Genomic DNA, 55,730 nt, shown 5'->3' on the forward strand with positions numbered 1-55,730 from the left:
ACGAAGTCGGACGACAAGGTTTACCGGTTGGAGGCCATGCCGCAGTCGGCGTGTGCGCCTTAGTCACTTTAGCAGCCATTTGGAAATGAATATGATGCGTCGCAGCTTTCTTGGTTTTCTGACTTCCTTGGCTTTCATCGGTTCCGCCAACGCTGAAGGCGAGGCTGAGGCTCGCAAGGCGGCCTCAACAGCACAGTTGAAGAAGGAGGGCGTGCCGTTCATCGACCATTTGCCGACGATCGAAACCGCAGCCGAAAGTCGGCGACGAACGAAGGACGAGGTGGTTAAACGCGCCATCGCACTGGTGATCGTGGCCGTCACAGCGGAGACCAATGATCGAAATCTTTTAAGCAACTTGATCAGCCAGTTTGGAGCCGAAGGGTTTTTTACGCCCAAAGAGCAAGCGTTTGTCGGTAACCCCGTTGCAACCGAGCAAGATCGCGCAAATTTTAGCTGGCGCTATGAAGGGGCTTTCGTAATGTTGTGGGCGTTGCAAGTCTTCAAAAACCTTGGGCGTCCAGACAAGCCTTGCGATGTGTCACAATTGGTTTCGATTTTGCGTGACCTCGACACGGAAGGGCTGCTCAAGCGGGCCAATTTGCGCCCGCAAAGCGACCTTCTCGATGCTGCCGATCTGATCTATCAGTACGATTGGGCTGTGGTGGATGCGCGGGTGAATGGGAAAGCCGCGCCGGCGGGATTGGAACCAGGCGTGGTTGTCGAACGTCATTACGCGCTCAATTGGCTGATTGGGTATATGGGGCAGGAATGGGATGACATCTCGACCGACACATGATGAGCCGGTCGCAAGCGAGGTGCTACCTTGGATCGGACTTCGCTTGCCGAGTATGGATTTTCGCCTGATTACGGTTTTGCCGAGGCCGAGCTGGCGCGCGTTTGAGCAGCAGGCGCTGCCCGATTTGGAGGCAATCAACGCCTGGATGTAGCCATTGGCGGGCTACCCCACATGGCGGTAATGGCGCGATCGATCCGGCGAGGTCGGCAGATCCTCGCCCGAGGATGATGCCCTGAGTTTTTCCTCACGCGAACGGCACCGCCGTCGTGCCTTTCGGCAGCTTCGCCTCGTCGTCCGGTTCGACATGGATGGTGACGCGCACCGAGGGGATTTCGGCCTTCAGCGCGTCCTCGATGCGGTCGCAAATGACGTGGCTGGCGCCGACCGTCATGTCGGCGTCGACGACCAGGTGGAACTCGATGAAGGTGGCGCGGCCGGCTATGCGGGTCTTGAGGTCATGAACCTCCAGCGCGCCCTTGCAATTGGCCGAGATGATGTCGCGAATGTGCATGTGTTCGGTCGTGTCCACTGCGCGGTCCATCAGCCCGTTCATCGACGAGCCGATGACGTGCCAGCCCTGCCACAGGATGTTGAGCGCGACGATGACGGCAAGCGCCGGATCGAGGATCTGCCAACCGGTCAGGATAGCGCCGACGAGGCCGCCGAAGACGCCGACCGAGGTCACGACGTCGGTCATGATGTGCCGGCCGTCGGCGACCAGCGCCGGTGATTTTGCGCTGCGCCCGGCGCGGATCAGCGTCCAGGCCCAAAAGGCGTTGATGACGGTGGCGACGCCGTTGATCGCCAAGCCCTCCCAGGGTTGTTCGAGCGGGGTCGGCGTCTGCCAGGAGCGCCAGACCTCGTTGAGGATCAAAAGCGCGGCGAGCACGATCAGCACGCCTTCCAGCACCGCCGAAAAATACTCGGCCTTGTGGTGGCCGAACGGATGGTCCTGGTCGGCCGGCTTGTAGCTGACCAGGACCGCCCAATAGGCGGCGGCCGAGGCTATGACGTTGACGATCGACTCCAGCGCATCCGAATAGAGCGCAACGGAGCCGGTGACGTACCATGCGGCAAGCTTGAGCGCGAGCACGACGCAGGCGATGACAATCGACCAGAAGGCAAGGCGGGCAATCCTTTGCCTTGCCTCCGCCTTCGCTGCGATCGCCGCCATGTCGTCCGTTGCCGCCATCGTTTCTAAGCGGCCTTTTCCTTGGCCTTGCGCGGCAGATGCGCAACGATGTTTTCGATGATGCGCATGCCGGCATTGTGGCCGAGCGTCATAATCGATTCCGGATGGAACTGGACGGCGGCGATCGGCTCCTTGCGGTGTTCGAAGGCCATGATGATGCCATCCTCGGTCTCGGCGGTGACGATGAAATCGTCGGGCAGCCGCACCGGATCGGCAAAGATCGAGTGGTAGCGGCCGACGGTCACTTCCTTGGGCAGGCCGGAGAAGATGATTCCGGGCTTGGAGACGCGGATGCGCGACGGCTTGCCGTGCATCGGCACGTGCAACTGCCTGAGTTCGCCGCCATAGGCCTCGGCCAGCGCCTGCAGGCCAAGGCAGACACCGAAGATCGGCAGGTCGCGGGCGCGGGCGTTCTTGATGGTCGCGGCGCAGTCGAAATCCTTCGGCGTGCCCGGTCCGGGCGACAGCACGACGAGATCGGGCTTCAGCCGTTCGAAGACTTCTTCCGGCACCGGCGAACGCACGGTCGAGACATTGGCACCGGTCTGGCGGAAATAGTTGGCCAGTGTGTGGACAAAGGAGTCTTCGTGGTCGACGAGCAGGATGTTGACGCCGTCGCCGACGCGCGCGGTGGTGCGTTCGGCGCCTGCGGCATTGCCCAATTTGGCGTCGCGAATGGCGGAGAGCATGGCGGATGCCTTCAGTTCGGTTTCGGCTTCTTCTTCCTCGGGGATGCTGTCGAAGAGCAACGTGGCGCCTGCGCGCACCTCGGCAATGCCGTCCTTGATGCGGATGGTGCGGAGCGTCAGGCCGGTGTTCATGTCGCCGTTGAAATTGACCATGCCGATGGCGCCGCCATACCAGGCTCGCGGGCTCTTTTCGTTCTGCTCGATGAAGCGCATGGCCCACAGTTTCGGCGCGCCGGTGACGGTGACTGCCCAGGCATGCGACAGGAAGGCGTCGAAGGCATCCATGCCTTCGCGCAGGCGCCCTTCGATGTGATCGACGGTGTGGATCAGGCGTGAATACATCTCGATCTGGCGGCGGCCGATGACGCGCACCGAGCCCGGATCGCAGACCCTTGACTTGTCGTTGCGGTCGACGTCCGAGCACATGGTCAGCTCGGATTCATCCTTCTTGGAATTGAGCAGCTTCAGGATCTGCTCGCTGTCGGAAATGGCGTCGTCGCCGCGTTTGATGGTGCCGGAGATCGGGCAGGTCTCTACGCGGCGGCCGTTGACGCGCACGAACATTTCGGGCGAGGCGCCGATCAGATACTCGTTTTCGCCGAGATTGATGAAGAAGGAATAGGGCGACGGGTTGATCGACTTCAGCTTGCGCGAGATTTCGGAAGGCTGCGTCTCGCAGCGTTCGTAGAACATCTGCCCGGGCACGACCTCGAACAGGTCGCCGCGCTTGAAACTGTCCATCGCCTTGCGCACCAGATTGGCATATTCGCCCGGCTCATGGTCGCCGCGCGGCGGGATGCGGTCGGCGGTCTTGAACGGTTCGGCAATTTCGTCGCGCGGCAGCCCCTCGGTTGAAAAACCGTCGCCGGAATAATCGTAGCGGTCGGTCCAGGCCTTGGTCGAATAATGGTCGACGACCAGGATCTCGTCAGGCAGGAACAGCACGAGATCGCGCTGGCTCTGTTTGCGCTCAAGCTTGTAGTCGACTGGATCGAACTGGAAGGCGAGGTCGTAACCGAAGGCGCCGTAAAGGCCGAGATTGGCGTCTTCGTCGGTCTTGAACAGAGCGGTGATGGCGCGCAGCACAGTAAACACAGAGGGGACGCGGCTGCGCTCTTCCTCGGTGAAGACGCGGCCGGGCTTGGCGACATCGAGGCGGATCAGCTTTTTCGAGGTTTCAGCAATCGTCACCTCGGCAACGCCGGCCAGCGTCTTGCCGATCACCGGCAGCAGCACTTCGCCACGGCCATTCAGCGCCTCGATGCGCATGGCGCGGCCACGCGCGGAAATCACCAGCGGCGGATCGATGATGGCCGTATCCCAGCGTGTGTAGCGGCCCGGATATTCGTAATTCGAGGAAAACACCGCACCACGGCGCGAGTTCAAGCCATCGACATAGGCATCGATCGCACCGGCGTAAGGCTTGTCGTGGCGTTCGCGGGTGATGGTGACACCACCTGCGGTCACGAAGCTTTCCGCGCCGTCTTCCAGAGCCTTCATCGTCATTGCCGTCTCCATATGGCTTGTTGGGGCAACGGACCCGGGAATGGCTTTGAAAAAACAAATGGCCGCCCGGACATTCCGTTGCGGCCACCCTCTATTTTCACGCGCACGCGTTCGAACAGGCCGCTGTCAGCGAGCCCACCACCAAATGGTCTTGATCGAGCGCATGTTCATGGGCGAAATCCATAGCGGCGAAAAGCCGGATGCGCAACAGGTTTGAAAGGCCTGTTTGTGGCCGCCGCTTCCGCAACCCATGGCACATCGCCAAGGCTTGGGGTCCTGCCTAGACTGTTCGTCCAACATCGGAAAGACGGGAAGACAGCAATGACCGAGCAGATCGAGCGCGCACGCACGTTCCATGCCCTTCATGTCAAGGGCAACCCGATCGTTCTCTACAATGCCTGGGATCCGGGCTCGGCCAAGATCGTCGAGAGGGCGGGCGCCAAGGCGATCGCCACCGGAAGCTGGCCGGTCGCGGCTGCTTTTGGTTATGCCGATGGCGAGAAAATTCCGCTGGAGCTAGCGCTGGACAACATCAAGCGCATCGTGGCGGCAGTCGACCTGCCGGTGACCATGGACCTCGAAGGCGGCTACGGCGTCGAGCCGGAGACTGTCGCCCAGACGGTCACACGTGCCCTGCAGGCCGGCGCCATCGGTTTCAATTTCGAGGACCAGATCGTCGGCGGCGCCGGCCTGCACGACATCGCCATACAGGTGAAGCGGATCGAGGCGGCAGCGGCGGCGGTGAAGGCTTCCGGCATTCCCGCCTACATCAACGCCCGTACCGACATTTTCCTCAAGGCCAAGACGGATGCGCATGACAGCGTGCTGCTCGACCAGGCCATCGAGCGGGCGCACGCTTATGAAAAGGCAGGAGCGAGCGGCTTCTTTGCGCCGGGACTCGGCTACGAGGGTCTGATCGAGGCGCTGTGCAAGGCGACGGCATTGCCGGTCAACATCATCGCGCTGGCGCATGTGCCGCCGCGCCAGCGCCTGGCCGAGCTTGGTGTTGCCCGTGTCAGCCACGGCCCGGTGCCGTACCGGCAAATGGCCGAATGGCTGGAGGCCAAGGCGCGGCTGGCGATTTCGGGTTAGCTCAGTCCTCCAGCGTGCCTGACCTCGCGTCGGCGCTCTTCTTGTCGCCGACCAGCTTCAAGAGATCCTCGCCGGCGCGGATGATGCGGCGTGAGCGGCGGGTCAGGATGACGCCGTCCTGCGGCGCCAGCACTTCGGTGCGGCCGCCGGCCTCGCCCGGTGTGTGGACGATGGTGGCGAGGCGCGCGCCCTTGGCGACGCGGTCGCCGGGCCTGACGTCGTAGAGGATGGCACCGGCCCGGGGCGCCGGCATCATGTCGATGTTTTCGAGCGGCGCGACGAGGCCCTTGAACGGGCCGGGTTCGGGAAGGGCGGTGTCGGCGATGACGCCGCGCGCCACCAGCAGCCGGTAGAGGCCTGCGGCATCGGAATTTGCCAGCGTGCCGTCGACATCCAGCATGCCACGGTATTCTACCGTGGTGGCAACGCGGCGGTCGAGCTTCGCCACGTTGGCGGGGACGTTCTGGTAGGGCATGATCGTGGCGCCCTCGAAGGTGCCGTCGGTGTCCTCGCTCCACAACACCACGGCGTCGATACCCATGGCGGCGGCGCAATCGGCCATCGCCGGCCACAGGCTGGCGTGGACGTAGAGATAGGCAAGGCCCTCGTCGTCGCAATGCAGGTCGAGCACGATGTCGTGGCCGAGCGACAGCTGCACCAGACGGGTCTTCAATCGCTGGTCGGGGGTGCCAAGCGTGGTGTCGGGCAAAAGCTTGGCGTCCGGTGCTGCGAGCAACGGAAAGCCGCGGTTGAAATTGTTGCGGGTGCCGAGATGAAAGCGGCCCTGGTGCTCGCCGAAATGATATTGCGCGCGGCCGATCGGATTGGCCCAGGGCACGACCGTGATGCTGCCCTTGATGCGGCCTTCCGCTTCGGCCTTGTTCAGCGCCGGGATCAGCGCGTCGATGGCGACGACACCAGGCAATTCACCGGCGTGGAGTGCTGCCTGCAGGTAGGCCGAAGGTGCTGCCTTGTCGGCGCTGGCGAAGCGGAACACCGGGAATTCGTAGGAAACGCCTTCGGTATCGCCGGCGATGCGTTCGATCGATTTCTGCATGGGATGCCTCCAGGATAAGAGGCAGAACACATGCACTTTTGCCGAAGGGCTGTCGATTGGTCCAGTTCGCGCCGCCATGGGCGCAATGGAATTATTCGGCGGCGGCCGGAACCGTCGCTATCGGCGCCGATCCTTCGAGCGCCTGCGAGACAACGGCTACGCTGACCGCCAGCAGGGCCAGCACCGCGCCGACCAGCGGCAAATGAGCATAGGAAACGCCGGCCGACAGAGCCACGCCGCCGATCCAGGCGCCGCTGGCATTGCCGATATTGAATGCGCCCTGGTTGAGCGTGGCGGCGAGGTTCGGCCCTTCCGAAGCCGCTTCGACGACGCGGATCTGCAGCGGCGGCACGACGACGAAGATCAGCAGTCCCCACAAGAAGACGACGCCGATGGCGACGCTGGCGATAGCGCCGAACTGCATGAAGCCGACAAACAGAACCGCCATCAAAAGCAGCGTGCCGATCACCGTCGGCATCAATTTCCAGTCGGCCAGCCGGCCGCCGATGATGTTGCCGATGGTCATGCCGGCGCCGAACAGCAGCAGCACCCAGGTGACCGCGGAGGTCGACAGGCCGGAGACATCGGCAAGGTAGGGCTTGATGTAGGTGAAGACGGCAAACAGGCTGGCCGAGGCCAGCGAGGCGATCAGCATGGCGAGCCAGACTTGCAGCTTGCCCAGCACGCGCAGTTCGCTGCGCAGGCCGCCGCCGCTCGGTTCGGCGACATTGGATGGCACCAGCCAGGCGATGGCCGCAACAGAGATCAGGCCGATGCCAACGACGGCAAAGAAGGTGGAGCGCCAGCCGAAGGCTTCGCCAAGCGCGGTGCCGGCAGGAACGCCGAGAATGTTGGAGAGCGTCAATCCCGCGAACATCATCGCCATGGCGCTGGCGCGCTTGTTGCGCGGCACCAGGCTGGCGGCAACGACGGAACCAATGCCGAAAAAGGCGCCATGACCGAACGCGGTGAAGACGCGCGCGGCCATCAGAAGCCAGTAATTGGGCGCAATGGCGCAGAGCAGATTGCCGACGACGAACATCGCCGTCAGCGCGACCAGCACTGGCTTGCGCGGCAGATGCGCGGTGGCCATGGCGACGATGGGTGCGCCGAAGACGACGCCCAGCGCATAGCCGGTGACCAGCAGGCCGGCCGAGGGGATCGACACGCCGAGATCGGCCGCAACCTCCGGCAACAGGCCCATGATGACGAATTCGGTGGTGCCGATGCAGAAGGACGCAATGGCAAGCGCAAGGATCGGCAAAGGCATGGAAAATCCAGACTGAATCGGTTCAATTCAGACTGAACGAGAAGCCTTGCCGCGCGCAATGCACATTGCTGCAACGCACCAATGCAGAAAGCGCTGAGCTTGACGCGGAGTCATATCAGGCGAGCGGCTTCAGCTCCTGGGCGATGGTTGGCAACAGCTCCGAGACGTTGGGGTGGATATGCACGGCGCGCGCCAGCGTATCGACCGGCGCCTTGGCGTACATCAGGTCGAGCACGCAGTGCACCGCCTCGTCGCCGCCGGGGCCGAGCACGGAGCAGCCGAGGATTTGCCTGGTGTCGGCATCGACCAGGATCTTCATGAAACCTTGCGTCTCGCCCTTTTCGATGGCGCGGCCGACGCGGGTCATTGGCCGCTGGCCGACCAGCGCCTTGCGGCCGGATTTCTTCACCGCAGCCTCGGTCATGCCGCAGCGGCCGAGCGGCGGATCGATGTAGAGCGCATAGGCCTCGATGCGGTCGCTGACCTTGCGCGGATCGTCGTCGAGCAGATTGGCGGCGACGATCTCGTAATCGTTGTAGGAGGTGTGGGTGAAGGCGCCCTTGCCGTTGCAGTCGCCCATCGCCCAGATGCCGGGCACGCTGGTGCGCAACTGGTCGTCGACGGTGACGAAGCCGCGCAGGTCGACCGCGACACCGGCCTTGTCGAGACCGAGATCGTCGGTGTTGGGGGTGCGGCCGAGCGCCAGGAGCACGTGCGAGCCGACAGCCGGCGGCTTGCCGTACGAGAAGGTCACGGCGATGTCCTCGCCCTGTTGGGCAAAGCCGATGTTGTCGGCGCCGACATGGGCCGCTACGCCTTCATTCTCGAGGACCGACAGGATGGCCGCTGAGACGTCCTCGTCCTCGCGGCCGGTCAGGCGCGGGCTCTTCTCGATGACGGTGACTTCCGAACCGAAGCGGCGGAACATCTGCGCGAATTCGAGCGAGATATAGCTGCCGCCGACGATGACGAGGTGGCGCGGCAGAATTTCGAGGTCCATCATTGAGGAGTTGGTGAGGTAGTCGACGTCGTTGACGCCGGGCAGGTCGGGCACCGAGGCGCGGCCGCCGGTGTTGAGGAAGATCTTTTCGGCAGTCAGAAGCTCGTCGCCGACGCGCACCGTGTTGGCGGATTCGAAGCGGGCATGGCCGCGATAGAGCGTGCAGCCCTTCATGCCGGCGATCCAGGTCTCCAGATTGGTGCGGGAGTCATTGGTGACCTTGTCCTTGCGCGCCTTGATCCTCTTGTAGTCCACGCCGACAGGGCCTGAGAACGTCACGCCATAGTCCGCGGCACGCCGCGCCAGATGCGCGGCATAGGCGCTGGCGACCATGGTCTTCGTCGGCATGCAGCCGGTGTTGACGCAGGTGCCGCCGACCAGCTTGCGCTCGATCAGCGCCACGCTCATGCCGGCTGACGTCAGCCGGCATGAGCAGGGCCGGCCGGTCCGGCGCCGATGATGATGGCGTCGTATGTCTTGGCGTCTGAGGCTTGGGCAGTCATACCACCGCCGCCACGATCAGCAGGCCGCCGATGATCGCCACCGCGTCCTCGATGAGGGCGGCAGGCAAATCCTTGCCGAAGGCGGCGGCCAACCGGCCGCGCGCTTCGGCGCCGCCATAGGTGCCGATGACGGCACCGATGGCGCCGGCAATCAGGCCGCCAATGGTGGAACCGGCAGTGGCGCCGATCACCGCGCCGCTGAAGGCGCCAAGCAGGATGCGGGCGCCGAATTGCTGCGGCACCTTGCGGCTCGGCGTCGAGGGCAGCTGGTCGGTGACCAGTTCGACGATGGCGAGGATGGTGAAGATACCGACGGCGGCCCAATGGCCCATGAAACTTGCCCAGGTGCCGGCCACCGGCAGCCATCCGAGATACGCGCCCCAGGCGATCGCGCCCGGCGCGGTCATGGCGCGAAGACCGGCAATGACGCCGATCAGAAGTGCAAGCAAATAGAGCATTTAGATCCCCTCGAAAGCAGGCCCGGGACTGGCCCACGAGGCAAGCTAGCATAGGTCCTACGTTTGACGAGAGTAGGCGATGGTGCTTCTTCCATCAGTGAGCATTGTACTTTGGTAACCAGTCGAACACGACGAAGGGACGGAGTCGCTGTGATGGCCGGAAGCGAACGCACAAGGATGATTGCAGGCGAATGGTACACCTGCATCGACGACGAACTGGAGGCGCTCCGCGTGATCGCGCGAGATGCGGTGTTCGAGCACAATGCGCTGCCGCCCCAGCAACGCGGCAATATCGGCCCGACGCTATTGGCGCTGCTCGGCAGCGCGGGCGCAGGCTCCCGGATCGAGGCGCCGTTCCACTGCGCCTACGGTTTCAACATCCATCTCGGCGACGGCGCCTTCCTCAATGCCGGCTGCACCATCCTCGACCCCGCGCCGGTGCGTATCGGCAGGCGGACGCTTCTCGGCCCCAATGTGCAGATCTACTGCGCCGAGCACCACAAGGAGGCCGCGGGCCGTCAGGCGGGACTGGAGATTGCCCGGCCGGTCACCATCGGCAATGACGCCTGGATCGGCGGCAGCGCCATCATCCTCGGCGGCATCAGCATCGGCGATGGCGCCATAGTCGGCGCCGGCGCGGTGGTGACGCGCGACGTCCCTGACAACACCACGGTGGTCGGCAATCCGGCGCGGGCGGTCAAGCGGGGCTGAACTCGTCGTGGGCGGTCAGTATGAAGCCGTGCGTGCCATGCGCTCGTCCGGACCGGCTCGCCGCGAGAATTCACGCCGGTATTGGGCCGGTGACGTCTTGAGCCGTGCGGCGAAATGCTGGCGCAGCGAGGTGGCGCTGCCGAAGCCGGCTTCGAAGGCCACCATGTCCATCGATTTTTCCGTCGCCTCCAGCAGCCGTTGCGCCAGTTCGATGCGTTGGCCGGCCAACCATTCGCCAAAGCTGGTGCCGTTCGATTTCTGGAAACGGCGGGTGAAAGTGCGCCGGGTCAGGCCCGCGGCCTCCGCGACGCGGTCGAGGTTGTGCGTTTGTCCGAGCGTTGCCCGCACCGTGTCGAGTGCCAGGGTGAAGCGGTCGGTGGCCGGGGTTTTCGCCAGCGGGCGCTCGATGAACTGCGCTTGCCCACCCTGCCGGTGCGGCGACAGCACGATGTGCCTTGCCAGCCGCAGCGCTACCTCTGCGCCATAGCGCGCGCGCACAATGTGCAGGCAGCAGTCGAGCCCGGCGGCGACGCCGGCCGAGGTGACGATGTCGCCGTCGTCGACATAGAGCACGTCGGCGTCGACTTCGATGTCCGGGTACAATGCCTGCAACCGGTCGGTGGAGGCCCAGTGTGTCGTCGCCCGCCGGCCCGCAAGCAGCCCGGCGGCGGCAATGGCGAAGGTGCCGAGACAGAGGCCGACGATCACCGCACCGCGCCCGTGCGCGTGGGTGAGCGCTGCCAGGAGCGGCGGCGGAAGTGGGGCCTCGAGATCCTTCCAGCTCGGAATGATGACAATGTCGGCATCGTCGAATGCGGAAAGGCCATACGGCACCGCGATGGTCAGCCCGGCATCGGTGTGGATCGCTCCATCGTCGAGCGCGCAGACGCGAAAGTCGAAACGCGGCAGGCCAAGCTTGGTGCGGTCGGTGCCGAACACCACGCACGGCACGGAGAGGTGGAACGGGCTGATGCCGTCAAAGGCGAGAACGGCAATGATCGGGTCGGCCATGCGTGTTTCCAGCAAGCGAAAAGCGGATTGTCCCAATTCTTTCGAATGATGTCAATCGGGCCACTTTTGGCAGTCGGACGATCCGTCTATTTTCGACCTGGCCCATTCAAGCCTGAGAGGAAAACACCATGTCCGCCAACACCCCGCGCCGCGCGCTCATCGTCATCGATGTCCAGAACGACTATGACGGCGGCAACCTCGCCATCCAGTATCCGCCGTTCCGCGACAGCGTCGTCAATGTCGCGCGCGCCATGGATGCCGCCGCTGTGGCCGGCGTGAAGGTGGTGGTCGTCAAGCAGATGGCGCCCGAGACCTCGCCAGTCTTCGCCAAGGGCAGCCATGGCGGCGACCTGCATCCCGAGATCGCCCGGCGAAGCCGCGACCACTATGTCGAGAAGTCACTGCCTAGCGCCTTTGCCGGCACCGACCTCGAGGCGTGGCTGCGCGCCAATACCATCGATACGATAACGGTGATCGGCTACATGACGCATAATTGCGACCTGTCGACCATCATCCACGCCGCGCATGTCGGCTTTGCGGTCGAGTTCCTGTCCGACGCCACCGGTTCGCTGCCTTACGCCAACGGCGCCGGCTACGCCTCGGCCGAGGAGATCCACCGCGTGGTGTCCATCATCCTGCAGTCGCGCTTTGCGGCCGTGCTCAAGACCGCCGAATGGATCGATTGCCTGAAGACCGGTGCTTTGCCCGAACGCGACACGCCCTATGCGTCCAACCAGCGCGCGCTGGCGCGCAACGCTGCATAGGCAAATCTGTCCCCGAAAAGCAAAAGGACGGCCAGTGGCCGCCCTTCTTGGATCTCGCAACGATCTCGAAATTTTCAAAACAGGCCTTCGATCTGGCCGATCTCGTTGAGGAAGATTTTTTCCGAGGACGGCGCCTTGGGCAGGCCGGGCATGGTCATGACCTCACCGCAGATGACGACGACGAAGCCGGCGCCCGCCGAAAGCCTGACCTCGCGCACCGGCACGGTGTGGCCGGTCGGCGCGCCGCGCAGGTTCGGGTCGGTCGAGAAGGAATATTGGGTCTTGGCCATGCAGACCGGCAGGTGCCCGTAGCCGGCCTGCTCCCAGGCATGCAGCTGGTCGCGCACCGACTTGTCGGCGATCGCCTCGTCGCCGCGATAGATGCGCTGGACGATGGTGTTGATCTTCTCGAACAGCGGCATTGCGTCGGGATAGAGCGGCGCGAACTGCGAGGCGCCGGATTCGGCGATCTCGACGACCTTGCGCGCCAACTCCTCAATGCCGGCAGAGCCATTGGCCCAATGCTTGCACAGGATCGCCTCGGCGCCGAGCGAGGCGACGAAATCCTTCATCGCCTGGATTTCCACCTCGGTATCGGTGGTGAAATGATTGATCGCCACGATCGCAGGCACGCCGAACTGTTTCACATTCTCGATGTGGCGGCCCAGATTGAGGCAGCCCTTCTTGACTGCCTCGATGTTTTCCTTGCCGAGGTCTTCCTTCTTGACGCCGCCATTCATCTTCATGGCGCGCACGGTGGCGACGATGACGGCAGCCGCCGGCTTCAAACCCGCCTTGCGGCACTTGATGTCGAAGAATTTTTCGGCTCCGAGGTCGGCGCCGAAGCCGGCTTCGGTGACGACGTAGTCGGCGAGCTTCAGCGCCGTGGTGGTGGCGACCACCGAGTTGCAGCCATGCGCGATGTTGGCGAACGGGCCGCCATGCACGAAGGCAGGGTTGTTCTCCAGCGTCTGCACCAGGTTTGGCTGCATGGCGTCCTTCAGCAGCACCGCCATGGCGCCGTCGGCCTTGAGGTCGCGGGCATAGACCGGGCTCTTGTCGCGGCGGTAGGCGACGATGATGTCGCCGAGGCGCTTTTCCAGATCCTTGAGGTCGGTGGAAAGGCACAGGATCGCCATCACTTCAGAGGCGACGGTGATGTCGAAGCCTGCCTCGCGCGGATAACCGTTGGCGACGCCGCCGAGCGAGCAGATGATTTCGCGCAGCGCCCGGTCGTTCATGTCCATGACGCGGCGCCAGGCGACGCGGCGGGTGTCGATGCCGAGCTCATTGCCCCAGTAGATGTGGTTGTCGATCAGCGCCGACAGAAGATTGTGCGCCGTGGTGATGGCGTGGAAGTCGCCGGTGAAGTGGAGGTTCATGTCCTCCATCGGCACGACCTGCGCGTAGCCGCCGCCGGCGGCACCGCCCTTGACGCCGAAATTCGGGCCGAGCGAAGCCTCGCGGATGCAGACGATCGCCTTCTTGCCGATGCGGTTCAGACCGTCACCAAGGCCGACGGTGGTGGTCGTCTTGCCTTCGCCGGCCGGCGTCGGGTTGATGGCGGTGACGAGGATCAGCTTGCCGTCCTTGTTGCCCTTCACCGATTTGATGAATTCGGCCGAAATCTTCGCCTTGTCGTGGCCGTAGGGCAAAAGGTGCTCGGTCGGGATGCCGATCTTGGCGCCGATCTCCTGGATTTGCTTTTTCTTGGCGCCGCGCGCGATCTCGATGTCGGACTTCACTTCGGCCATGACGGCTTTCCTTCGGATTGGACGGTGGAGGGGACGGGTTTGATCTCACTCGCAGGCATGTTGAACCCGGGCGCGGGCATGTTCTAACCCTGTCGCTCCCGCGGCGTCAACTTGCATGCAACTATGTTTCCTATGAAGAAAGTGTCTCCGCGGCCGGCCGACCTGTCGCCGGTTCTTCCTGGCTCCGTTGCCGCGCCGTATAGAAGCCAGAGGACGCGACGTTCCGCCGTCTCAAAACAGCCGCCCAATGCACGGAATGCGACAGAGGCGACGGCGCAAATTCGCCATCGCTCGCCGGGAAAGCTGTGGACGCTACTGAGTCAGGACGTTGCTGATCTCGACCATGTTGGAGCGCACGCGAAGCACGTAGAAACCCATCGTCGTCAGGTGCGTCGGCATGATCCAGCCATCCTCGCGGCCATTGGCGATGATGAAGGGCTGGATGCGCAGCGCCGAGACGAATTGCGCATCCATCGTGTCCCACAGATTGCCGAGATGCTTTTCCTTGATGACGTCCTCGAAGTCGGCCTGGGCGCCCTTCATCAGGCCGTAATAGGCATAGAGCTGGCCATAGGCGAACCAGAAGCGGTCGTCGGCGCGGAAGTCGAACCAGCCATTGTTATGGTTTTCGGCGCGCTCCTTGAGGATCGCCGAGGTCGAACCGATGTCGGAGGAGATGCGGTCGATATACTGCTTCAGATTGTCGGCGCGGGCATCGAACGTCGCCTGGCAGCTGCCGAGGCGGGCGTTGAAGGAGCGCAGCTTGGTGACGGCATCGCGATAATAACTCGGCGTCGGCGTCTTGGGGCCGAACGGGTTGAGGCCGAAATACCAGGTCTCCTCGTCGAACTGCAGATTGCCGCGCGCATCCTGCAGGTCGCCGTCGATCTGCGATGTGGTGCGAACACGGCCGAGATTGTCGGCAAGCTCGGTGGCGGTACGCCGCACCGCCTGGTTGATGCCGCGCTGGAACGAGGCCTTGTTGTCCATGAACGGCGTGTTGTCCCAGTCGATGCCGAACAGGCCGAGTTTGTAGAGGATCATCGACGAGATCCAGGCATTCTGGTTGACGTTGAAGTCCGTCAGGTCGGCCGCCACCTGGGCGATGCCCGAATTGCCGCAGGTCTTGGCGGTGTCGGTGCCGGCGCCGGCGGCGACCTGTTCGCCGGCGGAAATGTTGCGGTTCTCGAAGGTGTATTTGTCGACGTAGTTGGGATCGAACTTGTTCCACCACTGGGTGGCGTAGAAGAAATTGGCGTAGAGGCCGATCAATACCAGAAGCGCGAGGCCGACCACAGCCTTCAGGATCCAGCCGCGCTGCGTATACCAGCGCCCAGCCCAGAGGAACGGCCACAGGATCGCGCCGATGACGAGGCCGATGCCGCGGCCGATCCATTGGAAGATGCGGGTGAAGAAATTCACGATCGGATCAAGCATGGCTCTCGTTCACCCCTCAGTCAGTCAGGCCGTAAAGGCGCGTGCGAAACGCCACTTTGTCTTTCAAATATGTGGTTTTCAGAACGTCCACAACATGCGACCGCCAGGCGTCGCTGTAGCCGTCATAGTCCTTGTAGAAGCCCGGCTTGTTGAAGACGTAACGCGAGACAAAGTCCTGCGGCACGAAATCCGAGATCAGCTGGTTGGTCAGCCAGGCGTCGGGATGGTCGGGCTTGCCACGCACGACCAGGAAGCGCTGTTGCGGAAACACATCCTCGATCTTGAGATGGCCGAGCTGGGCGATCTCACGCTTGGCGGCGTTGAGAAAGGGGAAATTGCCGTCCTTGGTGATCAGATCGGCATGGCCATGGATCCAGGTCTGCAGCCAGACCTTGTCGACCTCGGTCAAATTGCGGTTCGGCTCTGTGTCGCGGATGAGAGAGCGCACCACCATCTCGGCGCGATGCTCGAGATAGCCCGAGCTTTCGACCCATGACGCGCGCGGCAATTCGATGCGGCCGGTGCTGGCCAGGAACTTGAACACCTTGTCGGCATCGTTGATCGAGAGATAGCTGACCTGCCAGGGCCGCGAACGGCGAAAGCCGGGGGCGGCCGGGTCGCCGATGACGGTGGTCATATCAGGATCGACGAAGACGTAGACGCCGCCGAAATGGCTGGTCCAGTAGGCGTTGTGGCGGAAGATCACCTGGTCGGGCACCAGCGCATTCTCACGGATATCGCCGCAGACCTTCGCCAGCTCCACCATACGGCTCAGCATGGTGTTGTCGCGCCAGGCATCGGGCTCCTGCTTCAGCCGGTCGACCAGCTTGCCGAGTTCGGCGGCCTTGCCCAGCACGTCCTCGGCCGAAAGCACCCGGAACTCGACCTGGCTGATCGACAGCAGATCCTCGATGTCGTTGACCAGGGGAACGGAATCCTCGATCTCGCCGTAGATGACATCCTTGATGGTCAGCGCATCGATGGCGCGCTGGTTCTTGGACATGAACTCGAACATCAGCTGCGAGGTGTTGGAAAAGGCGGTGTGCACCACCGGCAGATCGATCTGCGAAGGCGTCAGGATGATGAAGCGGCGGTTGACCTCATTGGGGTCGAGATAATCGTAATCGCCGCATTCCTCGGCCACTTCGGGCGAGAAGCCGGTGCGGTCGATCTGGAAGCTCTTCAGCTTGGTGGGCTTGAGGCCGAAGGCAACAAGCGCCTTGTTGTAGCGCTGGATGAGGTGCGACTCGTCGACGGTGAGCAAGCGGCCGTAGATCAGCTCATTGTCGCGGAGAAGGTCGGGTTTTTTGGCGTGGCTCATGCAGAACGTTCCGAGCGGCGTTGCCTGTTGTGGCGAAGCGCCAACGCTGACGCCTCCCTCTCCCCGTTCTTCACGGGGAGAGGGTAAGGGTGAGGGGCAGCGCTAGCATTCAAGGACATGTCTCCCCATGGCCTTTGGCGTCAATAAATCGAAGATCATTGGTCCGGATGTCCCGATCGAGGCGCTGTTCGATAGCTGCCAGTATGGTCGTAGCGATCTCTGGTCCACGCATGCGCCGCCCCTCACCCTTGCCCTCGCCGCGTGAAGGACGGGGAGAGGGGGGCGTCAGCGTTAGCGCCAAGCCTTTCAGCACCCGCGGGCAGCGAAGGAAGTTCACGCATTCCAGAGCCCCTTCTTCTTCATCTCCTCCATCTCGCGCCCCGCCCGTTCGCGCAGGCGTGCGTCGCGCAGCAGCTTCTCCACCGCGGCGTCGTCGGATTTGTCGGAATAGCGGAACTCCGAGTCGGCGTAGCGGTTGATCTCCTGCATGACCGTGTCCATCGAGAACGGCCCCCGCAGTTCCTCGATCATGGCCTTCTTTTCGTCGTAGCCCTTGTGCATGAAGACTTCCGGCTTCTCGAACCAGTCGTCGGGCAGCTCGATGTCCATGGCGCGCATCTTGATGGCGTCGGTGACGTTCTTGATGGCTCGGCCGGTGAAGCGCGGCTCGGCATCCTTGATCAGGTGCAGATAAGTGCCGATGTCGGCCATCGATTTCGGCGCGCCATTCTCCTTCATGTAGCGCTCATAGACCTTCATCAGCCCGTCTTCCTGAGGCTTCTCGTGCTCCTCATAGGCTTCGGTCACCGCGCGCTGGATCTCCTGCGCGGCGTAGAGCTTGTGGTCGCCGAGTGGGATCTTGTGGTTCTTGCCGGCAAGCAGGACGAAGATGTCGATATAGTCGTCGCGGCTCTGTGGGCCGTCGACCAGCCAGCGGGCCCCGGCGCGCTGGCGCAGCGCATCGTCGACATTTTCGGGATAGTTGGAAAACATGCCGAACGAGCAGTTGCCGCGCACCACCGTGCCGGCGCCGGCAAAGGCATCCATCAAGACGCCGGTGATCTCCTGCTGGCCGGCCGAGGCGCGGTCGTCGGAGCGGCGGGCCGCCACCTGGTCGATGTCGTCGACGGTGCCGAAACCGATGACGCGTGGGTTCAAGACATTGTTGATGAACTGGCGGCAATTCTGGCCGGATTTGCCCTGGTAGGACGAGATCTGGTCGACGCCGAAATTCTCATAGGCGAAGGGATAGCCGGCGACCTGGCAATAGCCGTTTACGAGGCCGGCGATCATCTGGATCAGCGTCGTCTTGCCGGTGCCCGGCGCGCCGTCGCCGATGAAGGTGAAGAGGAAGCCCCCGAGTTCGACGAACGGGTTCAACTCGCGCTCGAAATCGTAGGCCATCAGCATCTTGGCGAGCTTGACCGACTGGTATTTGGCAATGTGGTTGCCGACGACCTCTTCCGGCTTCTTGAAGGTCATCACCAGCGGCTTGGAGCGCTTGCCGGGCGCGACGTCGAAGCCATCGAGGGTGAAATCGTCGGCGTCGATGCGGATATGGGCGTTCTCGAACGGACCGATGCCGTCGAAGCGGCCTTTGCGGGCCAGCAGCCCATCAATGGCGACCCGTGCAAAAGCTCGCGCGCGCGTCGTCAGGTCGCCGTCGTCCTTGGAGCCTGCAATCGCCTTGTCCAACCCGGCGACGATCGACTTCACCGCGTCCTGCGGCGTGTCGAACAGGAAGTCCGGTTCGGGGATATCGTTGGGAGCCTCGCCGTCGCTGTCGATCAGCTGGAACAGGTAAGAGGCGAGGCTGAAGGCTGAAACGTAAGCCGAGGCTGACAGAAGCTTCTTGAAGGTCGCCGCCTCATCGCCCTCAAGAGGCGCGCGGGTGTTCTTGGCCTGGAGGCTTTCGAGGTCGGAGCCCTCGGCGAAGACGTCGGAGATGGCGAGCGCAATCGCCAGGCCGCGGCGGGCGCGGAACAACAGCGTGTGCTGCGGGATGCTCATCAGCTGGTCGTAGGGATGGATTGCGGCCACGGTCTTGGTCAGCTCGACCTCGCGTGTGCGGCGCACCGAGCCGACCGAGACTGTCGAGACAAAGCGGCGATTGGTGCCGGCAAGTGCTGTGCCGGATTCGCGCGCAGGGTCTTCCAGAACCACGACGCGGGTGATGAAGCTCTGCGCCGTGGCGCGGTGCTTTTCGATTGCGGCTTCCGGGACGGTGGTCAGGCCGGTGTCCATCGTATCAATCCTCCTCGCGACTCACTCTTGTGCCTGCCCTCGCGTGAGCAAAATTGAAAACATCCCGTCAAAGGGTTCGTGATCGGGAAAGCGTTCGGCTTGAAAGATGGCCTCTCCCGGCCAACGCAATGGTCGGGCGGTCAGTTTGTGTTTCTTGTAAGCACCGATATGCATATCGACATCCCACCAAGCGAGAACCCGGTAGGGCGATTCATTACTGCGGGAAGCAAGGTTATCCGTTTCGATCACAATCGCCTTCTGCCCCTGACCGCGCCCCGGAGATTGTCAGGCCCACCAAAAATGCCACCTCACACATCGCTGATCACCTGCCCATTTGACAGGATGTGAACCTTGTAGCCGGAAAAGATCTTTTGAGCTTCGCCGGCGGCGTAGAGTGCTTGATAGGCTTCGTGCGGGATCAGGGCGTGGTTCTCGTAGCTCGACACACCCTGGCGCGCGGCTTCGAGATCGTCGGTGTTGATAAAGAATTCCTGCGTGGTCTTCTCGCTCGAAAACAGGCCCTTGCGGCCGGGTTTCTCGCCCTTGGAGTAGACCTCCTGGATGGTCCAGGTGAGCAGCCAGGCATTTTCCGGTTTGCGCACCTTGGCCAGCACCTCGGTCACGGTCGAATTGTTGTCGGTAATGCCTGCGGAATAAAAGGGGCCGAGCACGACGCGGCGCAGCTGCTTAGGGTGCAGCGGCTCGAAATCTTTGTCGAGATTGACGGCAATCGTTGCCGGCGACAGCGTATAGGCGGAATTCTTCTCGGTGAAATCGTCGAAGCGATGGGCGAGTTCGGGGTTGAGCAGACCGTCCACCGGCAGCGGGATGTCGACCCGTTCATTGAGCTTGCCGTTGCTGTCAACGAGCTGCCGGATCATGCTTTCGGAAGAATCCTCCACCGTCACCATGTAGACCAGCGGCAGGTTGGCGCTGCCGTCGAAGCTCGCCCAGTGCACGAGGTAATAGGGGCGCCCGGTCTTTGGATTGACCGAGACCTTTGCCGTCTGCGCCAGCGAGAACGGGCCAAAAGTCTGTTCGCTCTTGACGTCCTCGAGATAGAGCCGCTCGGCCATCGACTTCTGCAGCGCTTCGGGGAATTCCTTGTGGCGCAGGATGAAGTCGGCCATTTCCTCGCGCAATTCGCCGGCCAGCGGAATGTTGGCCAGCCGCGCCTCGGCCTGGCGGCGGTCGTTTTCCAGCTCGAGCAGGTTCTGGAAGACGGGATAGCCGCTGTCGGCGCGCGAAATGCGGAACGTGTCCATGAAGCCGAGCCGGTTGCGCCAGCAGGAAAACGATTTGTCCAGCCGGGCAATGTATTCGGCGACGATCTTGGCGACGATGCCGTGCCGGTAAAGCGGCGAGCGGTCGTCGCGCATGAACACTTCAAGGCCGCTGAGTGCCGCCGTGATGGCGGAAAAATAGCGCGCCGCCGCTTCGTTTTCGGGAGTCATGCCGGTGTGCCCGCGTGCAGCCGCTCCTTACGACTGCACGTAGTTGGCCGAATTGTGCTTCTTCATCACGTCGTCGAAACGGCGGGCGAAGGCGTCGTCGGCGAGCTTCTTGCGGCGCTGGATGTCGGAGCTGGCGACCATGTTCTTCTCGTGCATTTCGAGGAGATCGCCGATGTGCTTTTGCGAGGCGGCGCCAATGCCGGCCATGGTCTCTTCGGCGGTGTTGTCGACCTGGCTGCCCAGCGTGTTGATCTTGTGGGCGACATCCTGCTGGGCGGCGGTCTTCAAGGAATCTTCCAGTGCCTTGTAGAGCACGATGCGCTGCTCCGTATCGATGGTCAGCTTGTTGATAAGCGTCGACTGGGCTGCGATCTGATTGTTGAGCGAATCGACGAAGGTCTGGAACATCGAGGTGTAGCGTTCCAGCGTCTGGCTCTCGGCCAGAAGCTCCTGCTCCTTGGCTTGCTTTTCATTGTATTCGGTCGCCAGTTTCGAGCGCTCGCCCTCAAGCTGCGTGCGCTCCTTCTGACTGGTAGAAGCGGCGATCTTGTTTTCGATGTCGAGCAGCAGCGGATTGACTTCCTCGATGCGCTTCTGCACCGCCTCGAGGTTGGTCATGGTGACCTTGCGGCGCTCGATCACCTGCGACAGGCTGTTTTCCGAGGTCTTGTAGCGCTGGTCGAGGACCTCTTTCTGCGCTTTCAGGATGCCGACGATGGTGTCGGACTTGACCAGAAGCTCCTGCAGATTGCCGGCCAGCGACATGTTGCGGACGCGGTCGGTGCGCATGCGCTGCTTGCGTTGCGCCGAGAAGACGCCGACGAAGCTTTCCCAGCCGGTGTAGTTCTTCATGCTCTCGAATTCGGTGCCGAAGACGTTGGTGGCGTCTTCCAGCCCGATGATCAGGTCGGCAATGTTGCCTTCCATCACCTTCTGCTGCTTCAGCACGTCCTCGATGCGGGCATTCTCGATGTCGAAATTGGCGTCGCCGATCTTCTTGTCGGCGGTGGCCAGCGTATCAAGCACCGTGCCCGACTGCTCGATCTTGGAGCGCATGTCCTGCACGACCTGCCTGGTCTTGGCAATTTCGGCATCGAAATTCTGCAATGTCGCCATAGGGGCCTCCCGCTTCGGCTTCCGGTCGCTGGCTGCGAACAGCGGCGAATATATGTGGGGTATCAGGGGATTGAAAGACGCAAGACAAGACCCGCCCCGAAAACAAAAAAATGCCTGGTCGTCTTGAAAGGCAATGAAGGCGGGGTCATGGCGTGATTAACCAGCCGGCCAAGTATTGTTCAATTGTCATTGAACTTTGACGGCTGCGAAGAAGTCGATCTCGGACAGTGTGGGTGTGCTGAATTCGACAGAAGGCTCAATGAGTTGCAAGCGCGAGACAGCTGGCGGAAGCCGTCGCCATCACGCTACCCATCGCGACGTTTAAGGCTTCGGATCGGCCTTCAGATAGGCGATGACGTTGGCGATGTCCTCGTCGCTGCTCAGGCCGGAGAAGCCCATCCTGTTGCCGGGTACTTTCAGCTTGGGAGCGCCAAGATAGGCTTTGAGGTTGGCTTCGTCCCAGACCAGGCCGGCCGCGCCGGCGTCCTTCATGGCCTGCGAATAGTTGAAATTCTGGGCGGTGCCGGCGGTGCGGCCGACGATACCGAGGAGATGCGGGCCGACCTTGTCGCGGTCGCTTGCCGCCTCGTGACAGGCCATGCAGCGGTAGAATACATTCTTGCCAAGTGCTGCATCGCCGTCGGCCTGCGCGGCGAGGATACCGGCCAAGTAAATGACAAGGGCTGATGAAATGGCTCGAAGCATGGCGGTTCCCGGCTGGCTCTTGCTGAGGGCAAAATAGGCAGCAGGCCTTAACAAACGCAGTATGGCGGCTGATAGCGGACCGGGCTCAATCCGTGCGCGGGATCGCCGCAGCCGCCTGCTTGACTTGCTTTTCAATCGCCGCCGACGAATGGTTATCGCGCACGAAAGCGCGGCCGATCTCCGCCATCTCGGCGGCCGCTTGCGGGCGTGTCGCGAGATCGATGATTTTCGATGCCAACTTGCCGGCATCGTCGCTGGACAGGAAATGCCTGCCCGCCTGCAGCCCAAGCCCTTCGACGGCCTTTTCGGTGGCGGCGACGACCAAGCCCGCCGCCATCGCCTCCAGCACCTTGATGCGGGTTCCGCCGCCGAAGCGCAGCGGGATCGGCGCATAGCCGGCGCGGCCAAGCAATTCCGGCAGATGCGGCGGGTTCTCGATCAACCGCAGACCATGCCTGGTGCATAGACCGCGCACGACATCGCGCGGGTTTCTGCCGGCGACGGTGATCGACCAGGGCCGGCCGGAAGCGGCGAGGCGCGGCGCCATCGCGCGGCCGATCTGCTTGACGGCGTCGATGTTGGGGAAATAGCCGAGATGCCCGATGAAGCACAGGCTGAGCTCACTGAAGCGCTCGGCAGCAATCGGCAGGGAAAGCACGCTCTCGTCTGGAATGGGGTTGGCGACGAACCTGACGTCGTTGACGGGGCCGAGAGCGGACAGAAGCGCTTCGTCGGCCCGCGAACAAACCCAGATCTGGTCGGCCAGGGCAGCCGCACACCTGTCGGCTTCGCGCGCCTCTGCCTTCCTTCGCCTGTTTTGGCGCCAGTCTCGTATTTGCTGCCACAGCGTCAGGCCGGCGATCCGGTCGGACACCGTCCGGGAATCGATGTTGTGCTGGTCAAGGACGGTGCGCGCGCGATGCTTCGGCGCCAGCGTCAGCAGCTGCGAAAGCACGATCTCCTCGATCACCACGAGATCGGGCGCGAATTCCCTCCAGATGGCGTCGGCTTCGGCCAGCTCGTCGTCCGGCATCATATGCACGGTCGGGTGCGGGCTGCGCCTGCCCCAAGGCGCCCTGCCGCGCGCTGCCTCGATGATCCGGTGACGGATGTTCGGCGGTGTGGAGGGTGCCGGGGCGCCAGTCAGGCTTACCGTCAGGACCTCGCCAATCGATGCCAAAGCGCGTGCATTGGCGGCGTTCCGGATCTCTCCGCCGGAGACCGGCGGAAACGGGCAATCGACTGTGAACTGCAGAATTTTCATGTTGTCCCGGCCGTTCAGCCTCTGGTGAAGCCAATGAAATCGTCGGGCGCGGCGCGGCCCATTTCCTCTTCCCAGTGGCGGCGGCAGAGCGAGATATAGACGTCCTTGCCGATCGCCACCTGTTCGCCTTGTCTGGCCACCTTGCCGTCAGCGCCGAGACGCACGACCATCGTCGCCTTGCGGCCGCAGCGGCAGATGGTGCGCACTTCGCGCAGATCGTCGGCGATGGCCAGAAGCGCTCGCGAACCGGAAAACAGATTGCCCTGGAAATCGGTGCGCAGGCCGTAGCACATCACCGGGATGTTCAGCCGGTCGGCGATACGGGCGAGCTGCCAGACCTGCTCTTCCTCGAGAAATTGCGCCTCGTCGACAAAGATGCAATGCACCGTCGTATGTTCGTGATGCTCGGCGACGCGAGCGTAGAGATCGTCGCCGTCGCGGAACATCTCGGCCTCCGTCTCCAGGCCGATGCGCGACGAGATCAGCCCGGTGTCGCCCTTTCTGTAGTGGCCGGCGACGAACAGCATCGTCGTCATACCGCGTTCGCGATAATTGTAGGACGCCTGCAGCAGCATTGTCGTTTTGCCGGCATTCATCGTCGCATAGTGGAAGTAGAGCTTGGCCATGCCGTCCTTTTAAGCCGAGTTGGCGCGGCGCGGGGAGAGGGCACCGCTGCATTTCATGGGAAAAGCCGTCTGCCATCGAAAAAGCGGCGGGCGTGTCGCTGTTTGGCCAGTCCGCGCCGTTGATCGTGATTGTCTTAGCGCTTGAAACCACACCAGAATGGTGTTTGGCTGACGAAACAAGGCGGGCAGAGAAACCGTAACTACGCTTCGCCAAGAATCACAATGGGAGACTGCCAATGTCGCGTATGAACACCTTCGTCGCCGGCCTCGGCCTGGCGACTTTTCTGTCCACGAGCGCTGCACTTGCCGGCGATCCGGAGAGCTGCAAGGCGGTGCGCCTTTCCGATGTCGGCTGGACCGACATCCAGGCAACCACCGGCGTCGCTTCGGTGCTGCTCACCGCGCTCGGCTACGAGCCGCAGACGATCCAGCTATCGGTACCGGTGACCATGGCGTCGCTGAAAAACAAGGATCTCGACGTCTTCCTCGGCAACTGGATGCCGTCGATGACCAACGACATCAAGGACTACACCGCCGATGGTTCGGTCGAGACGATCGGCACCAACCTGACCGGCGCCGGCTACGGCATCGTCGTACCGACCTATGTCGCGGAGGCCGGCGTCAAGTCGCTGACCGACATCGGCAAGTTTAAGGACAAGTTCAACGGCAAGATCTATGGCATCGAGGCGGGCAATGACGGCAACCGCATCATCCTCGACATGATCAAGAATCCGAAGGACAATCTCGAAGGCTTCGAGCTGGTCGAGTCCTCGGAAGCCGGCATGCTGACGCAGGCCGAGCAGTCGATCAAGAACAATGAGTGGATCGCGTTCCTCGGCTGGACGCCGCATCCGGTGATGGGCGCCATGAAGCTCACCTATCTCGACGGCATGGGCGACAGCGGCTTCGGCGCCGCCACCGTCTACACCAATGTGCGCAAGGGCTACACCACCGAATGCCCGAATGCCGGCAAGTTCATCGCCAACCTGAAGTTCAACCTGGACATGGAAGGCGAGATGATGGACGCGATCCTGAAGGGCGGCGACGCCAACACGGTCGCAGCCGACTGGCTGAAGAAGCACCCTGACGCGGTTGCGCCGTGGATTGCCGGCGTCACCACCTTCGATGGCGGCGATGCGGCAGCGGCGGTCAAGACCGCGCTCGGAAGCTGAGCCGACTGAATTCGGCAAAGCCGAACCAGGAAGGGCAGCCAATCTAAAAAAGGCTGCCCTTTTTCATATCCTGTGAGAAGATGACCTAACGACAGCGGAGGCCGGAAGCAGGCGGTCTCTCGCATGAGAGGGGCGATATGGATCCGATTTCGAAATTCATGGTCGATCACAAGATACCGATCGGCGCCTGGGGAAAGGCGTTCTTCGGTTTCCTCACCGACAATTTCGACACCGTGTTCAGGGCCTTCTCGAATGGCCTCAATTTCCTGCTCGACGGGCTGGTTGGCATCCTTTTGATGGTGCCGCCGGTGCTGCTGGCGCTGATCATCGCCATCATCGCCTGGCTGCTGCAGCGCTCGCGCCCGCTGGCCATAGGCGTCTTTCTCGGCCTGATCTTCATCATCAACCAGAACCTCTGGAAGCAGACGGTGCAGACGCTGGTGCTGGTCGTGGCCGCCGCCGCCATGGCGATGGCCATCGGCGTGCCGCTCGGCATCTGGGCCGCGCACAAGCCGAAGGTCTACCGCATCATGCTGCCGGTGCTCGACCTGATGCAGACGCTGCCGACCTTCGTCTACCTGATCCCGGTCCTGACCCTGTTCGGTCTCGGCAACGCGCCCGGCCTCATCGTCACCATCATCTTCGTCATCCCGACCGCGGTCCGGCTCACCCATCTCGGCGTCGTCTCGGTGCCGAAGTCGATCATCGAGGCCGGCGAGGCGTTTGGCGCCACCAAGCAGCAGCTGCTGTGGAAGGTCGAATTGCCCTCAGCGCTGCCGACCATCATGGCCGGGCTGACGCAATCGATCATGCTGTCGCTGTCGATGGTGGTGTTTGCAGCCCTCATCGGCGCCGGCGGCCTCGGCACTGAAATCAACCGCGCGCTCGGCTCGCGCCGCATCGATCTCGGGCTCGAGGCGGGTCTGGCGATTGTCGTACTCGCCATCGTGCTCGACCGGATGACGCGTATCGGCGTTGGAGGCAAGAAATGACCGTCGCCGTTGACTTCAAGAATGTCGATATCGTCTTCGGGTCCGACCAGGCCGGTTCGCTGGCGCTGATCGACGGCGGCGCCACGCGCGCCGAAATCCTCGAAAAGACCGGCAATGTGCTGGGTTGCGCCGGCGCCAGCCTGACCGTGCATGAGGGCGAAATCTCGGTGCTGATGGGCCTGTCCGGCTCGGGCAAGTCGACGCTGCTGCGGGCGGTCAACCGGCTCAACGTGGTGTCGCGCGGCCAGGTGCTGGTCAAGGACGGCGACAATATCGTCGATGTCGTGACCTGCGATCAGGCGACGCTGCGGCGGCTGCGCCAGAAGCAGGTGGCGATGGTGTTCCAGCAGTTCGGCCTGCTGCCTTGGCGTACGGTGGAGGAGAATGTCGGCCTCGGCCTCGAACTCGCCGGCGTGCCGGAGCAAGAGCGCAAGGAGCGCGTGCAACGCCAGCTGAAACTGGTCAATCTCGACCAGTGGTCGAAGAAATACGCGCATGAGCTGTCCGGCGGCATGCAGCAGCGCGTCGGCCTGGCCCGTGCCTTCGCCACCGAGGCGCCGATCCTGCTGATGGACGAGCCGTTCTCTGCGCTCGATCCGCTGATCCGCACCAAGCTGCAGGACGAATTGCTGCAGCTGCAGGCGGAGCTGAAGAAGACCATCATCTTCGTCAGCCATGATCTGGAAGAGGCGCTGAAGATCGGCACCCACATCACCATCATGGAGGGCGGTCGCATCGTGCAGACCGGGGCGCCGGAAGACATCGTGCTCAAGCCCGCCAATGACTATGTCCGCGACTTCATCGCCAATGTGAATCCGTTGTCGGTGCTGACCGCCTGGAACGTCATGCGCGACAGCCGCGACCTCCAGCACGGCGATAATGGCTGGGTGTGGCTCGACCGGCGCAAGACGACGCGCTTTAAGATCGACGAGCACGGGCTGGTGGCGGCGGCGGAACGCGACGGCAAACCGGCGGTATGGGTTTCATGCGCCGATGTCGAGGCGCAGCCGGAGGAGACGGCGCAAGTGTTCTGGGCCAACCCCGGCACGTCGCTGAAGACGGTGATGCTGGCCATGCACCGCTCGCAGACGGCACCCGTGGCGCTGTTCGACGACCAGTCGCGCTTTGTCGGCGCGATCGGGATACGCGATGTGCTGAGCGCGGTGTTGCGGCGCTAGATCATGATGAGATTTGGTTGAAATCTCATCATGATCTAGCCCTTTGTTGGAGCATGATCTTTTCCAAAAACCGGTACCCACTTTTTGGGATCATGCTCTAAGCCAGACCGATGCGCGTGGCGCCGAGCTTGAACAGGGCTGTGGCATCCCGGTCGAAGCGGAAGGTGTCGATGAAGTCGTCGGCTCGGTAATCCGGAAGCGTCTTGCGGATGGCGGCGGCGAAAGTTTTCGCCTCGTCCAGTCGCCCCGCCAACGCCAGGCAGTGAGCGGCGATCGACAGGATGATGACATGGGCGTTGGGGCGGGCGGCCGCCTTCAGTGCCCAATCGGCTGCCTCGTCGAACTGGCCGAGGCGGACATGCGCCATGGCGCGTGCGCCCAGCATGCCGAACAGCATCGGGTCGAACGGCGACAGATGGCGCGAATGATCCGACGACCCGATCGCCGCTTGCGGGTCGCCCGACTGCGAATGCACGAACGACAGCGCATAGTGGCCAAGCGCGAAGTTCGGGCTGAGGTCGACGGCTCTTTGCAGTTCGAGCACGGACGCGTCACCCTCGCCGCGCAGCCACAGCGCCCGGCCCATCGCCCAGTGCGCGGCGGGATTATGATCGTCGACCAAAAGGCTCTGGCCGGCCGCCTCAAAGGCAAGCACGCTGTCCTGGTCGCGGTCGCCCCAGCGCTGGAAGGCGCTCTGCCAATGGGTGAAGGAGAGGCCGGCATAGGCGCGGGTGAAGGTCGGATCCTGCCTGACAGCAATGTCGAAGAAATGCCGTGCGAGGTCGTTCTCGCTGCGGGTGAAGCGATACATGTGCCAGAGGCCGCGATGGTAGGCCTCCCAGGCGTTAAGTGAATTGGGCGCTTTCAGCATGGCGCGGTTGCGCTCGACGGTCTCGATCTCGGATGAGACCGAGGCCACGATGCTGTTGCCGATATCGTCAAGCACGGCGAAAAGATCGTCGGGCTTGCGCTCGAAGGTCTCGGCCCAGACGATCCTGGCTGTGCGGACCTCGACGAGCTCGACGGTGATGATCAGGCGGCCCGTCGCGCTGCGCACCGTGCCGGTGGCGACATAGTCGACATTCAGCCTTCGACCGGCATCTTCCGGCGCGATGTTCCTTTCCGCCAGCGCAAAGACCGAGCCCCGGGCGATGACAAAGAAGTCCCTGAGCTTGGCGAGGCGGGTAATGATGTCGTGGGTCAAGCCATCGGCCAGCCCGCCACGAACGCCGCTACCGGCGTCTTCGGCAAATGGCATCACGGCCAGCGAAGCCTTGTGCGGCGTCGCGGCTTCTGAACCGGCAAGCATGACTGACGCCTGGTTCGGCCCGGGCGGAGCTGCCGGTTGTGCCGGCAAAATCGCGCAGGGCCGTTCGCTGCGGATGGACAGCCACGCCTCGCGCACCGGGCCGAAATCCAGCTCTTCCGACTGGAACAACTGCGCCGCAGCGGCAAGATGGTCTTCGCAGGCACCGAACTGGCCGCGCCTCGCCAGCCTCACCAGGAGTGCGACATGGGCGCTGCTGTCGAACGGGGTCAATTCCAGCCATTTTTCGAGATGGGCGGAGACGTCTTCGGAATCGGCCGGCAGCGTCTTGACCAAATGTTCCAGTATAGCAGCTTGGCAGGAACCGAAACGGCGGCGCTGCGCGGTCAGCCAGCTGTTGAAGAGAGGGCTGCGGTCGATCTCCAGCCCTTCGAGGAAGTCGCCGACGAACAGGTCGGAGAGCAACTGCAGTCGCGTCGGCTCGAGCGTTTCGATGCCTGCGGCAGCCGCCGCCGCGACATCCAGAACGTCGACTGAGATGCCGTCGAGGTCGAGCGCGATCGTATCGCCCGATGTTTCGATCCTGCGGCGGCCCGGTTCGTCGAGCGCGGCCCGCAGCTTGCTCAGGCACCAGCGAAGCTCACCCCTGGGATCATTTGGAACATCCCACAGCAACTCGCAGAGCTTGCCACGTCCGACCGGATGGGGCGCCAGCGCCAGATAGGCCAGCAGCGCGCGCAGCTTGCGCGATGCCGGCAAGACCACCGGGACGCCGTCGCGCGCAATCGTCGGCGGCCCAAACAGGCGCACGACAACACCTTGATGGCTGCTCGCCAGGCTCGATTCCACGCCAGATACCACGCCTGCTCCCACGCTGACCTGCCGACCCCTGCTTTACCACCGAGCACGACAAAGTGCACCCGGCTCGCAAAATTTGTGCGCCGAATGTGGTGTTTACCACACTGCCGCACGTCAAGGACCTGTAGTGCGGCAAGGTGTCGAAATCTCGCCGCCCAAACCGCCGGTGTGTAACCGGCCCGTGAGCAAGAACCAGGAGTCTACCATGTTGCATCAGCAGAAAATCAGAACCACGGCCGGCCGCGGCCGCCTGTTCGACAGCATTCTCGACACCATCGGCGACACGCCGGTCATCCGCGTCAATAATCTCGGACCGGCGCACGCCACCATCTACGTCAAGGCCGAGTTCTTCAATCCGGCGGCGTCGGTGAAGGACCGGCTGGCGCTCAACATCATCGAGGAAGGTGAACGCACCGGCGCGCTCAAGCCTGGACAGACCATTGTCGAGGCGACCAGCGGCAACACCGGCATCGGTCTTGCCATGGTCTGTGCGCAGAAGGGCTACAAGCTGGTGGTGACGATGGCCGACAGTTTCTCGGTCGAGCGCCGCAAGCTGATGCGGATGCTGGGCGCCAAGGTGGTGCTGACGCCGCGCGCCGAGAAAGGCTTCGGCATGTACAAGAAGGCGGTGGAATTGGCCGAAGCCAATGGCTGGTTCCTGGCCCGCCAGTTCGAGACCAAGGCCAACGCCGACATCCATGAAGCAACCACGGGACGCGAGATCGTCAACGATTTCGCCGGCTCGCGGCTCGACTATTTCGTCACCGGTTACGGCACCGGCGGCACCGTCGCCGGCGTGGCGCGGGTGCTGCGCCGCGAGCGGCCTGAGACCCGGATCGTGCTCACCGAACCGGCCAACGCGCAGCTTGTCGGCAGCGGCAAGCGGCAGATGCGTGGCGCCGGCGGAGCGCCGGCCGCCAGCCATCCGGCTTTCGAACCGCACCCGATCCAGGGCTGGACGCCGGATTTCATCCCGCACGTCCTGCAGGAGGCCATCGATGGCAACTTCTATGACGAGGTGATGCCGATCGCCGGGCCGGAGGGCATGAAATGGGCCAAGGCGCTGGCGCAGCAGGAAGGCATCTTCACCGGCATTTCCGGCGGTTCGGCTTTTGCCGTGGCGCGCCAGATCGCCGGCACAGCGCCGGCCGGATCGGTGATCCTGTGCATGCTTCCCGATACCGGTGAACGCTACATGACCACGCCTTTGTTCGACGGCATCGAGGCCGAGATGAATGCGGAAGAGCTTGCTCTCTCGCGCTCGACGCCCGGTTGCCGGTTCCCGGCATGATGGCGGGGGGGCAATCTCCATGGACGCGATGCCTGTCACCTCGGCTGCCGAGGAAACGCTTGACCCCTCGGACTGGGCCGATGTGCAAAGCCTGTCGCATCGGATCGTTGACGATGCCGTCGCTTACCTGCGCGATGTCAGGCAACGGCCGGTGTGGCAGGAGATGCCTGGAGATGTGAGGGATTTCTTCACCGCCTCGCTGCCGCAATCGCCGACCCCGCTTGCCGACATCTATGGCGATGTCGTGGACAAGGTGATGCCCTATCCGATGGGCAACATCCATCCGCGCTTCTGGTCCTGGTATATGGGGTCGAGCAATTTTACCGGCGCGATCGGCGATTTCCTGGCGGCAATCCAGGGCTCCAATCTCGGCGGCGGCAACCATGCCGCCGCCCTGATGGACGGCCAGGTGGTCGACTGGTGCAAGCAGATGATGGGCATGCCGGCTTCGGCCAGCGGCACGCTGGTCAGCGGCGGTTCGATGGCCAACATCATCGGGCTCACCGTGGCGCGCAACACCAAGGCCGGCATCGACGTGCGCGAGCACGGCGTTGGAGCAATCGAAAAGCCTTTGCGTTTCTATGGCTCGGACCAGGTCCATTCCTGTCACCGCAAGGGGATGGAAGCGCTCGGTCTCGGCAACAAGGCGCTGCGCCGCATTGCCAGCGACGCCGGCCTGCGCATCGACATTGAAGGTTTGAGGACCGCGATATCGGAAGATCGCGCGGCCGGGTTCAAGCCGGCCTGCATCATCGGCAACGCCGGCACTGTCAACACCGGCGCCATCGACGATCTGCAGGCGCTGGCCAAGCTGGCGCATGAGGAGGACCTCTGGTTCCATGTCGACGGCTGCATCGGCGCGCTGATCGCGATCGCGCCTGAGAATGCACATCGCGTCGCCGGCATCGAATGGGCCGATTCCATCGCGCTCGATCCGCACAAATGGCTGCATGCGCCTTTCGAGGCAGGCTGCGCGCTGGTGCGGGATGCCTTGGCGCATCGCAAGACCTTCGCGGTGACGCCGGAATATCTGGAGTCGACACCGCGCGGCCTCGCCTCCGGCCAATGGCTGCACGATTACGGCCTGCAGACGTCACGCGGCTTCAAGGCACTCAAAGTGTGGATGGCGTTGCGAGAACACGGCGTCGAAAAATTCGGCCGCCTGATCGACCAGAACATTGCGCAGGGGCAGTATCTCTCAGGGCTGATCGCGGCCGAACCAGCGCTCGAACTGACGGCGCCGACCAGCATCAACATCGTCTGCTTCCGCTATCGAGCGGATGGTCTCGATAGCGAGCGCGCGAAGGCGCTCAACACCGAGATCATGCTGAGGCTGCAGGAAGAGGGCATCGCCGCCATTTCCGATACCACCGTGCACGGCCGGCATTGCCTCAGGGTGGCGATCAACAACCACCGGACCCGGCGCGAGGACCTTGACCTTCTGGTCGCCGAAACGGTTCGCCTGGGTTACGAGATCGCGGCTACCTGACCGGTTATGCGGCCGGGCAGGCGGCTCTCAGCCGCTGGCGGCCTCCTTGAAATCGCCCCTGCTTGATCCTTTCGCAACCGGGAAGGTCGCCCCGGGAAGATAAAGCATGATCGGGCGGATTTCGTAGACGGCGGTTGGGTTCACGCGACGCAAGTCGCGCGCAGCTGCAATCGCCGCCTCCTGCGTGGCGCAGTCGAGGACATAAAGACCCAGCAATTGTTCCTTGGTCTCGGCAAACGGCCCGTCGATGACGATGCCTTCGCCCGGACCGCGCAGCGTGACGGCCTCGGCGGTCGCGCCCAGTCTTGCCGCCGGCCCAAGCTTGCCTTCGCGGGTCAGCCTGGCGTTGACCTCGAGCAGGTCGTGCATCAGCGCCGCATCCTGCTGCGGCGTCAGGGACTGGATGGTCTGTTCGACGTGATAGGCCAGGATGGCGTAAAACATGCGGCGATCTCCTCCTGCTCGAGCGGCCGCACTATTGCAAGGTTGGGTTGGCTGATCCAGCCCGGAAGCCCATCGAGACGCTAGTCTGCTGCCTTATGCCGCCAGCGGCAGGCTGAGCTCCGTCAGCAGGCCGCCGCGGGGATGGTTGGACAGGTTGACATCGCCGCCGGCGGCACGCGCAATGTTGCGGGCAATGGTCAGGCCGAGGCCGAGGCCGCCGGTCTGGCGGTTGCGCGATTGCTCCAGCCGCACGAAGGAACCGAACACCTGGTCGAGCTGCGCCTGCGGTATGCCCGGCCCCTCGTCGCGGATGACCAGCGTCACCGTGCCGTCCGACTGCCGCAGGCTGACATGGGCTTTCTTGCCGTAGGTCACGGCATTCTGGACCAGATTGTTGACGCAGCGCTTCAGCGCCACCGGTCGCGCGATGCAGATCATGCCACGCGGCCTGGCGCCGTCATGGTCGAACGTGACGTCCTCGAAACTGTCGGCGATCGATTCAACCAGCGACCAGAAATCGATCCGCTCGCTCTTCTCCTCGGTGACTTCGAAGGTGGCGAAGTCGATGACGGAGCTGGCGATGCTCTCGATGTCGGCGAGGTCGTGGGCCAGCGCCTCGCGCGCCGTCGATCTGCGCAACAGTTCGAGGCGCAGCCGCATGCGGGTCAGCGGCGTGCGCAGATCGTGGGCGAGCGCGGCGGCCAGATGTTCGCGGTCCTCGACATAGTCGCGCAGCCGGACCTGCATGGCGTTCACGGCTTTGGCCGCGGCGCGGATTTCGCGGCTGCCGGTCTCGGCGATCGGCGGGCTCTTCAGGTCCGTGCCGATCCGGTTGACCGCCGTTTCCATCATCCGATAGGGCGCCGTCAGCCGGCGCAGCGACCAGATCGACATGATCACCACCAGGGCCGCGATCAGCGAATAGAGCGGCAGGCTGTCGAAGCTCAATATCGGTCCGACCGGCGTGTTGGGCTCGGTGAAATTCAGCCATTGGCCGTCGGCGAAGCGGACAGAGGCCGTCAGCTTGTCGCTCTGGGCGAAGCTGGCCGCCAGCGATAACAGGTCGCGCTCCACCGCGCCGACATCCTTGGTCACGGCCACACCGCCAGGCGCGTTGGCTGCCTGGGTTGCCGGATCGCGCCGGACGCGGGCGTCGGTGATGCCGAATTTCGACAGCCGCCCGACCAGGATGTCCTCGAGTTCGGCCAGTTCGTCGTCGCCGGCGATCGACGAGGTGACCGCGGGCGTGTCCGAAACGGTGAGCGCATAGGTGGCGTTGAACAGACCGGAGGCCGTCAGCTTGCGCTGCTCCGGCGTGTCGTCATGCATCAGCTGCACCAGCGAATAGGCGCGGTCGTTAAGCCGGTAGAGATCGACCTCGTCATTGGCGACGGCGCGATCGCGCGAGACGATATAGAGCGTAGCGACCTGGCTGATCAGCAGGCCGGCAATGACGATGAGCAAAACCCAGACCGGCAGGGTTTGCGGCAGGAAACGTCTCATTCGGAGGTGGTCTCGGGCAGAAACTGGTAGCCTCCGCTGCGCACGGTCAGGATCAGTTTCGGCGTCTTGGGGTCGTCTTCCATCTTGCGCCTGAGGCGGCTGACCAGGATGTCGATGCTGCGATCGAAGGAATAGTCGCTATCGCCGCCGGAAAGCTCGATGAGCTGGTCACGGGTGAGCACTCGCTGCGCGCTTTTAACGAAGGTCTGCAACAGGTTGAACTCCGCCATCGTCAGCTCGACCCTGACGTCGCCCGGCGCCATCAGCCGGCGGCGCGAGCAGTCCATCGTCCAGCCGGCGAAATGATAGATCTGCTTGGTGGTGGCGCGCTTCGGCTCAGCAGCACCATTGCGCCTCAAAACGGCGCGGATGCGGGCCAGCAGCTCGCGCGGATCGAAGGGTTTGGGCACATAATCGTCGGCGCCCATTTCCAGGCCGACGACGCGGTCGGTGGTCTCGGTCACCGCCGTCAGCATGATGATCGGCGTCGAGTAGCTGGCGCGCAGGTCGCGGCAGAGCTCCAGCCCGCTCTTTCCCGGCAGCATCACATCAAGCACGATCAGGTCTACCTGCGTGCGGCGCAGTATGTCTTCCATCTCGACGCCGTCGGCGGCAACCGTGGTGCGCAGGCCCCGCTTCTGGAAGAATTCCTGAAGCAGGTCGCGAATGCCCTTGTCGTCGTCGACGATCAGTATGTGCGCATCGGATTTCACGGCGATCCTGTCATTGCTGGCGGCCGGTCGGCGGCTGCCTTCTGAGTCTGCTTCTGTGGCGTCACCCACACGATAGAATTCTGGCCACATGTTGGCCAGCGGCGATGATCGCCCGCAAAGCCGATTTGCCAGAAACAGTCCAGAAACAAAATTCTATAGTCCGGAAAAACTCCCGAAAAGAATCAAGGGCATAAAGGGTGCCGTGGCGGTCAGGACATCGGCTGCGACGCGAAGTCTCCGGAGTAACGGACATTACCGATGCACAGGTTCACGATCAGCTTGATGGGTGCGCTGCTCAGCATTCCGCTCGTCACAGCCGCGATCGGAGCCACAACCGCAAAGGTGACGCCGATCACAAGGAGCGAGCGCTGCATCGATCTCAATCGCCAGGTAGACGAAGCCCTCGAAACCCATGCCGCGGCAACGCAGGTCACCGCGGCGAAAGCACTGCAAAGAAAGGGAAACCGGTTCTGCGCCAACAAGAAACAGGCACAGGGTATCCGGATGCTCGCGAACGCTTTGAAGCTGCTTGGAGTGACACCGATCGACCCGGTTCAGTGACACTCGAAACTCGACCCGCACAAAGAAGGAAATGAAGCCATGAAAAAGTCCATCCTCTCCGCCACCGGTCTCGCCGTCGCTCTCGCTTTCGCAATGCCGGCTCTGGGCAATGCCGCTGCCACCACGACCGCTGCTCCGGCTGCTTCCACGACCACCGCTCCGGCGACCACGACCGCCAAGCCCCCGGTGAAGAAGGTCGTCGCCAAGAAGCCCGTCAAGAAGCACAAGAAGGCGAAGAAGGTCGTCAAGACGGACGCCCCGAAGGCCTGATCCAGACAGCCAACAGGCTTGTCTGTAACAAGGCCGCTCCAGCACCCCCCGGCTGGAGCGGCCTTGTCGTGTGAGAGCATGATTACCCGTTGATGGGTGCCGGCCACCCAGATCTTTAACCCGTTTGCAATGCCGGTCCGGTAGGACAGCCCGCATGAAGAAGCGGCTTTCATCCATTCTGCGCTCGATGGCCATCGGCGGCCTTGTCGCCTCGGCAATGGTCAGGGTGCTGGTCCAGTTTACCGCCAGCCCGGTGCCCGATCCGGTGAGCGGGCGCACGGAGCCGTCGCTGTTTGCACCGGCAATCTCCAGCAGCTGGCAATACATCACACCATGGCAAAGCCTGCTGCTTACCGTGATCACCGGCGCGGCGCTGGCCTGCTTCTTCGGCTGGCTCGCGGTCGCCTGGGTCGAATACAAGGCGGCCGGATCAAGGCCGGATGCGGCATCCAGCGCACGGCAATTCCAGGCTCGTCGCGTCGCCAATCGCCAGGGCCGTTGAACCGCAGCATACACTTCCTAAATTTGTGAACGGCAGCACTTCCGGGAAGCCGGTTTGGCGCGCCGATCAAAATGGACGACGGCTTTCCCCCATGACAAAGTGAGAGCGACCCCTCGCGCGATACCGGTTCCCGATGCCTGAAATCAGTTCCAAACCCCGCACCAAGACCAAGCCGCAGACCGAGCGGCCGAAGCTCTACAAGGTCATCCTCATCAATGACGATTTTACGCCGCGCGAATTCGTGGTGACGGTGCTGAAGGGCGAGTTCAAGCTCAGCGAAGACCAGGCGAACCGGGTGATGATCACCGCGCACCGGCTCGGCGTTTGCGTCGTTGCCGTCTTCACCAGGGATGTGGCCGAGACCAAGGCGACACGGGCCATCGACGCGGCCAAGGCCAAGGGGTACCCGCTGCTGTTTACGACGGAGCCGGAGGAGTAGGTTGAGACAATGAGGGGCAGCGCCGAGGTCGATGACAGTTCGCTTGCGCGGGCCGAGGAGATTGCCAACAGCCTCAGGCTCGCGCTGCCCCTCATCCGCCCTTCGGGCACCTTCTCCCCGTGAACCGGGAGAAGGATAAGCGGTGCTACCGTCCCTCTCTGTACCACATCGCGCCCATGGCCAGCAGCAGCAGGCAAAGGCCGAGGAAGCCGCCGAACAAGGGTACGCGCGAGACGGCTTTGAGCACGCTGTCGTCGGTGCTGCGCAGGCCGATCCAGTCTGCGCCCGAGGCCGCACCGGAGGCGCGGACCGGGACGATGGAGGGCAGGGCGACACTGCCGGTGATCTGGCCAAGGGTGGAGGAGGCCGCCAGCCGGCGCACGCTGCCGCCGGTGGCCTCAGTCGGAGCCTTCAAGCGGTCCTCGGTAGAGACGACGTCGGAGAATTCCGGCGCGTTGACCGGGCCGACATGGGCGAGTGCGGTCAGGTCACCATTGCCGATCTGGTAGAGGCCGATCTCCTTGGTCTCGATGCTGCCCAGGAAAACGCCGGGTTCGGACTTCTCCAGCTTGACGATCAGCGCCTTGCCCGAAGGGGTGATCACCTGCGCCGGGCCGGGATCGTCGCTCATCGTCTGGCGGCGGATTTCCAGCATCATGCCGCGGCCGTCGGCGGTCAGCCGCTCTTCCTCGAGTTCAGGTTCCTTCATCAGCCAGTGGGCGATGCGGCGGTAAAGCTGGACATGCGGCCCGCCACCCTCGAAGCCGCGCGCCCATAGCCAGCCCTGATCGGACAGAAGCATGCCGACGCGGCCTTCGCCCTTATGATCGAGCAGAAGCAGCGGGCGGTTGTCGGCGCCCTTCATCACCACTTCGCCTTCGGGGTTCTGCACGCCGATGGTGCGGAACCAGCGGCTCCAGCGCGGCGGCTCGGTCGCCGAGCCGTCGAGGCCGCGCGTCACCGGATGGCGCTGGCCGAGATCGGTGAGGCGCGGATAGAAGGCCTTGTCGATGACTTCGCCGGTCGGCATTGCCGGCAGCGACGACATTAGCGGGGTGCGGGCGATCGAGGCGTCGCCGGCATATTCCGGCCCGGCGGCAATCAGCAGCGCGCCGCCCTTTTCGACATATTCGGAGATGTAGTCGTAATAGAGGATCGGCAGCACGTCGCGGTGCTGGTAGCGGTCGAAGATGATGAGATCGAAATCCTTGATCTTCTCGACGAACAACTCGCGGGTCGGGAAGGCGATCAGCGACAGTTCGTTGATCGGCGTGCCGTCCTGCTTTTCCGGCGGCCGCAAAATGGTGAAATGGACGAGATCGACCGAGGCGTCGGATTTCAGCAGATTGCGCCACGTGCGCTCGCCGGCATGCGGTTCGCCGGAAACCAAAAGCACGCGCAAGTTCTCGCGGATGCCGTCGATCAGCGCGATGGCGCGGTTGTTGGCGTCGGTCAGTTCGCCCGGCTCGCGGTCAATGGAGAGTTCGACGATGTTGCGGCCGGCGCCGGGGATGGTCACCTGCAGCGGCATCGCCTGGCCGATGGTCGCCTCTTCGACCGCGACCTGCTCGCCATTGACCGAGACGCGGACATCGACCGGGCCGGTTTCGCCGTCGGTGGCGATGACGCGGTAGGTCATGTCGAGCGGCTTGCCGACGAGGCCGAAGCGCGGCGCGTTCTCGAAGCGGATGCGGCGGTCCTTCTCGTGCTCGTTGCCGGTGATCAGCGCGTGCAGCGGCGCATTGAAGTCGGGGGCGGCCGGTGCGTCATGCACCTCGCCATCGGTGATCATGATGGCGCCACCGATGCGCGAGGGCGGCACGTCGCGGAAGGCGCCTTCAAGCGCTGCAAAAAGCTTGGTCTCGGTGCGCTCGTCGGCGGCTTCCGACTTGCCGGCCTCGACGACGCGGACGTCGAACTGCTTGAAGCGGCCAAGGCGCTGCTGCAAACCGGCAAGCGCTTCGTCGGTCTGTTTGGTCCGGTCGCCGATATCCTGGCTCTGGCTGCGGTCGACGATGACGGCAACGACGCTCTTCAGCGCCTCGCGCTCCTCATCGAGGAAGACCGGATTGAGGAGTGCTGCGCCCAGCGCAATCAGCGCCGCGAAGCGGAAGATCGCGCCGCGCTGGCGAAACCACAAGCCGACAGCCGCCAGCACCAGCAGCGGTGCGAGCACCAAAGCCAGCAAGGGCCAGGACAGCAGCGGTTCGAAGGAAATCGACCAGTTCATGGGTTACCCTCCCCCTTGTGGGGAGGGTCGATCCGCGTAGCGGAGCGGGGTGGGGGTAGGCGACAGAGCGCTGGCGCTGCACCCCCACCCCGGCTCACTGTCTTCGCTTCGCTGCGACAGCGAGCCAACCCTCCCCAAAAGGGGGAGGGTGAGGCTGCGCCGCCGGCGCCAGACAGGATCGAGACGAAATTAGCCAATACTGCCATCCTACTGCCCCAGCCGTTCGAGCAGGATCGGCACGTGCACCTGGTCGGATTTGTAGTTGCCGGTCAGCATGTACATCATGATGTTGACGCCGGCGCGCAGCGCATAGATGCGCTGCATCGGATCCGATGGCACGGTCGGCAAAAGCGGGTCACCATTCTCGTCGACGGCCCAGGCGCCGGCAAAATCATTGGCGGTGATCAGGATCGGCGAGACGCCGTCGCCGACGCGTACCGGCCGATTCTCGGCATTGCTGGCCTCGAGCGAGGCTTCCACCCAGAGCGGGCTGCCGGAGAAGCGGCCGGGAAATTCGGGCAGGATGAAGAAGGATTTGGTCAGCACATGGTCGGCGGGCACCGGCTCCAGCGGCGGCACGTTGAGATTGCCGAGAATGTCGCGCAACCGTTCCGTCGCCGGGCTCGCCGAATCCGCACCGATGCCGTTGGCGAACTGGTCGCGCGTGTCGAACAGCACCGTGCCGCCCTGCTGCATATAGGCGTCGATGCGGGCGATCGCGGCTTGGCTCGGCATCGGCGCGGAGGGATCGATCGGCCAGTAGATCAGCGGATAGAAAGAAAGCTCGTCCTTCGAGATATCGACGCCCGCCGGCGCGCCCGGCTCGAGCGCGGTCTTCTCGATCAGGAAGCGGGTCAAGCCTTCGAGCCCTGCGCGGCTGATCGAATCGTCACCGGGCACACCGGTCAGCACATAGGCGATGCGGGTCTTGGCAATGTCCTCGATAGCGGCGGCATCGCCGGGCTTGGCGTCGTCGGCGCGGGCGAGGTCGGCATGGCCAAACAGCATGCCGAGGCCAAGCAGCAGCGCAGCCGTCGTTGCCGCGGCCGATCGGGCGCGGCGCGGTCGGCGCGACATCAGCCCGCCCATCCAGAACACCGCCAGCGTGTCGAGCAGCATAAGCACAAGTGCCGCTGTGACCAGCGATCCCTTGAGGTCGCGCGATTCATCGAAAGCGTACTGGATATTGGTCACCGGCACTGTGAATTGCGGGCGCACCAGCGGCGCGAAGGCGGTGGCCGGGTCGAGCAGATTGTGGGCGAAAACGCCGGTTTCCGAGCCGTAGAGGCCGGGCGGGTTCTCGAACGTCACCGGCAGCGAGCCGGCGCCGGGGACCAGCGGTCGCGCGTCCGGCGTCGGCGGCACCAAAGTGCCGTCGGCGGCTATCATGCGATAAGGCGCCAGCGACGTAGCAGCGGCTTCGGCGTTGGCGACCGCCGCACCCTGGTTGCGCGACAGCTGCACAATGCGCCGCAGCATCTCGACGAAGCTGCCGGAGATCGGCAGCGTCGACCATGTCGCTTCCGGGGTGATGTGGAACAGAACCAGCGTGCCCTTGCCCTTCTTCAACCCGGTCACCAGCGGGGTGCCATCGGCAAGGGTTGCCCAGGTGCGTTCGACGATGTCCGGCGTCGGTTCGGCCAACACCTGCCGGCTCACCGTGACCTCGGCCGGCGGTGCGAGGTCGGCGAACGGGCCGTTCTTCGGGAATTCGGTCACCGCTTGCGGCGTCGTCCATGACAGCGCGCCGCCAAGCGAGCGCTCGCCGGTGCGCAGCCTGACCGGCAACAGATCATCGTCATTGCCGGCGGCGGCCAGCCGCGAACCGGCAAAGCGCACCAGCGTGCCGCCATTGTCGACCCAGTCGACCAGCCGCTGATGGACCTGCGGCGGAATGGTACCGATATCGGCCATGACGATCATCGCCGGCTTCTGGTCGAGAAGCTGCGGGATGGCGTCGGCGAGATCGACGCTCGACGGTTCGACCAGATCGGCGAAAGGCTGCAGCGCCCGCCTGATGTAATAGAGCGGCGAAAGAAGCGGCTGCGCCTGGTCGGCCTCGGCCTGCGACAGCAATCCGACGCGTCGGCGCTTGGAGCTTTCGTCGAGCACGCGCACCGCACCTGCCTGGCGTTCGCCGTCGAGCGCGATCGAGGCGAAGTCGTTGCGCAGTTCGAACGGCACCGCCATCGTGCCGGTGGCGGTGGTCTCACCCGGCGCGAAGGTCAGCGTCGCGTCGGCGATGCGGCGGCCCTTGTCGTCGAAGGCGCCGGCGGTGACTTGTGCCGGCGCCGGGTCGCCGGGCGCGCGGATGGCGGTCAGGGCGAAGCCGTCGACCTCGTTCTCGGCGCCGGTGAGCCCAGTCAGCGCCAGCCGGTCGGAATCGGCCCAGACGACACGGGCGGCGTTTTTCGACAGCAGTGTGTTGAAGGCGGCCTCGTCGCCCTTTGCCGCAAGGCCGTCGGCGAGAACGGCAACGCTGGCGCCGGGCAAGGTTTCCAGCACGCCGGCGACGCGGGCATAGACAGCGGGTCGGTCGGTCGGAATCGGCCTCGGCTTGGCGGCGCGCAGCCGGTCAAGGGCAGCCGCCGCATCGAAGGGGCCGATCTCGGCGTTCGGCTTTTCGGCGGTGAAGGCGATGACGACCGGTACGCCGTTCGAACCGGCATCGGCGATCAGCCGCTGGGCGGTGGCGACGCGCTTGCCCCAGTCGGCGGCACTCGCCCAGTCATTGTCGATGACGAGCGCCAGGGCGGCGCCCTCGGCCGGCAATTTTTCGCGCGGATTGAAAACGGGTTCGGCTAATGCCGCGACGACAAGGGCTGCCATCAACAGCCGCAGCAGCGTCAGCCACCACGGGCTCTGCTGCGGCGTTTCCTCGCGCTTCACCACGCGAGCGAGGATCTTCAGCGGCGGAAACATTTCGGACTGCGGCTTGGGCGGTGTGAGCCTGAGCAGCCACCAGATCACCGGCAGCGCCAGCAGGCCCCACAACACCATGGGAGCGCCAAAGGAGAGCGGCAGCCAGCTCATGCGCCGGCCCTTCCCACGAATGCGCCATCGGCGGTCATCGCCATGTGGATGCGCACCAGCGCCTCGGAAGCGAGACGGTCGGTGTGGTTGACGGTATAGCTCCAGCCGAGGCGCTTGCACCAGCTGGCCATCTCCTGGCGGCGGGCGGTGTAGAGCAGGCGGTATTCGTCGCCGAGCATTTCGGCGCGGCCGGCGGTCAACTTGTCGCCGGTCTCGGGATCGGTGAATTCGGTGCGGCCGGCATAGGGAAAGGTCTCCTCCGCCGGATCGGCAACCTCGATCAGATGCGCACGCACGCCATGCTGCGCCAGCACATCGAGCCATTCCATGGTCTCCTCGACCGGGTCGAGGAAATCGCTCACGACGACGATGTCGCAGAAGCGGCGGATGGCGGACAGGTCAGGCTTTGCCGGCGGGTCGGCGGCGTGCATCAATTGCGCCGCGATGCGCTCGGCGCCGTTGCGGGCGGTGAACGGATCGGTCAGGCCGGGCCATGCGATGCGCTCGCCGCTGCGCGACAAAAGTTCGGCCATGGCCAGCGCCAGCACCAGCGCGCGCGATTCCTTGGAAACGCTGGCGCCAGTCGATTTGTAGAGCATGGAGGGCGAGGGGTCGGCCCAAAGCCACACCGTGTGGGCTGCTTCCCATTCGCGGTCGCGCACATAGGTGTGGTCGTCCCGGGCCGAACGGCGCCAGTCGATGCGCGAGGAATCGCCTTCGACATAGGGGCGGAACTGCCAGAAATTCTCGCCGATGCCGCGCTTGCGGCGGCCATGCCAGCCGGCAATTACCGTATTGACGATACGGCGTGCCTCGACCAGCAGGTCCGGCACCAGCGAAGCCCGCAACCGTCCCCTGGCGAGCGCGTCGCGCGTCGCTGCCGGTGCCTGGACTTCGCCGATACGCGCCATCAGATTCCTTTGGCCAGTTTCGCTACCACGTCGCGCACGGTCGTGCCCTCGGCGCGGGCGGCAAAGGTCAGCGCCATGCGGTGCTGCAGCACCGGTTCGGCCAGCGCGCGGATGTCGTCCACCGACGGCGCCAGCCGCCCGTCATAAAGCGCGCGCGCACGGGCGCACAGCGTCAGCGCCTGGCTGGCGCGCGGGCCGGGACCCCAGGCGACATGCTTGTCGGTCTCGGCATTGCCCTGGCCGGGACGCGCCGAACGCACCAGTTTGAGGATGGCGTCGACGACGCTTTCGGGCACCGGCATACGGCGGATCAGCGTCTGGATTTCCCTCAGCCGCGCCGGTTGCAGCACGTTTTGCGCCTTGGCGTCCTCGATGCCGGTGGTCTCCAGCAGAATGCGCCGCTCGGCCTCGATTTCGGGGTAAAGGATGTCGACCTGCATCAGAAAGCGGTCGAGTTGCGCTTCGGGGAGGGGATAGGTGCCTTCCTGCTCCAGCGGGTTTTGCGTCGCCAGTACATGGAAGGGCGCGGGCAGGTCGTGGCGAATGCCGGCGATGGTGACGTGATATTCCTGCATTGCCTGCAGCAGCGCCGACTGGGTGCGCGGCGAGGCGCGGTTGATCTCGTCGGCCATCAGCAATTGCGCGAAGATCGGGCCGGAGATGAAGCGGAAGGAGCGCTTGCCGGCCTCGTCCTGTTCCATCACCTCTGAGCCGAGAATGTCCGACGGCATCAGGTCGGGTGTGAACTGGATGCGGCGCGAATCGAGGCCGAGCACGACACCGAGCGTTTCGACCAGCTTGGTCTTGGCAAGGCCGGGCACGCCGACCAGCAGCGCATGGCCGCCGGCAAGCAGCGCCACCAGCGTGCGCTCGACCACCACTTCCTGGCCGAAAATGACACGGCCGACGCCGTCGCGCACCCTGGAAATATCGGCCAGCGCCGTCTCGGCCTGGGCGATCATGTCCTTTTCGCTGATTGGGCTTTCCTTGACCATTACGCTCATGCCGCATCGATCCTTGTGCTGGAAGTACCGGCTTGCACTGTAGTGCCTTAGAATGCCGCGATTCGGCTTCGCCTGGCGCCTACGAATGAATTTAAATCACAGACTTAGGCTGACAAGCGGAACAACAGTGACTATTTCGTGACCATGACGGAACGCTCCGAACATCGCGAACACAGCCTTGCTGCCGCAACCGAGGCGCGCGGTCTCGAAGCGTTGATCTCGCGTGCGGCTCGCGCCGGCAAGGGCGCGGCGCCGGTGGAGCGCTGGAATCCCGACTTTTGCGGCGATCTAGACATGGAGATCAAACAGGACGGAACGTGGTTCTATCTCGGCACGCCGATCGGCCGCATGCCGCTGGTGCAGCTGTTTTCCAGCGTGCTGCGCAAGGACGAGGATGGCAGGACCTATCTGGTGACGCCGGTCGAACGGGTCGGCATCCGCGTCGTGGACGCGCCTTTCATCGCGGTTGAAATGGATGTTTCCGGCGCCGGCGCCGAGCAGACCATCACTTTCCGCACCAATGTCGGCGATGTCGTCGAGGCCGGACCTGGCCATCCGCTGCGCTTCGTCGACGAGAACGAGACCGGCGGCCTGAAGCCCTATGTGCTGGTGCGCGGGAGGCTGGAAGCGCTGGTGGCGCGGCCGGTGATGTACGAACTGGTCGAGCATGGCGAGGAGATCGATATCGGCGGCAAGACGATGTTTGCCGTGCGCTCGAAAGGCGAAATCTATCCGATCATGCCGGCGGAAAAACTGAAGCGGCTGAGCGCATGATGGATCAGGTGAGGCCGCCGCCGTTTTCCACAGCGGATTTTCGCGCGCGGGTCGCCGCGCAAGCTGAAGCCCATGCCGGCGACGATTATGGCGATCATCGCTTCAACCCCGGCCATCCACGGTTGACGCAGCTCAAAGCGCTGCGCGACGCCGCGGTGCTGATCCCGGTCGTCGATCATGGACGCGATGCGACCGTGCTTTTGACCAAGCGGGCGGAAAAACTGCGCAGCCATTCCGGGCAGGTGGCTTTTCCCGGCGGCACCATTGATCCCACCGATGCGACCCCGGAAGCAGCGGCCTTGCGCGAGACCTTCGAGGAGATCGGCCTCGGCCATGACCGCATCGAGATCATCGGCCGCATGCCCGATTATGTCGCCGGCAGCGGCTATCGCATCGCGCCGGTGCTGGCGATCGTCGAGCCCGGTTTTACGCTGTCGCTCAATTCCGACGAGGTCGACGCCGCCTTCGAAGTGCCGCTTTCGTTCCTGATGGATCCGGCCAACCACACCAGGGACAGCCGCATGTGGAACGACCTGGAATGGTTCTTCTACGATATGCCCTATGGCGGCCAGCGCATCTGGGGCGTCACCGCCGGCATCATCCGCACGCTCTATGAAAGGCTCTATGCTTGAGTGATCCGATATCGCTGGCGGGCAGAGCCGACTGGCTGGGTGAAAAGCATCTGCAGCGGCTGCTTGCCGTGCTGGCGCAGGGCGGCGAGGAAGCCCGCATCGCGGGCGGCGCGGTGCGCAATGCGCTGATTGGGCAGCTGGTCGCCGATATCGACGTTGCTACCACTTGCCTGCCCGAGGAAACCGTTCGCCGCGCCGAGGCGGCGGGCTTCAAGGCGGTGCCGACCGGCATCGAGCACGGCACGATCACGGTGATTGCCGGCGGCGCGCCCTATGAGGTCACCACGCTGCGCGCCGACATCGAGACCGATGGCCGCCGCGCCAAAGTGTCGTTCGGCCGCGACTGGAAGGCCGACGCCGAACGGCGCGATTTCACCATCAACGCGCTCTATGCGGAGGCTGACGGGACGGTCGTGGACCTGGTCGGCGGCGTCGGCGATATCGAGGCACGAAGGCTGCGCTTCATTGGCGATGCCGAGCAGCGGATCCGCGAAGACTATCTGCGCATCCTGCGTTTCTTCCGCTTTTTCGCCTGGTATGGCGAGGGTCGGCCCGATGCCGAGGGATTGAAGGCCTGCGCCCGGCTCAAGGACGGTCTCGCCCATCTCTCGGCCGAACGCATCTGGTCCGAGCTGAAGAAGTTGTTATCGGCCCCAGATCCGTCGCGCGCCTTGCTGTGGATGCGCCAGGCCGGCGTGCTCACCAGCGCCCTGCCGGAAAGCGAGAAATGGGGCATCGATGCCATTCATGAGCTGACCAAGACAGAAAAGGATCTGGGCTGGGCGCCGGACCCGCTGCTCAGGCTGGAGGCGATCGTGCCGCCCGATGCGGAGAGGATGAAGACACTGGCCAAGCGGCTGAAACTTTCGACCACTGAGGCGGAGCGCCTGCGCCACTGGGCGCTGACGGCTGCCGTCGAGCCCAAGACAAGCGAAGCGGAACTGGCCAAGAAACTCTATTCCGGGGAGCGCCAGGGTTTTCTCGATCGCCTGCGGCTGTCGCTGGCGTCGGCGCGAGCGCGGGCTCTCGAGGACAATGACGCGCTGGTTCAGGCCGGCGGGTTTTCGCGCCTGCTCGCTTTTGCGCTGAAATGGGAAAAACCGGTGTTCCCAGTCAAGGGCGGCGATCTGACGGCGCTTGGCGCGTCGCCGGGGCCAATACTCGGTGCGATCCTGAAAAACCTGGAAAAGGAATGGATCGGGTCCGGCTTTGCGCTCGATCGCGACGCGCTGCTGGAGCGCGCCGCGGAAGCCTTGAAGGCCAGATAGGACTGCTCAGGCCGCGTCGCGAATTTTCTCGATGCGCGAGCGGATCGCCTCGATCATCGTCTCGCGAATGACCGTTTCGCCATGTGTCTCGCGCATATGGTCGACGGCGCGGCGCATGACCTCGGCTTCCTCACCGGCACGCGTGTGCCACTCACAGCCGGGAACCAGCGAGCCGCAATGGAATTCCTTCATGGGATTTTCTCCTTTCCTCCTTGGAGCCTGTGCCTCTCATGGGCACACGAAGCTCCGCCATCTCTGTTCCGCGCCCTGTCACAGCAGTCGGTTTCGGGGGCACGCACGGGGGAGCTAGCATAACACGGTTCGACCATTTTGGTTGCCGTGGTGCGAAAAAGGCGGAGCAGCGCTGCTCCGCCTCTCTTGTCAGGCTAAGCCAAAGGCGAGACCGTTCGGTCTTGTCCCGGTCACTTCACGATCTTGACGGACTCGGCAACCTTGTTCTTGCCGCTCATGTCCCAGGAAACGCGGACCTTTTCGCCGGCCTTCAGGCCAGGATCCTTGAAGGTCTTGGGCAGCGTAAAGGTCGATCCATCGTCCAGAACGAGGCTCATGGCCGTGCCATCATAGGTCTTGACCGTGCCCGTGGTGTGCTTGACCGCGGCAGAGGCAATCGAGCCGGAAGCGAGAAGGGCAGCGGCGGCTGCCGAAACAATGAGCTTTCGCATGTAATACTCCTGGAAATGCGGGCATCCGTTTGGAAAATGCTCCGCCTTGTTCAGGGCCGTCCGGTAGCGTCGTGTCGCGGTTCGGGACTGAACCGCCGGCGCTTCCCGGCCCGAAACGACAAATAGTCGTTTTATTTCAATCGCCTATTAGACGAAAAAGATAATGGCGATGCCACATTGGCTGCCCAGATTCGGCGAATGGGACGTCAATGCGGCTCACGTTTCGCTCACCGATTTTTTACGGCCACCTGACCTCCGGCGGCAGGCTGGACAGGATCGAAGCGACATTGCCGCCGGTCTTCAGGCCGAAGATGGTGCCGCGATCGTGAAGAAGGTTGAATTCGACGTAACGGCCGCGGCGAATGAGCTGCTCGTCGCGGTCGTCGTCGGTCCAGTTCTCGTTGAAATGGGCGCGAACCAGGTGTCCGTAGACGACAAGGAAAGAACGCCCGACATCCTGGACGAAGTTCAAATCGGCATTCCAGCCGCCTTTCTCCTCCCCCGAATGCAGCCAGTCGAAAAAGATGCCGCCGACGCCGCGCGGCTCGTGGCGGTGCGGCAGATAGAAATACTCGTCGCACCAGGCCTTGAATTTGGGGTGGTCGGCGATCGCAGCGTTCTTCTCGCAGGCGAACTGCATGGCTCGATGGAAGGCGACCGTGTCGGGGTGATCTTCCGTGCGGTTGCGGTCGAGCACCGGCGTCAGATCGGCGCCGCCGCCAAACCAGTGGCGCGACGTCACGACCATGCGGGTGTTCATGTGCACGGCCGGCACGTTGGGGTTCCAGGGATGCGCGATCAACGAAATGCCTGATGCCCAGAAGCTCGGGTCTTCCTCGGCGCCGGGCATCTGCTTCCTGAATTCGGGCGAGAATTCGCCATAGACGGTCGAAGTATGGACGCCGACCTTCTCGAAGACGCGGCCGCGCATCATCGCCATGGCGCCGCCGCCGCCCTTTCCATTGTCGCGTTCCCACGGCGTCTTCTCGAAGCTGCCGGGCGACCATTCGGCCAGTGGTCCCTGCAGTTCCTGTTCGATCTGCTCGAAGGTTGTGCAAATGCGCTCGCGCAGCGTCTCGAACCAGAGCCTAGCCTTCATTTTCTTCTGTTCGATGTCGGGTGGCAGGCCTGCCGGTATTTCTGGTCGTTCCAAAATGCTGTCTCCGGTCGCGGCCGACAAAGGACCTAGTGGAGTGAATTTGACATTTGCACACAGCGTGGCGCAGGGCACGATGCAAATGTCAAATTCGAAAACTCCACCAGAAACATAAACTTGCTAGTGGTCCTTGTGATTCCAACATTCGCAACGGCGCCTGGGGATTAGGGAGGCGAATGTTGGAATCGGACCACTAGCCTTTTCCGGGCGCGATCCCTAATCTCTTAGGGGCAAGGGTCAAGTGTCATCTGGTTCGGCCCAGGAGTTCTTTCATGCGCACGCCGGCAAGACCGCCGCTGCATGGCCTGAAGAAAAGGCTCGATCGTTCACGCGCCGAGCGCGAGCGCATGCCGCGTGACGGGTTTTTGCGCGAGACCTTCGTCCTGCCGCGCCCGGATGCGCGGCTCAAGGCCAAGGAATGGTTCGAGCGTTTTCCCAAGCAGGCCTACTGGACCGAGATCGAAAGCTGGTTCGAGCGGCCGGGCGACGTAATCGAATTCACCATACGGCGGCTGCCCGCGGCGGATTAGGATTCCACAAGCAGTCGCCTTGCGCCCGGCCCTTGCGCACTCAAGCGATCTTCCCTGTTTCGCAGCGGGCATTTGTCGATCGACATGCAGCCGCAGCCGATGCAGTCGGTAAGGCCGTCGCGCAGCTTCTTTAGCTGAGTGATCTTGCGATCGAGGTCGTCGCGCCAGCCGGTCGACAACAGGTTCCAGTCCTCGCGCGTCGGGGTACGGCCTTCTGGCAGCGATTCAAGTGCGGCGCCGATCTCGGCCAGCGAGATGCCGACCTCCTGGGCGATCCGGATGATCGCCACCCGCCGCAGCACGTCGCGGCCATAGCGCCGCTGGTTGCCCGACGTGCGGTGGCTGCGGATCAGCCCGCGCGCCTCGTAGAAATGCAGCGCCGACACCGCCACGCCGCTGCGCATGGCCAACTGGCCGACCGTCAATTCCTTTACCGGAGCCATCTCGATTTTCCGCTTGACCTCAACTTAAGTTGAGCTTGTAGCCAGGAAATGTCGATAGGGCAATTGAGGAGAAGGCGATGTGCGCCTGGGTGAGAATGATGCAAGACGCAAGGGCCGTTGGCGATGACGACAACGCGTTGAAGGTTCTAGCCGAGTTGCCGGATGGCTTCACCGGCGACCATGGCGACGGACAGCGCGACGTTGATGCTGCGCGTGCCCGGCTGCATCGGGATCGTCAGCCGCGTATCCGCCGCCTGATGGACAGGATCCGGCACGCCGGCGGATTCGCGGCCGAACAGCAGGATGTCGCCTTGGGCGAAGCTGAAGCCCGTATAGGGGGTCGCGGCTTTGGTGGTGAGCAGCACCAGCCGGCAGGCTTGGCCCTTGCGCCAATCCTCGAAGGCGTTCCAGTCGACATGCCGGGTCAGGGCAGCCATTTCGAGGTAGTCCATCCCGGCGCGCTTGAGCGCTTTGTCGGAGAGCGGAAAGCCGGCTGGTTCGATAATGTCGACGCCAAGGCCGAGGCAGGCGGCGAAGCGCAGGATTGTTCCGGTGTTGCCGGCGATGTCAGGCTGGTAGAGGGCGATGCGGAGACGGTGGTTCATTTCCGCGTCTTTCTAATAAGTGGCAGATCGGCCACAGCGGGTGGCTGGTTTTGGAAATTGCTGGACCTGCGGGTGGCCATTTTCTGCGAAGTCGATTATACCGCACGCATTGTCAACCCGAACCGATGGAGGGGTATTTCATGATGACCATGCACATCCAGCGCCCCTCCCGTGGGCTTACCTGCCTGCTGGCGGTTTCGGTACGACGATTTACCTGATCTCTTAGATCTGATCGCACCGATTCCCGCCGAACCCAATTTTCGGCTCTCGAAGGAATCCTGCGATGTTTTTCAAACGGTCAAAGGGGCCAAGCGCCCCAGCTGAGCATGTCGCGACCGAGGCCTATCCTCGTGTCCCGACGGATGCAATCCGTGCCTCCGGCCGAAGGCCGGCGCACGACATTGCTTCGCCTTTTTATGTCTATTTTCACACGGAGGACGGACCGATGTTCGATCCCTATAAGATACCTGGTTCAAGAAGCCTGCACGAACGCAAGACGGCGACCTGGGCGTTGCTAGTCGGCGAGACCTATTCGTCGGCGGTTCATGCCGAGACGCGCCGGCGTCCGCATCGCGGCATGTTGCCGGATGTCGATTTCTCGCGTGCGGTTCCCGACCACAGCCGGCCGTCGCTGGTGCGCCGGATCATCCGGCTGATCCGGCCGGGCGCGAAAAACCGGACTGGCGGCGGCGTGCCGTCAGCTCAGTCGAAGGCTTCTGTCGGTGAAAAGCCCGCAAGTCCCTATATTGCGCGAAGCAGGACCGATGGCCCGGGTGATTCCGGGCCGTCAGTCCCCGCCGACGTACGGTCTGGGGACGCGGAGCGCCCCGGGGATTTTTCCCGCGCCGCATGAGCGGACAACAGTTTTGTGAGCATCACTATGTTTAGCTGGTTTGAAAGAAGGCTCGATCCGTTCCCCGCAGCGGAACCGGTCGAGCCGCCGAAGACGCTGGTTGCCTTCTGCGTGCATTATACGCGCGGCGCCTGGCCATACATCATCGTCGACGCGGTGCTGGTGACGGCGATTGCCATCGCGGAAGTGTGGATGTTCGGCTTCATGGGCCACATCGTCGACTGGCTGTCCGGGCAGAACCGCGAAACCTTCCTGCAGACCGAGAGCTGGAAGCTTGCCGGCATGGCCTTCGTCGTGCTGTTCGCGCTGCCGGGTACGGTATGGCTGCATTCTTTGCTCAACCAGCAGACGCTGATGGGCAACTACCCCATGCGCATCCGATGGCAGGTGCATCGTTATCTCTTGAAGCAGTCGATGAGCTTCTACCAGGACGAATTTGCCGGCCGCATCGCCACCAAGCTGATGCAGACGGCACTCGCCGTGCGCGAATGCGTCATCAAGGTGATCGAGGTGCTCAATTACGTCATCGTCTATTTCCTCGGCATGCTGTTCATCGTCGGCTCGGCCGACTTGCGGCTGGCGGCACCTCTCGGCGTCTGGCTGCTCGGCTATATCGGGTTGTTGCGCTATATCATCCCGAAGCTGGGCAAGGTCGGCGAGGCGCAGGCCAATGCGCGCTCGACGATGACCGGCCGCGTCGTCGACAGCTACACCAACATCCAGACGGTCAAGTTGTTTTCCCATGCACGGCGCGAAGCAACGTTCGCCAAAGAAGGCATGGCAGGCTTCCTCGACACGGTCTACCGGTCGATGCGGCTGGTGACGGTGCTTTACGGGCTGCTCTATATCCTCAACGCGCTGCTCCTGTTTTCGGTGACGGCGCTGGCGCTGTGGCTGTGGCTCGGCCAGGCGGTGACGATCGGCGCCGTCGCCGTGGTCATCGGCCTCGTGCTCCGTATGTGGGGCATGTCGCAGTGGATCATGTGGGAAATGTCGAGCCTGTTCGAGAACATCGGCACGGTGCAAGACGGCATCGCCTCGATCTCGCTGCCGCGCCTGGTCGAAGACCGGCCGGGGGCGAAGGACATTGCCGTCACCAAGGGCGAGATCCGCTTCGACGACATTCGTTTCCACTATGGCAAGCAGAAGGGCGTCATCGAGAACCTGTCGCTGACGGTGAAGCCCGGCGAGAAAGTCGGCATTGTCGGGCGCTCGGGTGCGGGCAAGTCGACGCTGGTCAATCTCCTGTTGCGGTTCTACGACCTCGAGAACGGCCGGATCCTGATCGACGGCCAGGAGATCGCTTCGGTGACGCAGGATTCGCTGCGCGCGCAGATCGGCATGGTGACGCAGGACACTTCGCTGCTGCATCGTTCGGTGCGCGACAACATCCTTTACGGGCGGCCCGATGCGACGGAGGAAATGCTTGTCGAGGCAGCCGGGCGGGCCGAGGCGCTGGAGTTTATCGGCAGGCTTTCGGATCACACCGGACGTAAAGGGCTCGATGCTCATGTCGGCGACCGCGGCGTCAAATTGTCCGGCGGCCAGCGGCAACGCATCGCCATTGCTCGCGTTATGTTGAAGGACGCACCGATACTTATCCTTGACGAAGCGACGTCGGCGCTGGATTCCGAAGCCGAGGCCGCCATCCAGGAGAATCTCTACAAGCTCATGCAAGGCAAGACCGTCATCGCCATTGCGCACCGGCTGTCGACCATCGCGGCGATGGACAGGCTCGTCGTCCTCGACAAGGGCCGTGTCATCGAGGAAGGGTCGCACGAGGAACTCGTTGCCAGCGGCGGGCTCTACGCGCAGCTCTGGCAGCGCCAGTCGGGCGGGTTCCTGCTCGACGACGGTCCGGTCGATGCCGCCAATGACGCCGTTGCCAACGACATCGGCGTGAAGGGTGAAGCCGCAGAGTGATGACGTCAGCATGATGACAGCCGTCTATCGCTGGTTCGAGGACTGGGTCTATCCGTTCAGGGAGCCGGCGGACCTTCGGCCACCGCCAAGCGTCGGCGGCTTCCTCTGGCACTATGTCGGCCAGGCGAAGTTCGCCTTCTTCGCCATGCTGGTCATCGGCGGCATCGCGCCGCTGATCGAGGCCGGGCTGTTCTACTTCGTCGGGCGGCTGGTCGATATTCTCGACCAGCTTCCCGGTGAGCGCAGCTGGCACGCGCTGTGGGCCGCCGCCGGGCCTGAGCTTGTTTTCATGATCGTCGTGGTGGCGGTCATCCGCACCGTCGTCGTCGGCCTGTCGGCGCTGGTCAACGAACAGACGATCACGCCGGGCTTCTACAATCTGGTGCGCTGGCAGGCGCACCGGCATGTGTCGCGGCAGTCCTACACCTTCTTCCAGAACGATTTCGCCGGCCGTATCGCGACAAAAGTCTGGCAGGCCGGGCAGGCGACCGGCGACCTGATGGAGAGCTTCATCGAGGTCATCTGGTTCATGCTCATCTATACGGTGACGACCTTGGCGCTGGTCGCCGGGCTGGATCTGCGCCTGGCCGTGCTGGTGGTGATCTGGATCCTCGCTTTCGCCTGGCTGGCCAAGCTCTATCTGCCCTCGATCCGCAGGCATGCCGAGGCCACGGCCGAAGCGGGCTCGATGATCAATGGGCGCATCATCGATTCCTATTCCAACGTGCAGACGCTGAAGCTGTTCTCGGCCGACGGCGACGACCGCTACATCAAGAACGGCTTCGACATCTATCTCGATGCACTACGGCCCTTCACCCGCCGGCTGACCGGCGTGCGAATGGCGCTGACGACGCTGTCGGGCATCATGATCACCGCGATTGGCTGCTTTGCCGTCTATCTCTGGGTCGAAGGGTCGATCACCGTCGGCGCCGTCGCTTTCACGCTGTCCCTGGTGCTGCGGCTCAACATGCTGCTCGGGCGGGTGATGATGCAGCTCAACGGCATTTTGCGAAACCTCGGCGTGCTGGAGAACTCCAAGGCGCTGATCTCGCAGCCGCTTGGCCTTGTCGATGCGCCGGATGCGAAAGAGCTTGTCGTCGCCGGAGGCCGCATCGAGGTGAAGAATGTCGAGTTCCACTACGGCAAGGGTTTTGGCGTGCTGAATGGCATCGACCTTGTGGTCAAGCCTGGCGAGAAGGTCGGGCTGGTCGGGCCGTCGGGCGCGGGCAAGACGACGCTCGCCAACCTCATCTTGCGCCTCTACGACCTCGAGAGCGGCAAAATCCTGATCGACGGGCAAGGCGTCGCCGAGGTGACGCAGAACTCGCTGCGCGCCAATATCGGTGTGGTCAGCCAGGACACGGCGCTGTTCCACCGCTCGCTGCGCGACAACATCAAGCTCGGCATGCCGGACGCGACCGAGGCCGAGGTGATCGCGGCGGCGAAGAAGGCCGAGGCGCACGAGTTCATATTGGGCCTGCGCGACAACCGGGACCATACCGGCTACGAGGCTTTTGTCGGCGAGCGCGGCGTGAAACTGTCGGGCGGCCAGCGCCAGCGCGTCGCGATCGCCCGCGTCTTCCTCAAGGATGCGCCGATCCTGATCCTCGACGAGGCGACCTCGGCGCTCGATTCCGACATCGAGGCGGCGATCCAGGAGAATCTGGCCAGGCTGATGGAGAACAAGACGGTCATCGCCATAGCACACCGGCTGTCGACCATCGCCGCGCTCGACCGTCTTGTGGTGCTGGACGGAGGCCGCATCGTCGAACAGGGCACGCATGACGACTTGGTGGCGCTCGACGGGCTCTATGCGCGGCTGTGGAAGCGGCAGTCCGGCGGCTTCCTCTACCACGAGGAAAGCGTGCTGGAAGAGACACGGCCGGCGGAGTAGGGCATGGCAGTGTCGCCTGATGTCGGCTACGTCCTCAAGCGGCTGCGGCCAACCGCGCCGGCCTTCGACGCGCTGAAGGAGGAGAGCCGGCTGGAGGGCTACTGGATGCTGGTGCGGCTGGCGGATGGCTGGGCAGGCGGCTGCAATAAGTTCCTGAAACGAGGCGAGGCGCTGTTTGGCGCATGGCATGGCCGAGAACTCGCTGGTGTGTGCGGGTTGAACATCGATCCTTATTTCGAAGGCAGGGACCACGGCCGGGTCAGGCACCTGTTCGTCAGCGCGCGTCATCGCCGCAGCGGCGTTGGCCGCATGCTGGTCGAGACCGTCATTGACAGGGCACGTCAGCATTTTGCCGTGCTGAACACCCGCGCGCCACAAGGAGCCTTTGGGTTCTATGAACGGCTTGGCTTCCAGCCGGTGGTGGGCGAAGAATTCGTCACGCACCGCATGATGCTCTCTCAAGACAGAAAAGGAGGCTGAGATGTCACTGCGTCCGCCATCCCTAGGCGCCTCGGCTGCCGAAGCCGCGTTCGAGGCCCTCGGCCATGAGATACTGGCTGAAAAGGCCGCAGCGCTCGGCCGGGCCGGCCAACGGGTCGAGGAAACGCTGGCCAAGCTCCGTCAGAACAACGACGACGAGGAGCAGCGACCGCGGCTGCTCAAGGAGGCTGCCGCAGCGGTGCACGCCTATTTCATCCAGCGTGAACTCTGCGGCCTGCGCCGGCATGGGTCGGTCATCCGCGAATACGATATCCCAAGGGCCGTGCTGGTCAGACTCGGTGCAAGCTAGAGGTCACCAGCCGGCAACAATCATTCCAGCCATTCGGTGATGAAGCTGCCGTTTTCGTGGATGTCGGTCGTTTCGAGCGGGCCTGGGCCAAGATTGGTGAATTTGTGCGGCGTATCGGGCGGCACGATCAGGATCTGGCCGGCCGTGGCCTCGATCTGCTGGTCGCCGATCGTGAACAGGCCGGTGCCTTGCCGGATGATGAAGATTTCACAATAGGGATGCGTGTGCAGGCGCGGGCCGCCGCCAATCTCTTCCTGATAGTTGAAAATCAGGCAGGAGTTGGAGTCGTAGGCGCCGCATTGCAGTTCGCCCTGCCAGCGGCCGGGCGTCCTGGTCCAGGTCTCGCGGTCGA

Annotated in this window: 54 protein-coding genes and 1 pseudogene (2 of these 55 only partly in view); 24 read left to right on the forward strand and 31 right to left on the reverse strand. The window is 63.5% G+C overall.

The genetic code is table 11. The features are described 5' to 3' along the window. Window positions 1-63: the final stretch of a hypothetical protein gene (locus NKI61_RS02295; RefSeq protein WP_352838771.1), read on the forward strand. 1,035 nt of this gene lie to the left of the window's left edge; 63 of the gene's 1,098 nt are visible here — the last part of the coding sequence; its start codon lies beyond the left edge, outside the window; it ends in the stop codon at window positions 61-63. Window positions 64-91: 28 nt separating this feature from the next. Further along, entirely contained in the window at window positions 92-796 is a 705-nt protein-coding gene (locus NKI61_RS02300; protein ID WP_352838772.1) for a DUF4272 domain-containing protein, read from the forward strand. A 244-nt stretch (window positions 797-1,040) separates the two neighbouring features. On the opposite strand, the gene NKI61_RS02305 is transcribed toward NKI61_RS02300, so the two are convergent. Both NKI61_RS02305 and NKI61_RS02310 read right to left on the reverse strand, forming a co-directional pair. Continuing rightward, on the reverse strand, window positions 1,041-1,988 hold the full coding sequence (locus tag NKI61_RS02305; RefSeq protein ID WP_352838773.1) for a cation diffusion facilitator family transporter: 948 nt from the start codon (window positions 1,986-1,988) through the stop codon (window positions 1,041-1,043). 5 nt (window positions 1,989-1,993) lie between these two features. Further along, window positions 1,994-4,183, reverse strand: a complete 2,190-nt coding sequence (locus tag NKI61_RS02310; protein WP_352838774.1) for an anthranilate synthase — start codon at window positions 4,181-4,183, stop codon at window positions 1,994-1,996. Window positions 4,184-4,504: 321 nt separating this feature from the next. On the opposite strand from NKI61_RS02310, the gene NKI61_RS02315 reads away from it, so the two are divergent. Continuing rightward, a complete protein-coding gene (locus tag NKI61_RS02315) occupies window positions 4,505-5,275 on the forward strand; it encodes an isocitrate lyase/PEP mutase family protein (RefSeq protein ID WP_352510453.1) in 771 nt (256 codons plus the stop codon). 1 nt (window position 5,276) lies between these two features. Here the strand turns inward: NKI61_RS02315 and NKI61_RS02320 are convergent, their stop codons facing one another. From NKI61_RS02320 to NKI61_RS02335, 4 genes and pseudogenes are all read right to left on the reverse strand, one after another. Further along, complete coding sequence (locus NKI61_RS02320) at window positions 5,277-6,332, reverse strand: M14 family metallopeptidase (protein ID WP_352838775.1); 1,056 nt, start codon at window positions 6,330-6,332, stop codon at window positions 5,277-5,279. A 91-nt stretch (window positions 6,333-6,423) separates the two neighbouring features. Further along, complete coding sequence (locus tag NKI61_RS02325; RefSeq protein ID WP_352838776.1) at window positions 6,424-7,602, reverse strand: MFS transporter; 1,179 nt, start codon at window positions 7,600-7,602, stop codon at window positions 6,424-6,426. A gap of 115 nt (window positions 7,603-7,717) precedes the next feature. Further along, window positions 7,718-9,105: pseudogene (locus tag NKI61_RS02330) on the reverse strand (FAD-containing oxidoreductase). Continuing rightward, a complete protein-coding gene (locus tag NKI61_RS02335) occupies window positions 9,102-9,563 on the reverse strand; it encodes a membrane protein (RefSeq protein ID WP_023669981.1) in 462 nt (153 codons plus the stop codon). The pseudogene NKI61_RS02330 and the gene NKI61_RS02335 overlap by 4 nt, the downstream one beginning before the upstream one ends. Before the next feature lie 153 nt (window positions 9,564-9,716). On the opposite strand from NKI61_RS02335, the gene NKI61_RS02340 reads away from it, so the two are divergent. Further along, window positions 9,717-10,274: a sugar O-acetyltransferase gene (locus NKI61_RS02340; RefSeq protein ID WP_023744272.1), complete on the forward strand. Its 558-nt coding sequence runs from the start codon at window positions 9,717-9,719 to the stop codon at window positions 10,272-10,274. A gap of 15 nt (window positions 10,275-10,289) precedes the next feature. On the opposite strand, the gene NKI61_RS02345 is transcribed toward NKI61_RS02340, so the two are convergent. Then, window positions 10,290-11,285, reverse strand: coding sequence for a helix-turn-helix domain-containing protein (locus NKI61_RS02345; protein ID WP_352838777.1), 996 nt, complete (start codon window positions 11,283-11,285; stop codon window positions 10,290-10,292). Window positions 11,286-11,413: 128 nt separating this feature from the next. On the opposite strand from NKI61_RS02345, the gene NKI61_RS02350 reads away from it, so the two are divergent. Beyond that, window positions 11,414-12,049, forward strand: a complete 636-nt coding sequence (locus tag NKI61_RS02350) for an isochorismatase family protein (RefSeq protein ID WP_023728277.1) — start codon at window positions 11,414-11,416, stop codon at window positions 12,047-12,049. Window positions 12,050-12,123: 74 nt separating this feature from the next. On the opposite strand, the gene NKI61_RS02355 is transcribed toward NKI61_RS02350, so the two are convergent. From NKI61_RS02355 to NKI61_RS02365, 3 genes are all read right to left on the reverse strand, one after another. Continuing rightward, on the reverse strand, window positions 12,124-13,803 hold the full coding sequence (locus NKI61_RS02355; protein ID WP_023669985.1) for a formate--tetrahydrofolate ligase: 1,680 nt from the start codon (window positions 13,801-13,803) through the stop codon (window positions 12,124-12,126). A gap of 312 nt (window positions 13,804-14,115) precedes the next feature. After that, window positions 14,116-15,240, reverse strand: a complete 1,125-nt coding sequence (locus NKI61_RS02360; RefSeq protein WP_023686165.1) for a DUF2333 family protein — start codon at window positions 15,238-15,240, stop codon at window positions 14,116-14,118. Window positions 15,241-15,256: 16 nt separating this feature from the next. After that, the gene (locus NKI61_RS02365) at window positions 15,257-16,561 is read right to left on the reverse strand and encodes a DUF6638 family protein (protein ID WP_023683664.1); all 1,305 of its coding nucleotides are present in this window, start codon (window positions 16,559-16,561) and stop codon (window positions 15,257-15,259) included. A 127-nt stretch (window positions 16,562-16,688) separates the two neighbouring features. Here NKI61_RS02365 and NKI61_RS02370 point away from each other — a divergent pair, with 127 nt between their 5' ends. Beyond that, window positions 16,689-16,826: a hypothetical protein gene (locus NKI61_RS02370; protein WP_023701543.1), complete on the forward strand. Its 138-nt coding sequence runs from the start codon at window positions 16,689-16,691 to the stop codon at window positions 16,824-16,826. A gap of 68 nt (window positions 16,827-16,894) precedes the next feature. Here NKI61_RS02370 and NKI61_RS02375 read toward each other — a convergent pair whose 3' ends face one another. From NKI61_RS02375 to NKI61_RS02405, 7 genes are all read right to left on the reverse strand, one after another. Beyond that, the gene (locus NKI61_RS02375; RefSeq protein ID WP_352838778.1) at window positions 16,895-18,805 is read right to left on the reverse strand and encodes an ATP-binding protein; all 1,911 of its coding nucleotides are present in this window, start codon (window positions 18,803-18,805) and stop codon (window positions 16,895-16,897) included. Between the two features lie 21 nt (window positions 18,806-18,826). Next, on the reverse strand, window positions 18,827-19,054 hold the full coding sequence (locus NKI61_RS02380) for a hypothetical protein (protein ID WP_352838779.1): 228 nt from the start codon (window positions 19,052-19,054) through the stop codon (window positions 18,827-18,829). Window positions 19,055-19,113: 59 nt separating this feature from the next. After that, complete coding sequence (locus NKI61_RS02385; RefSeq protein WP_023683666.1) at window positions 19,114-20,259, reverse strand: hypothetical protein; 1,146 nt, start codon at window positions 20,257-20,259, stop codon at window positions 19,114-19,116. A 27-nt stretch (window positions 20,260-20,286) separates the two neighbouring features. Then, entirely contained in the window at window positions 20,287-21,375 is a 1,089-nt protein-coding gene (locus tag NKI61_RS02390) for a hypothetical protein (RefSeq protein ID WP_023669990.1), read from the reverse strand. A 321-nt stretch (window positions 21,376-21,696) separates the two neighbouring features. Then, a complete protein-coding gene (locus NKI61_RS02395) occupies window positions 21,697-22,080 on the reverse strand; it encodes a c-type cytochrome (protein WP_023683667.1) in 384 nt (127 codons plus the stop codon). A gap of 85 nt (window positions 22,081-22,165) precedes the next feature. After that, window positions 22,166-23,344 carry a glycosyltransferase gene (locus NKI61_RS02400; protein ID WP_023683668.1) on the reverse strand — a complete coding sequence of 393 codons (1,179 nt, stop codon included), beginning with the start codon at window positions 23,342-23,344 and terminating at the stop codon, window positions 22,166-22,168. 14 nt (window positions 23,345-23,358) lie between these two features. After that, window positions 23,359-23,970: a thymidine kinase gene (locus tag NKI61_RS02405; RefSeq protein ID WP_023683669.1), complete on the reverse strand. Its 612-nt coding sequence runs from the start codon at window positions 23,968-23,970 to the stop codon at window positions 23,359-23,361. A 236-nt stretch (window positions 23,971-24,206) separates the two neighbouring features. On the opposite strand from NKI61_RS02405, the gene NKI61_RS02410 reads away from it, so the two are divergent. The 3 genes from NKI61_RS02410 (at window position 24,207) to choV (ending at window position 27,312) form a co-directional block, all read left to right on the forward strand. Beyond that, window positions 24,207-25,142 carry a choline ABC transporter substrate-binding protein gene (locus tag NKI61_RS02410; protein ID WP_023686157.1) on the forward strand — a complete coding sequence of 312 codons (936 nt, stop codon included), beginning with the start codon at window positions 24,207-24,209 and terminating at the stop codon, window positions 25,140-25,142. 137 nt (window positions 25,143-25,279) lie between these two features. After that, on the forward strand, window positions 25,280-26,134 hold the full coding sequence (gene choW, locus NKI61_RS02415) for a choline ABC transporter permease subunit (RefSeq protein WP_023669995.1): 855 nt from the start codon (window positions 25,280-25,282) through the stop codon (window positions 26,132-26,134). Further along, window positions 26,131-27,312 (forward strand): choline ABC transporter ATP-binding protein, encoded by a 1,182-nt coding sequence (gene choV / locus NKI61_RS02420; RefSeq protein WP_023683671.1) that lies wholly within the window; start codon window positions 26,131-26,133, stop codon window positions 27,310-27,312. The genes choW and choV overlap by 4 nt, the downstream gene beginning before the upstream one ends. Window positions 27,313-27,409: 97 nt before the next feature. Here the strand turns inward: choV and NKI61_RS02425 are convergent, their stop codons facing one another. Beyond that, window positions 27,410-29,440 (reverse strand): transcriptional regulator, encoded by a 2,031-nt coding sequence (locus tag NKI61_RS02425; RefSeq protein WP_050586802.1) that lies wholly within the window; start codon window positions 29,438-29,440, stop codon window positions 27,410-27,412. 202 nt (window positions 29,441-29,642) lie between these two features. Between NKI61_RS02425 and NKI61_RS02430 the strand changes: the two genes are divergently transcribed. Both NKI61_RS02430 and NKI61_RS02435 read left to right on the forward strand, forming a co-directional pair. Next, complete coding sequence (locus tag NKI61_RS02430; RefSeq protein ID WP_352838780.1) at window positions 29,643-30,728, forward strand: PLP-dependent cysteine synthase family protein; 1,086 nt, start codon at window positions 29,643-29,645, stop codon at window positions 30,726-30,728. Between the two features lie 19 nt (window positions 30,729-30,747). Continuing rightward, entirely contained in the window at window positions 30,748-32,217 is a 1,470-nt protein-coding gene (locus NKI61_RS02435; protein ID WP_352838781.1) for a pyridoxal phosphate-dependent decarboxylase family protein, read from the forward strand. Window positions 32,218-32,244: 27 nt separating this feature from the next. Here NKI61_RS02435 and NKI61_RS02440 read toward each other — a convergent pair whose 3' ends face one another. From NKI61_RS02440 to NKI61_RS02450, 3 genes are all read right to left on the reverse strand, one after another. Beyond that, window positions 32,245-32,661 (reverse strand): YciI family protein, encoded by a 417-nt coding sequence (locus tag NKI61_RS02440; protein WP_352838782.1) that lies wholly within the window; start codon window positions 32,659-32,661, stop codon window positions 32,245-32,247. Between the two features lie 93 nt (window positions 32,662-32,754). Then, a complete protein-coding gene (locus tag NKI61_RS02445; protein ID WP_352510472.1) occupies window positions 32,755-34,164 on the reverse strand; it encodes an ATP-binding protein in 1,410 nt (469 codons plus the stop codon). Next, window positions 34,161-34,877, reverse strand: coding sequence for a response regulator (locus NKI61_RS02450; protein WP_023670002.1), 717 nt, complete (start codon window positions 34,875-34,877; stop codon window positions 34,161-34,163). Before NKI61_RS02450 ends, NKI61_RS02445 begins: the two co-directional genes overlap by 4 nt. A gap of 258 nt (window positions 34,878-35,135) precedes the next feature. On the opposite strand from NKI61_RS02450, the gene NKI61_RS02455 reads away from it, so the two are divergent. From NKI61_RS02455 to clpS, 4 genes are all read left to right on the forward strand, one after another. Next, entirely contained in the window at window positions 35,136-35,438 is a 303-nt protein-coding gene (locus tag NKI61_RS02455; protein ID WP_023705925.1) for a hypothetical protein, read from the forward strand. A gap of 39 nt (window positions 35,439-35,477) precedes the next feature. Then, window positions 35,478-35,708, forward strand: coding sequence for a hypothetical protein (locus NKI61_RS02460; RefSeq protein ID WP_023670004.1), 231 nt, complete (start codon window positions 35,478-35,480; stop codon window positions 35,706-35,708). Window positions 35,709-35,862: 154 nt separating this feature from the next. Continuing rightward, a complete protein-coding gene (locus NKI61_RS02465) occupies window positions 35,863-36,210 on the forward strand; it encodes a hypothetical protein (protein WP_023728268.1) in 348 nt (115 codons plus the stop codon). Between the two features lie 133 nt (window positions 36,211-36,343). Beyond that, window positions 36,344-36,649 (forward strand): ATP-dependent Clp protease adapter ClpS, encoded by a 306-nt coding sequence (clpS, locus tag NKI61_RS02470; protein ID WP_023683679.1) that lies wholly within the window; start codon window positions 36,344-36,346, stop codon window positions 36,647-36,649. 145 nt (window positions 36,650-36,794) lie between these two features. Here clpS and NKI61_RS02475 read toward each other — a convergent pair whose 3' ends face one another. The 4 genes from NKI61_RS02475 to NKI61_RS02490 all read right to left on the reverse strand — a co-directional run bounded on the left by NKI61_RS02475 (window position 36,795) and on the right by NKI61_RS02490 (window position 43,827). After that, window positions 36,795-38,879, reverse strand: a complete 2,085-nt coding sequence (locus tag NKI61_RS02475) for a membrane protein (RefSeq protein ID WP_023748150.1) — start codon at window positions 38,877-38,879, stop codon at window positions 36,795-36,797. A 207-nt stretch (window positions 38,880-39,086) separates the two neighbouring features. Beyond that, on the reverse strand, window positions 39,087-41,912 hold the full coding sequence (locus tag NKI61_RS02480; protein WP_352545754.1) for a DUF4159 domain-containing protein: 2,826 nt from the start codon (window positions 41,910-41,912) through the stop codon (window positions 39,087-39,089). After that, complete coding sequence (locus tag NKI61_RS02485) at window positions 41,909-42,823, reverse strand: DUF58 domain-containing protein (RefSeq protein WP_352838783.1); 915 nt, start codon at window positions 42,821-42,823, stop codon at window positions 41,909-41,911. The genes NKI61_RS02480 and NKI61_RS02485 overlap by 4 nt, the downstream gene beginning before the upstream one ends. Further along, complete coding sequence (locus NKI61_RS02490; protein ID WP_023670009.1) at window positions 42,823-43,827, reverse strand: AAA family ATPase; 1,005 nt, start codon at window positions 43,825-43,827, stop codon at window positions 42,823-42,825. The genes NKI61_RS02485 and NKI61_RS02490 overlap by 1 nt, the downstream gene beginning before the upstream one ends. A 144-nt stretch (window positions 43,828-43,971) precedes the next feature. Between NKI61_RS02490 and NKI61_RS02495 the strand changes: the two genes are divergently transcribed. The 3 genes from NKI61_RS02495 to NKI61_RS02505 are packed head-to-tail and all read left to right on the forward strand — an operon-like array spanning window position 43,972 to window position 46,501. After that, complete coding sequence (locus NKI61_RS02495) at window positions 43,972-44,601, forward strand: DUF1285 domain-containing protein (protein WP_023670010.1); 630 nt, start codon at window positions 43,972-43,974, stop codon at window positions 44,599-44,601. Beyond that, entirely contained in the window at window positions 44,601-45,233 is a 633-nt protein-coding gene (locus NKI61_RS02500; protein ID WP_023683684.1) for a CoA pyrophosphatase, read from the forward strand. Before NKI61_RS02495 ends, NKI61_RS02500 begins: the two co-directional genes overlap by 1 nt. Beyond that, window positions 45,230-46,501, forward strand: coding sequence for a CCA tRNA nucleotidyltransferase (locus tag NKI61_RS02505; protein ID WP_352838784.1), 1,272 nt, complete (start codon window positions 45,230-45,232; stop codon window positions 46,499-46,501). Before NKI61_RS02500 ends, NKI61_RS02505 begins: the two co-directional genes overlap by 4 nt. Window positions 46,502-46,507: 6 nt before the next feature. Here the strand turns inward: NKI61_RS02505 and NKI61_RS02510 are convergent, their stop codons facing one another. The 3 genes from NKI61_RS02510 to hemF form a co-directional block, all read right to left on the reverse strand. After that, window positions 46,508-46,693: a DUF1059 domain-containing protein gene (locus NKI61_RS02510; RefSeq protein WP_352838785.1), complete on the reverse strand. Its 186-nt coding sequence runs from the start codon at window positions 46,691-46,693 to the stop codon at window positions 46,508-46,510. A 230-nt stretch (window positions 46,694-46,923) separates the two neighbouring features. Next, window positions 46,924-47,184 carry a DUF1344 domain-containing protein gene (locus NKI61_RS02515; RefSeq protein ID WP_023705918.1) on the reverse strand — a complete coding sequence of 87 codons (261 nt, stop codon included), beginning with the start codon at window positions 47,182-47,184 and terminating at the stop codon, window positions 46,924-46,926. 238 nt (window positions 47,185-47,422) lie between these two features. Next, entirely contained in the window at window positions 47,423-48,337 is a 915-nt protein-coding gene (hemF, locus tag NKI61_RS02520) for an oxygen-dependent coproporphyrinogen oxidase (RefSeq protein WP_023695814.1), read from the reverse strand. Window positions 48,338-48,612: 275 nt separating this feature from the next. On the opposite strand from hemF, the gene NKI61_RS02525 reads away from it, so the two are divergent. Then, window positions 48,613-48,870, forward strand: coding sequence for a hypothetical protein (locus tag NKI61_RS02525; protein WP_023683688.1), 258 nt, complete (start codon window positions 48,613-48,615; stop codon window positions 48,868-48,870). Here the strand turns inward: NKI61_RS02525 and soxR are convergent. Further along, window positions 48,867-49,313 (reverse strand): redox-sensitive transcriptional activator SoxR, encoded by a 447-nt coding sequence (gene soxR / locus NKI61_RS02530; protein ID WP_023691595.1) that lies wholly within the window; start codon window positions 49,311-49,313, stop codon window positions 48,867-48,869. The genes NKI61_RS02525 and soxR overlap by 4 nt on opposite strands. 146 nt (window positions 49,314-49,459) lie before the next feature. Further along, window positions 49,460-49,918, reverse strand: coding sequence for a tRNA (cytidine(34)-2'-O)-methyltransferase (locus NKI61_RS02535; protein ID WP_023691594.1), 459 nt, complete (start codon window positions 49,916-49,918; stop codon window positions 49,460-49,462). 445 nt (window positions 49,919-50,363) lie between these two features. On the opposite strand from NKI61_RS02535, the gene NKI61_RS02540 reads away from it, so the two are divergent. From NKI61_RS02540 to NKI61_RS02560, 5 genes are read left to right on the forward strand one after another with little or no spacing between them, the layout of a single operon-like run. Further along, entirely contained in the window at window positions 50,364-50,771 is a 408-nt protein-coding gene (locus NKI61_RS02540) for a hypothetical protein (protein WP_023705916.1), read from the forward strand. A gap of 27 nt (window positions 50,772-50,798) precedes the next feature. Further along, entirely contained in the window at window positions 50,799-52,694 is a 1,896-nt protein-coding gene (locus NKI61_RS02545) for an ABC transporter ATP-binding protein (RefSeq protein WP_023705915.1), read from the forward strand. Between the two features lie 10 nt (window positions 52,695-52,704). Continuing rightward, the gene (locus tag NKI61_RS02550; protein WP_352838786.1) at window positions 52,705-54,588 is read left to right on the forward strand and encodes an ABC transporter ATP-binding protein; all 1,884 of its coding nucleotides are present in this window, start codon (window positions 52,705-52,707) and stop codon (window positions 54,586-54,588) included. 3 nt (window positions 54,589-54,591) lie between these two features. Next, on the forward strand, window positions 54,592-55,068 hold the full coding sequence (locus NKI61_RS02555; RefSeq protein WP_023814988.1) for a GNAT family N-acetyltransferase: 477 nt from the start codon (window positions 54,592-54,594) through the stop codon (window positions 55,066-55,068). Window position 55,069: 1 nt separating this feature from the next. Then, the gene (locus tag NKI61_RS02560; protein WP_352838787.1) at window positions 55,070-55,378 is read left to right on the forward strand and encodes a DUF6665 family protein; all 309 of its coding nucleotides are present in this window, start codon (window positions 55,070-55,072) and stop codon (window positions 55,376-55,378) included. A gap of 20 nt (window positions 55,379-55,398) precedes the next feature. On the opposite strand, the gene NKI61_RS02565 is transcribed toward NKI61_RS02560, so the two are convergent. Further along, window positions 55,399-55,730, reverse strand: partial view of a cupin domain-containing protein gene (locus NKI61_RS02565; protein ID WP_023683696.1) — the 3' portion only. Its footprint extends 13 nt past the window's final position; only the last 332 of its 345 coding nucleotides appear in the window; its start codon lies off the right edge, out of view; its stop codon occupies window positions 55,399-55,401.

The organism is Mesorhizobium sp. M0514 (assembly GCF_040321145.1).
Lineage (GTDB): Bacteria > Pseudomonadota > Alphaproteobacteria > Rhizobiales > Rhizobiaceae > Mesorhizobium.

Bases quoted from the DNA above. Each gene is read 5' to 3' on its own strand.
- NKI61_RS02545 (WP_023705915.1), top strand. From the start codon at position 50,799: ATGTTTAGCTGGTTTGAAAGAAGGCTCGATCCGTTCCCCGCAGCGGAA.
- NKI61_RS02460 (WP_023670004.1), top strand. From the start codon at position 35,478: ATGAAAAAGTCCATCCTCTCCGCCACCGGTCTCGCCGTCGCTCTCGCT.
- NKI61_RS02495 (WP_023670010.1), top strand. From the start codon at position 43,972: ATGACGGAACGCTCCGAACATCGCGAACACAGCCTTGCTGCCGCAACC.
- NKI61_RS02555 (WP_023814988.1), top strand. From the start codon at position 54,592: ATGGCAGTGTCGCCTGATGTCGGCTACGTCCTCAAGCGGCTGCGGCCA.
- NKI61_RS02305 (WP_352838773.1), bottom strand. From the start codon at position 1,988: ATGGCGGCAACGGACGACATGGCGGCGATCGCAGCGAAGGCGGAGGCA.
- NKI61_RS02360 (WP_023686165.1), bottom strand. From the start codon at position 15,240: ATGCTTGATCCGATCGTGAATTTCTTCACCCGCATCTTCCAATGGATC.
- NKI61_RS02325 (WP_352838776.1), bottom strand. From the start codon at position 7,602: ATGCCTTTGCCGATCCTTGCGCTTGCCATTGCGTCCTTCTGCATCGGC.
- NKI61_RS02365 (WP_023683664.1), bottom strand. From the start codon at position 16,561: ATGAGCCACGCCAAAAAACCCGACCTTCTCCGCGACAATGAGCTGATC.
- NKI61_RS02515 (WP_023705918.1), bottom strand. From the start codon at position 47,184: ATGCGAAAGCTCATTGTTTCGGCAGCCGCCGCTGCCCTTCTCGCTTCC.
- NKI61_RS02475 (WP_023748150.1), bottom strand. From the start codon at position 38,879: ATGAACTGGTCGATTTCCTTCGAACCGCTGCTGTCCTGGCCCTTGCTG.
- NKI61_RS02540 (WP_023705916.1), top strand. From the start codon at position 50,364: ATGTTCGATCCCTATAAGATACCTGGTTCAAGAAGCCTGCACGAACGC.
- NKI61_RS02335 (WP_023669981.1), bottom strand. From the start codon at position 9,563: ATGCTCTATTTGCTTGCACTTCTGATCGGCGTCATTGCCGGTCTTCGC.
- NKI61_RS02485 (WP_352838783.1), bottom strand. From the start codon at position 42,823: ATGGCGCGTATCGGCGAAGTCCAGGCACCGGCAGCGACGCGCGACGCG.
- NKI61_RS02370 (WP_023701543.1), top strand. From the start codon at position 16,689: ATGGCCTTTGGCGTCAATAAATCGAAGATCATTGGTCCGGATGTCCCG.
- NKI61_RS02395 (WP_023683667.1), bottom strand. From the start codon at position 22,080: ATGCTTCGAGCCATTTCATCAGCCCTTGTCATTTACTTGGCCGGTATC.
- NKI61_RS02300 (WP_352838772.1), top strand. From the start codon at position 92: ATGATGCGTCGCAGCTTTCTTGGTTTTCTGACTTCCTTGGCTTTCATC.
- NKI61_RS02445 (WP_352510472.1), bottom strand. From the start codon at position 34,164: ATGAGACGTTTCCTGCCGCAAACCCTGCCGGTCTGGGTTTTGCTCATC.
- choV (WP_023683671.1), top strand. From the start codon at position 26,131: ATGACCGTCGCCGTTGACTTCAAGAATGTCGATATCGTCTTCGGGTCC.
- choW (WP_023669995.1), top strand. From the start codon at position 25,280: ATGGATCCGATTTCGAAATTCATGGTCGATCACAAGATACCGATCGGC.
- NKI61_RS02510 (WP_352838785.1), bottom strand. From the start codon at position 46,693: ATGAAGGAATTCCATTGCGGCTCGCTGGTTCCCGGCTGTGAGTGGCAC.
- NKI61_RS02350 (WP_023728277.1), top strand. From the start codon at position 11,414: ATGTCCGCCAACACCCCGCGCCGCGCGCTCATCGTCATCGATGTCCAG.
- NKI61_RS02500 (WP_023683684.1), top strand. From the start codon at position 44,601: ATGGATCAGGTGAGGCCGCCGCCGTTTTCCACAGCGGATTTTCGCGCG.
- soxR (WP_023691595.1), bottom strand. From the start codon at position 49,313: ATGGCTCCGGTAAAGGAATTGACGGTCGGCCAGTTGGCCATGCGCAGC.
- NKI61_RS02430 (WP_352838780.1), top strand. From the start codon at position 29,643: ATGTTGCATCAGCAGAAAATCAGAACCACGGCCGGCCGCGGCCGCCTG.
- NKI61_RS02455 (WP_023705925.1), top strand. From the start codon at position 35,136: ATGCACAGGTTCACGATCAGCTTGATGGGTGCGCTGCTCAGCATTCCG.
- NKI61_RS02560 (WP_352838787.1), top strand. From the start codon at position 55,070: ATGTCACTGCGTCCGCCATCCCTAGGCGCCTCGGCTGCCGAAGCCGCG.
- NKI61_RS02390 (WP_023669990.1), bottom strand. From the start codon at position 21,375: ATGGCGACATTGCAGAATTTCGATGCCGAAATTGCCAAGACCAGGCAG.
- NKI61_RS02340 (WP_023744272.1), top strand. From the start codon at position 9,717: ATGGCCGGAAGCGAACGCACAAGGATGATTGCAGGCGAATGGTACACC.
- NKI61_RS02535 (WP_023691594.1), bottom strand. From the start codon at position 49,918: ATGAACCACCGTCTCCGCATCGCCCTCTACCAGCCTGACATCGCCGGC.
- clpS (WP_023683679.1), top strand. From the start codon at position 36,344: ATGCCTGAAATCAGTTCCAAACCCCGCACCAAGACCAAGCCGCAGACC.
- NKI61_RS02375 (WP_352838778.1), bottom strand. From the start codon at position 18,805: ATGGACACCGGCCTGACCACCGTCCCGGAAGCCGCAATCGAAAAGCAC.
- NKI61_RS02525 (WP_023683688.1), top strand. From the start codon at position 48,613: ATGCGCACGCCGGCAAGACCGCCGCTGCATGGCCTGAAGAAAAGGCTC.
- NKI61_RS02405 (WP_023683669.1), bottom strand. From the start codon at position 23,970: ATGGCCAAGCTCTACTTCCACTATGCGACGATGAATGCCGGCAAAACG.
- NKI61_RS02310 (WP_352838774.1), bottom strand. From the start codon at position 4,183: ATGACGATGAAGGCTCTGGAAGACGGCGCGGAAAGCTTCGTGACCGCA.
- NKI61_RS02480 (WP_352545754.1), bottom strand. From the start codon at position 41,912: ATGAGCTGGCTGCCGCTCTCCTTTGGCGCTCCCATGGTGTTGTGGGGC.
- NKI61_RS02355 (WP_023669985.1), bottom strand. From the start codon at position 13,803: ATGGCCGAAGTGAAGTCCGACATCGAGATCGCGCGCGGCGCCAAGAAA.
- NKI61_RS02465 (WP_023728268.1), top strand. From the start codon at position 35,863: ATGAAGAAGCGGCTTTCATCCATTCTGCGCTCGATGGCCATCGGCGGC.
- NKI61_RS02320 (WP_352838775.1), bottom strand. From the start codon at position 6,332: ATGCAGAAATCGATCGAACGCATCGCCGGCGATACCGAAGGCGTTTCC.
- NKI61_RS02410 (WP_023686157.1), top strand. From the start codon at position 24,207: ATGTCGCGTATGAACACCTTCGTCGCCGGCCTCGGCCTGGCGACTTTT.
- NKI61_RS02345 (WP_352838777.1), bottom strand. From the start codon at position 11,285: ATGGCCGACCCGATCATTGCCGTTCTCGCCTTTGACGGCATCAGCCCG.
- NKI61_RS02400 (WP_023683668.1), bottom strand. From the start codon at position 23,344: ATGAAAATTCTGCAGTTCACAGTCGATTGCCCGTTTCCGCCGGTCTCC.
- NKI61_RS02440 (WP_352838782.1), bottom strand. From the start codon at position 32,661: ATGTTTTACGCCATCCTGGCCTATCACGTCGAACAGACCATCCAGTCC.
- NKI61_RS02315 (WP_352510453.1), top strand. From the start codon at position 4,505: ATGACCGAGCAGATCGAGCGCGCACGCACGTTCCATGCCCTTCATGTC.
- NKI61_RS02435 (WP_352838781.1), top strand. From the start codon at position 30,748: ATGGACGCGATGCCTGTCACCTCGGCTGCCGAGGAAACGCTTGACCCC.
- NKI61_RS02550 (WP_352838786.1), top strand. From the start codon at position 52,705: ATGATGACAGCCGTCTATCGCTGGTTCGAGGACTGGGTCTATCCGTTC.
- NKI61_RS02385 (WP_023683666.1), bottom strand. From the start codon at position 20,259: ATGACTCCCGAAAACGAAGCGGCGGCGCGCTATTTTTCCGCCATCACG.
- NKI61_RS02490 (WP_023670009.1), bottom strand. From the start codon at position 43,827: ATGAGCGTAATGGTCAAGGAAAGCCCAATCAGCGAAAAGGACATGATC.